At 72.1% G+C, this 57671-nt stretch carries 52 protein-coding genes (2 of these 52 cut by a window edge); 45 read left to right on the forward strand and 7 right to left on the reverse strand.

From position 1 onward, the window contains the following. From secD to HGA03_RS04110, 4 genes are all read left to right on the forward strand, one after another. A protein-coding gene (secD, locus tag HGA03_RS04095) for a protein translocase subunit SecD (RefSeq protein WP_168628974.1) crosses the window boundary here: on the forward strand, nucleotides 1-734 show its 3' end. It extends 1342 nt beyond the left edge of the window; only the last 734 of its 2076 coding nucleotides appear in the window; the start codon falls outside the window, past its left edge; it ends in the stop codon at nucleotides 732-734. After that, nucleotides 734-1825: a protein translocase subunit SecF gene (secF, locus tag HGA03_RS04100; RefSeq protein ID WP_168628975.1), complete on the forward strand. Its 1092-nt coding sequence runs from the start codon at nucleotides 734-736 to the stop codon at nucleotides 1823-1825. Before secD ends, secF begins: the two co-directional genes overlap by 1 nt. After that, nucleotides 1825-2370, forward strand: a complete 546-nt coding sequence (locus HGA03_RS04105; RefSeq protein ID WP_168628976.1) for an adenine phosphoribosyltransferase — start codon at nucleotides 1825-1827, stop codon at nucleotides 2368-2370. Before secF ends, HGA03_RS04105 begins: the two co-directional genes overlap by 1 nt. Before the next feature lie 74 nt (nucleotides 2371-2444). Next, nucleotides 2445-4763 (forward strand): RelA/SpoT family protein, encoded by a 2319-nt coding sequence (locus tag HGA03_RS04110; RefSeq protein WP_168628977.1) that lies wholly within the window; start codon nucleotides 2445-2447, stop codon nucleotides 4761-4763. 13 nt (nucleotides 4764-4776) lie between these two features. Here the strand turns inward: HGA03_RS04110 and HGA03_RS04115 are convergent, their stop codons facing one another. The 3 genes from HGA03_RS04115 to HGA03_RS04125 form a co-directional block, all read right to left on the reverse strand. Then, entirely contained in the window at nucleotides 4777-5355 is a 579-nt protein-coding gene (locus HGA03_RS04115; protein ID WP_168628978.1) for a hypothetical protein, read from the reverse strand. Nucleotides 5356-5489: 134 nt separating this feature from the next. Beyond that, nucleotides 5490-7382, reverse strand: a complete 1893-nt coding sequence (locus HGA03_RS04120; RefSeq protein ID WP_239073453.1) for a DUF349 domain-containing protein — start codon at nucleotides 7380-7382, stop codon at nucleotides 5490-5492. Next, on the reverse strand, nucleotides 7379-8164 hold the full coding sequence (locus tag HGA03_RS04125) for a peptidylprolyl isomerase (RefSeq protein WP_168628979.1): 786 nt from the start codon (nucleotides 8162-8164) through the stop codon (nucleotides 7379-7381). Before HGA03_RS04125 ends, HGA03_RS04120 begins: the two co-directional genes overlap by 4 nt. A 140-nt stretch (nucleotides 8165-8304) precedes the next feature. Between HGA03_RS04125 and HGA03_RS04130 the strand changes: the two genes are divergently transcribed. Beyond that, entirely contained in the window at nucleotides 8305-9000 is a 696-nt protein-coding gene (locus tag HGA03_RS04130) for an MBL fold metallo-hydrolase (RefSeq protein WP_168628980.1), read from the forward strand. A gap of 5 nt (nucleotides 9001-9005) precedes the next feature. Continuing rightward, nucleotides 9006-10364 (forward strand): histidine--tRNA ligase, encoded by a 1359-nt coding sequence (gene hisS / locus HGA03_RS04135; RefSeq protein WP_168628981.1) that lies wholly within the window; start codon nucleotides 9006-9008, stop codon nucleotides 10362-10364. Nucleotides 10365-10422: 58 nt separating this feature from the next. Here hisS and HGA03_RS04140 read toward each other — a convergent pair whose 3' ends face one another. Next, complete coding sequence (locus HGA03_RS04140; RefSeq protein WP_168628982.1) at nucleotides 10423-10935, reverse strand: TspO/MBR family protein; 513 nt, start codon at nucleotides 10933-10935, stop codon at nucleotides 10423-10425. Between the two features lie 135 nt (nucleotides 10936-11070). Here HGA03_RS04140 and HGA03_RS04145 point away from each other — a divergent pair, with 135 nt between their 5' ends. From HGA03_RS04145 to HGA03_RS04155, 3 genes are all read left to right on the forward strand, one after another. Continuing rightward, nucleotides 11071-12123 (forward strand): Rv2578c family radical SAM protein, encoded by a 1053-nt coding sequence (locus HGA03_RS04145; protein WP_168628983.1) that lies wholly within the window; start codon nucleotides 11071-11073, stop codon nucleotides 12121-12123. An 84-nt stretch (nucleotides 12124-12207) separates the two neighbouring features. Then, complete coding sequence (aspS, locus tag HGA03_RS04150) at nucleotides 12208-13998, forward strand: aspartate--tRNA ligase (RefSeq protein ID WP_168628984.1); 1791 nt, start codon at nucleotides 12208-12210, stop codon at nucleotides 13996-13998. Nucleotides 13999-14141: 143 nt separating this feature from the next. Further along, on the forward strand, nucleotides 14142-14786 hold the full coding sequence (locus HGA03_RS04155) for a GNAT family N-acetyltransferase (RefSeq protein WP_168628985.1): 645 nt from the start codon (nucleotides 14142-14144) through the stop codon (nucleotides 14784-14786). Nucleotides 14787-15055: 269 nt separating this feature from the next. Here HGA03_RS04155 and HGA03_RS04160 read toward each other — a convergent pair whose 3' ends face one another. Both HGA03_RS04160 and HGA03_RS04165 read right to left on the reverse strand, forming a co-directional pair. Continuing rightward, nucleotides 15056-16375 carry an nSTAND1 domain-containing NTPase gene (locus tag HGA03_RS04160; protein ID WP_168628986.1) on the reverse strand — a complete coding sequence of 440 codons (1320 nt, stop codon included), beginning with the start codon at nucleotides 16373-16375 and terminating at the stop codon, nucleotides 15056-15058. Nucleotides 16376-16498: 123 nt separating this feature from the next. Further along, entirely contained in the window at nucleotides 16499-18727 is a 2229-nt protein-coding gene (locus HGA03_RS04165; RefSeq protein ID WP_308439729.1) for an MMPL family transporter, read from the reverse strand. An 82-nt stretch (nucleotides 18728-18809) separates the two neighbouring features. Here HGA03_RS04165 and HGA03_RS04170 point away from each other — a divergent pair, with 82 nt between their 5' ends. The 28 genes from HGA03_RS04170 (at nucleotide 18810) to nusB (ending at nucleotide 47746) form a co-directional block, all read left to right on the forward strand. Further along, nucleotides 18810-20192 carry a replication-associated recombination protein A gene (locus HGA03_RS04170; protein ID WP_168628988.1) on the forward strand — a complete coding sequence of 461 codons (1383 nt, stop codon included), beginning with the start codon at nucleotides 18810-18812 and terminating at the stop codon, nucleotides 20190-20192. Beyond that, complete coding sequence (locus HGA03_RS04175) at nucleotides 20189-20989, forward strand: GNAT family N-acetyltransferase (protein WP_168628989.1); 801 nt, start codon at nucleotides 20189-20191, stop codon at nucleotides 20987-20989. The genes HGA03_RS04170 and HGA03_RS04175 overlap by 4 nt, the downstream gene beginning before the upstream one ends. Nucleotides 20990-21212: 223 nt before the next feature. Then, on the forward strand, nucleotides 21213-21839 hold the full coding sequence (gene rpsD / locus HGA03_RS04180) for a 30S ribosomal protein S4 (RefSeq protein WP_168628990.1): 627 nt from the start codon (nucleotides 21213-21215) through the stop codon (nucleotides 21837-21839). 115 nt (nucleotides 21840-21954) lie between these two features. Next, nucleotides 21955-22323, forward strand: coding sequence for a DUF948 domain-containing protein (locus HGA03_RS04185; RefSeq protein WP_168628991.1), 369 nt, complete (start codon nucleotides 21955-21957; stop codon nucleotides 22321-22323). Next, nucleotides 22320-22763 (forward strand): hypothetical protein, encoded by a 444-nt coding sequence (locus HGA03_RS04190; RefSeq protein ID WP_168628992.1) that lies wholly within the window; start codon nucleotides 22320-22322, stop codon nucleotides 22761-22763. Before HGA03_RS04185 ends, HGA03_RS04190 begins: the two co-directional genes overlap by 4 nt. A gap of 77 nt (nucleotides 22764-22840) precedes the next feature. Beyond that, nucleotides 22841-25531, forward strand: coding sequence for an alanine--tRNA ligase (gene alaS / locus HGA03_RS04195; RefSeq protein ID WP_168628993.1), 2691 nt, complete (start codon nucleotides 22841-22843; stop codon nucleotides 25529-25531). Between the two features lie 65 nt (nucleotides 25532-25596). Beyond that, complete coding sequence (gene ruvX / locus HGA03_RS04200; protein ID WP_425591862.1) at nucleotides 25597-26124, forward strand: Holliday junction resolvase RuvX; 528 nt, start codon at nucleotides 25597-25599, stop codon at nucleotides 26122-26124. Beyond that, nucleotides 26121-27287, forward strand: coding sequence for an endolytic transglycosylase MltG (mltG, locus tag HGA03_RS04205; protein ID WP_168628995.1), 1167 nt, complete (start codon nucleotides 26121-26123; stop codon nucleotides 27285-27287). The genes ruvX and mltG (HGA03_RS04205) overlap by 4 nt, the downstream gene beginning before the upstream one ends. Continuing rightward, a complete protein-coding gene (locus HGA03_RS04210) occupies nucleotides 27284-28126 on the forward strand; it encodes a shikimate dehydrogenase (protein ID WP_168628996.1) in 843 nt (280 codons plus the stop codon). Before mltG (HGA03_RS04205) ends, HGA03_RS04210 begins: the two co-directional genes overlap by 4 nt. A 16-nt stretch (nucleotides 28127-28142) precedes the next feature. Beyond that, nucleotides 28143-29303 (forward strand): endolytic transglycosylase MltG, encoded by a 1161-nt coding sequence (mltG, locus tag HGA03_RS04215; protein ID WP_239073452.1) that lies wholly within the window; start codon nucleotides 28143-28145, stop codon nucleotides 29301-29303. 100 nt (nucleotides 29304-29403) lie between these two features. Continuing rightward, nucleotides 29404-31077 (forward strand): GspE/PulE family protein, encoded by a 1674-nt coding sequence (locus tag HGA03_RS04220; protein ID WP_168628997.1) that lies wholly within the window; start codon nucleotides 29404-29406, stop codon nucleotides 31075-31077. Nucleotides 31078-31183: 106 nt separating this feature from the next. Continuing rightward, nucleotides 31184-32614, forward strand: coding sequence for a type IV pilus twitching motility protein PilT (locus HGA03_RS04225; RefSeq protein WP_239073451.1), 1431 nt, complete (start codon nucleotides 31184-31186; stop codon nucleotides 32612-32614). Beyond that, nucleotides 32614-33840, forward strand: coding sequence for a type II secretion system F family protein (locus tag HGA03_RS04230; protein WP_168628998.1), 1227 nt, complete (start codon nucleotides 32614-32616; stop codon nucleotides 33838-33840). Before HGA03_RS04225 ends, HGA03_RS04230 begins: the two co-directional genes overlap by 1 nt. 207 nt (nucleotides 33841-34047) lie before the next feature. Further along, a complete protein-coding gene (locus tag HGA03_RS04235) occupies nucleotides 34048-34485 on the forward strand; it encodes a type II secretion system protein (RefSeq protein WP_168628999.1) in 438 nt (145 codons plus the stop codon). A gap of 88 nt (nucleotides 34486-34573) precedes the next feature. Next, on the forward strand, nucleotides 34574-36421 hold the full coding sequence (locus HGA03_RS18405; RefSeq protein ID WP_203767085.1) for a type II secretion system protein: 1848 nt from the start codon (nucleotides 34574-34576) through the stop codon (nucleotides 36419-36421). Next, on the forward strand, nucleotides 36418-37170 hold the full coding sequence (locus HGA03_RS04245; RefSeq protein WP_239073450.1) for a type II secretion system protein: 753 nt from the start codon (nucleotides 36418-36420) through the stop codon (nucleotides 37168-37170). Before HGA03_RS18405 ends, HGA03_RS04245 begins: the two co-directional genes overlap by 4 nt. Continuing rightward, the gene (locus tag HGA03_RS04250) at nucleotides 37170-39080 is read left to right on the forward strand and encodes a hypothetical protein (protein ID WP_168629000.1); all 1911 of its coding nucleotides are present in this window, start codon (nucleotides 37170-37172) and stop codon (nucleotides 39078-39080) included. Before HGA03_RS04245 ends, HGA03_RS04250 begins: the two co-directional genes overlap by 1 nt. Beyond that, entirely contained in the window at nucleotides 39080-39865 is a 786-nt protein-coding gene (locus HGA03_RS04255) for a prepilin peptidase (protein WP_168629001.1), read from the forward strand. The genes HGA03_RS04250 and HGA03_RS04255 overlap by 1 nt, the downstream gene beginning before the upstream one ends. A gap of 88 nt (nucleotides 39866-39953) precedes the next feature. Continuing rightward, complete coding sequence (gene pilM / locus HGA03_RS04260) at nucleotides 39954-41024, forward strand: type IV pilus assembly protein PilM (protein ID WP_168629002.1); 1071 nt, start codon at nucleotides 39954-39956, stop codon at nucleotides 41022-41024. Continuing rightward, nucleotides 41021-41707 (forward strand): fimbrial assembly protein, encoded by a 687-nt coding sequence (locus HGA03_RS04265; RefSeq protein WP_168629003.1) that lies wholly within the window; start codon nucleotides 41021-41023, stop codon nucleotides 41705-41707. Before pilM ends, HGA03_RS04265 begins: the two co-directional genes overlap by 4 nt. Continuing rightward, entirely contained in the window at nucleotides 41704-42498 is a 795-nt protein-coding gene (locus HGA03_RS04270) for a type IV pilus inner membrane component PilO (RefSeq protein ID WP_168629004.1), read from the forward strand. The genes HGA03_RS04265 and HGA03_RS04270 overlap by 4 nt, the downstream gene beginning before the upstream one ends. Before the next feature lie 90 nt (nucleotides 42499-42588). Beyond that, complete coding sequence (gene aroC, locus HGA03_RS04275; protein WP_168629005.1) at nucleotides 42589-43776, forward strand: chorismate synthase; 1188 nt, start codon at nucleotides 42589-42591, stop codon at nucleotides 43774-43776. Then, on the forward strand, nucleotides 43773-44303 hold the full coding sequence (locus HGA03_RS04280) for a shikimate kinase (RefSeq protein ID WP_168629006.1): 531 nt from the start codon (nucleotides 43773-43775) through the stop codon (nucleotides 44301-44303). Before aroC ends, HGA03_RS04280 begins: the two co-directional genes overlap by 4 nt. Beyond that, nucleotides 44296-45423 carry a 3-dehydroquinate synthase gene (aroB, locus tag HGA03_RS04285; RefSeq protein WP_168629007.1) on the forward strand — a complete coding sequence of 376 codons (1128 nt, stop codon included), beginning with the start codon at nucleotides 44296-44298 and terminating at the stop codon, nucleotides 45421-45423. The genes HGA03_RS04280 and aroB overlap by 8 nt, the downstream gene beginning before the upstream one ends. 83 nt (nucleotides 45424-45506) lie before the next feature. After that, on the forward strand, nucleotides 45507-46187 hold the full coding sequence (locus tag HGA03_RS04290) for a hypothetical protein (protein ID WP_168629008.1): 681 nt from the start codon (nucleotides 45507-45509) through the stop codon (nucleotides 46185-46187). Continuing rightward, nucleotides 46184-46657: a hypothetical protein gene (locus HGA03_RS04295; protein WP_168629009.1), complete on the forward strand. Its 474-nt coding sequence runs from the start codon at nucleotides 46184-46186 to the stop codon at nucleotides 46655-46657. Before HGA03_RS04290 ends, HGA03_RS04295 begins: the two co-directional genes overlap by 4 nt. Before the next feature lie 107 nt (nucleotides 46658-46764). Beyond that, nucleotides 46765-47328 (forward strand): elongation factor P, encoded by a 564-nt coding sequence (efp, locus tag HGA03_RS04300; RefSeq protein ID WP_168629010.1) that lies wholly within the window; start codon nucleotides 46765-46767, stop codon nucleotides 47326-47328. 1 nt (nucleotide 47329) lies between these two features. Next, the gene (gene nusB, locus HGA03_RS04305; protein ID WP_168629011.1) at nucleotides 47330-47746 is read left to right on the forward strand and encodes a transcription antitermination factor NusB; all 417 of its coding nucleotides are present in this window, start codon (nucleotides 47330-47332) and stop codon (nucleotides 47744-47746) included. A gap of 117 nt (nucleotides 47747-47863) precedes the next feature. On the opposite strand, the gene HGA03_RS04310 is transcribed toward nusB, so the two are convergent. Further along, a complete protein-coding gene (locus HGA03_RS04310) occupies nucleotides 47864-48415 on the reverse strand; it encodes a hypothetical protein (RefSeq protein ID WP_168629012.1) in 552 nt (183 codons plus the stop codon). A gap of 183 nt (nucleotides 48416-48598) precedes the next feature. Here HGA03_RS04310 and pyrR point away from each other — a divergent pair, with 183 nt between their 5' ends. The 8 genes from pyrR to mihF all read left to right on the forward strand — a co-directional run. Then, nucleotides 48599-49177 (forward strand): bifunctional pyr operon transcriptional regulator/uracil phosphoribosyltransferase PyrR, encoded by a 579-nt coding sequence (gene pyrR / locus HGA03_RS04315; RefSeq protein ID WP_168629013.1) that lies wholly within the window; start codon nucleotides 48599-48601, stop codon nucleotides 49175-49177. Beyond that, nucleotides 49177-50205: an aspartate carbamoyltransferase catalytic subunit gene (locus HGA03_RS04320; protein WP_203767083.1), complete on the forward strand. Its 1029-nt coding sequence runs from the start codon at nucleotides 49177-49179 to the stop codon at nucleotides 50203-50205. Before pyrR ends, HGA03_RS04320 begins: the two co-directional genes overlap by 1 nt. After that, nucleotides 50202-51533 carry a dihydroorotase gene (locus HGA03_RS04325; RefSeq protein WP_168629014.1) on the forward strand — a complete coding sequence of 444 codons (1332 nt, stop codon included), beginning with the start codon at nucleotides 50202-50204 and terminating at the stop codon, nucleotides 51531-51533. Before HGA03_RS04320 ends, HGA03_RS04325 begins: the two co-directional genes overlap by 4 nt. Then, entirely contained in the window at nucleotides 51533-52039 is a 507-nt protein-coding gene (locus tag HGA03_RS04330) for a PH-like domain-containing protein (RefSeq protein WP_168629015.1), read from the forward strand. Before HGA03_RS04325 ends, HGA03_RS04330 begins: the two co-directional genes overlap by 1 nt. Next, the gene (gene carA, locus HGA03_RS04335) at nucleotides 52036-53202 is read left to right on the forward strand and encodes a glutamine-hydrolyzing carbamoyl-phosphate synthase small subunit (protein WP_168629016.1); all 1167 of its coding nucleotides are present in this window, start codon (nucleotides 52036-52038) and stop codon (nucleotides 53200-53202) included. The genes HGA03_RS04330 and carA overlap by 4 nt, the downstream gene beginning before the upstream one ends. Then, a complete protein-coding gene (gene carB, locus HGA03_RS04340) occupies nucleotides 53202-56510 on the forward strand; it encodes a carbamoyl-phosphate synthase large subunit (RefSeq protein ID WP_168629017.1) in 3309 nt (1102 codons plus the stop codon). The genes carA and carB overlap by 1 nt, the downstream gene beginning before the upstream one ends. Beyond that, the gene (gene pyrF / locus HGA03_RS04345) at nucleotides 56507-57367 is read left to right on the forward strand and encodes an orotidine-5'-phosphate decarboxylase (protein ID WP_275407567.1); all 861 of its coding nucleotides are present in this window, start codon (nucleotides 56507-56509) and stop codon (nucleotides 57365-57367) included. The genes carB and pyrF overlap by 4 nt, the downstream gene beginning before the upstream one ends. 285 nt (nucleotides 57368-57652) lie before the next feature. After that, nucleotides 57653-57671: the 5' portion of an integration host factor, actinobacterial type gene (gene mihF, locus HGA03_RS04350; RefSeq protein ID WP_168629018.1), read on the forward strand. It continues 293 nt past the right edge of the window; only the first 19 of its 312 coding nucleotides appear in the window; its start codon is at nucleotides 57653-57655; the stop codon falls past the right edge of the window.

A 57671-nucleotide genomic window follows, 5' to 3' on the forward strand; every position in this document is an offset into this window, starting at 1 on the left:
TCACCCTGCTGTCCTGGACCCAGGGGTACCGGCTCTCGCTGCCCGGTGTGGCCGGCCTGATCGTCGCGATCGGTATCACGGCGGACTCGTTCATCGTGTACTTCGAACGCATCCGGGACGAACTGCGTGAGGGCCGCACCCTGGTCGCCGCCGTCGACCGCGGCTGGGAGCGGGCACGCCGCACCATCCTGGCCTCCGACGCGGTGAACTTCCTGGCCGCGATCGTGCTGTACTTCCTGGCCGTCGGCTCGGTGCGCGGGTTCGCGTTCACCCTGGGCCTGACCACGCTGATCGACCTGCTGATCGTGTTCCTGTTCACCCACCCGGTGATGCTGATGATCGCCAAGACCAAGTTCTTCGGCAGTGGTCACCCGCTGTCCGGCCTGGATCCGCGCCGGTTGGGCGCCCCCACCGGAACCCGGTACGTCGGCCGCGGGCGGGTGGCCACCGGCCGCCGCGCCGAGCCCGCCGACGCCGGGCTGTCCAGCGAGAACCCGCTGGTCGCCACCACCGTGGCCGGCGGCACCATCGCCGAGCGCCGCGCCGCGGCCAAGGCGGCCGCCGCGGGGACCACCGGCGCCGAGTCGATCGGCGCCGAGTCCACCGGCGCAGGCTCCACCGGCGCCGGGTCCATGGGCGCCGACGACACCGGTCCCGGCAGTCCCGGGACCGCACCGGACGATCCGGCGCAGGACGGCAGCACCCCGGCCGAGCGCACCGAGGGGAACGACTGATGGCTGTGAACTTCGCCCAGTGGGGCAATGACCTCTACACCGGCCGCCGGTCGTACAACATCGTCGGCCGCCGCCGGCTGTGGTTCCTGATCGGCGGGATCCTGGTGGTCCTGTCGGCGATCCTGCTGATCAAGCCGGGTCTGCAGCCGGGCATCGAGTTCCGCGGTGGCTCCGAGTTCACCGTCTCCAACGTGAGCTCCACCGACCAGCAGCCGGCGATCGATGCGGTCGCGCAGGTGGCCCCGGACGAGGTCCCGCGGGTGACCACCGTCGGGTCCTCCGGCATCCGGGTCCAGACCGCCGAGCTCACCAACGACCAGGTGGAGCAGGTCCGGGTCGCACTGGAGGAGGCCTACGGCGTCACCGACGACGACGTCGCCTCGTCCTACATCGGCCCGACCTGGGGCGCCGACGTGTCCAAGAAGGCCGGCACCTCGCTGGTGGTCTTCCTGGTGCTGCTCGCCGTGGTGATGACCGTGTACTTCCGCAACTGGCGGATGGCGGCGGCGGCGATCATCGCGCTGTTCCACGACATCGCGGTCACCGTGGGCGTCTACGCCGCGGTCGGCTGGGAGGTCACCCCGGCGACCGTGATCGGCTTCCTGACCATCCTGGGCTACTCGGTCTACGACACCGTCGTGGTCTTCGACAAGGTCCGGGAGAACACGGTCGGGGTGACCGAGCAGGGCAAGGCCACCTACGAGGAACGCGCGAACCTGGCGGTCAACCAGACCCTGGTCCGGTCGATCAACACCTCCGTGGTCGCCCTGCTGCCGGTGGCGGCGATCCTGTTCATCGGTGCCTTCGTGCTGGGCGCCGGGACGCTGCGTGACATCGCGCTCGCCCTGTTCATCGGCATGTTCGTCGGCGCGTTCTCCTCGGTCTTCCTGGCCACCCCGCTGGAGGTCGCGTTCCGGCTGCGGGAGAAGCCGATCCGGGAGCACACCGCCAAGGTGCTCGCCGCCCGGTCGGCCGCCGTGGTCGAGGCAGGCGACGACACCGCCACCGCCGACTCGCTCCGGATGACCGGCCAGATCCGTCCGGGGTCCCACCAGGGCACCTCCGCCCAGCCGCGCCGGAAGGGCCGCTGATGACCACCTCGCACCAGGACGAACAACTCGCCGAACGGATCTCCCAGCTGGTCCGGGACGTGCCGGACTACCCGAATGCCGGCGTGATCTTCAAGGACATCACGCCGCTGCTCGCGGATGCCGACACCTTCGCCGCCACGGTCAAGGCGATGGCGCACGCGATCCCGGGCCCGATCGACCTGGTCGCCGGGATGGAGGCGCGTGGCTTCATCGTCGCCGCCCCGGTCGCCCAGGAGCTCGGCGCCGGCTTCGTGCCGATCCGCAAGGCCGGCAAGCTGCCCGGCCCGGTCGCCCGGCGGGAGTACGAGCTGGAGTACGGCACCGCCGCGGTGGAGGTGCACCCCTTCACCGTCCGGCCCGGATCCAGGGTCCTGGTGGTGGACGACGTGCTCGCTACCGGTGGCACCGCGCTGGCGACCATCGAGCTGCTGGAGGAATGCGGCGCCGAGGTCGTGGGGTTGAGCTTCTTGATGGAGCTGACGTTCCTGCCCGGGCGTGAGCGCCTGGCGGGGCATCCGCTCAGTGCGCTGCTGAGTGTGGACTGAGCTGGTCGTAGAATCGTCCGATCGTCCGTCCGGGACGGTGGTGACCGGCCTGGGGCCGAGGGGAGGTGGGTGTCATGGCGGATTCCGTGCGCACGCCTGACGCCCGCGAGACCCCCGCGGTCACCGGTGCCACCGCCCGGGTGCGCCAGCGCCTCGCCCGGTTCGGGCAGGGCCGGGTGCCCGGTCAGACCGCGGCGATCGAGCCGCTGTTGCAGGCGGTGCGGACCAACCACCCCCGGGCCGATCTCGGTCTGATCGAGCGCGCCTACATCACGGCGGAGAAGGCCCACCGCGGGCAGCTGCGCAAGAGCGGTGACCCGTACATCACCCACCCGGTGGCAGTGGCCACGATCCTGGCCGAGCTCGGGATGACCCCGCCGACCCTGGCGGCCGCGCTGCTGCACGACACGGTCGAGGACACCGACTACTCGCTGGATCAGCTGCGCACCGAGTACGGCCCCGAGATCGCCATGCTGGTGGACGGCGTGACCAAGCTGGACAAGGTCACCTACGGCGACGCGGCGCAGGCCGAGACCGTGCGCAAGATGGTCATCGCGATGTCCCGGGACATCCGGGTGCTGGTGATCAAGCTCGCCGACCGGCTGCACAACGCCCGTACCTGGAAGTTCGTCCCGCAGCACAAGGCCGAGGGCAAGGCCCGCGAGACCCTGGAGATCTACGCCCCGCTGGCGCACCGGCTGGGCATGAACACGATTAAGTGGGAGCTGGAGGACCTGTCCTTCGCCACGCTCTACCCGAAGGTGTACGAGGAGATCGTGCACCTGGTGGCCGAGCGCGCCCCGGCCCGCGAGGAGTACCTGGCCACCGTCCGCGAGCAGGTCGGCGGCGACCTGCGCTCGGCGAAGATCAAGGCCACGGTCACCGGCCGGCCGAAGCACTACTACTCGATCTACCAGAAGATGATCGTCCGCGGTCGCGACTTCGCGGACATCTACGACCTGGTGGGCGTGCGGGTCCTGGTGGACACCGTGCGGGACTGCTACGCGGCGCTCGGCACGCTGCACGCGCGATGGAACCCGGTCCCCGGCCGGTTCAAGGACTACATCGCGATGCCGAAGTTCAACCTGTACCAGTCGCTGCACACCACCGTGATCGGCCCCGGCGGCAAGCCGGTGGAGATCCAGATCCGTACCCACGACATGCACCGTCGTGCCGAGTACGGCGTGGCGGCGCACTGGAAGTACAAGGAGAACGCCAAGAACCAGGGCGGCGGCGACGAGCCGGACGGCGCCGACATGACCTGGCTGCGGCAGCTGGTGGACTGGCAGAAGGAGACCGCGGACCCCTCGGAGTTCCTGGACTCGCTGCGGTTCGAGATCGCCGACGGCGAGGTGTACGTCTTCACGCCCAAGGGTGACGTGATGGCGCTGCCTGCCGGTGCGACCCCGGTGGACTTCGCGTACTCGGTGCACACCGAGGTCGGGCACCGGACCATGGGCGCCCGGGTCAACGGCCGACTGGTCCCGCTGGACACCAAGCTGGAGAACGGCGACGTCGTCGAGGTCTTCACCTCCAAGTCGGAGACCGCCGGACCGTCCCGCGACTGGCTCGGCTTCGTCACCAGCCCGCGTGCCCGGAACAAGATCCGGCAGTGGTTCACCAAGGAGCGCCGCGAAGAGGCGATCGAGCACGGCAAGGACTCGATCGCGAAGGCGATGCGCAAGCAGAACCTGCCGATCCAGCGGTTGCTGTCGCACGAGGCCCTGGTCGGCCTGGCGAACGAGATGCGCTACGCGGACGTGTCCGCGCTGTACGCGGCGGTCGGCGAGGGCCAGGTGTCCGCTGCCTCCGTGGTGCAGAAGCTGGTGCAGGCGATGGGCGGCGAGCCCGGCACCGAGGAGGACATCGCCGAGACCGCGCGCCCGGGCCAGACCGCCCGGCGGGTGCGCACCGGCGACCCGGGTGTCGTGGTCAAGGGCGTCGACGACATCTGGGTGAAGCTCGCCAAGTGCTGCACCCCGGTGCCCGGCGACGACATCGTCGGCTTCATCACCCGCGGTGACGGGGTCAGCGTGCACCGGTCGGACTGCATCAACGTCGGCCAGTTGCGCCAGCAGCCCGAGCGCATGGTGGACGTCGAGTGGAGCCAGGGCACCGGTGGGCTGTTCCTGGTCCAGATCCAGGTCGAGGCGCTGGACCGGTCCCGGCTGCTGTCGGACATCACCCGGGTGCTCTCGGACAGTCACGTCAACATCCTCTCCGCGTCGGTGTCGACCTCCCGGGACCGGGTGGCGATGTCGCGCTTCGTCTTCGAGATGGCCGAGCCCTCGCACCTGGCCTCGGTGCTGGCCGCGGTCCGCAAGGTCGAGGGCGTCTTCGACGTGTACCGGATCACCGGCGCGAAGGCGGATCACCAGCCCGTCGGCGGCTGATCCGGCGTCCGGGTCAGCCGAGCCGGCGCAGGGCCTCGCGCAGGGTCCGGTCGCCCCGGACCACCCCGCGCTGACGTCCGAGCCCCGCCACCCGGTTGAGGGCCGCCTGCAGGTCGACTCCCTGGCCGGCCAGCCGCAGGAGCCGGGGGAGTGCCGCCACCGGCTCGGTGAAGCAGGCCAGGTCCACCGCAGTGCGCAGCGGGGTGGTGACCGGCACGCCGGCGATCTCGGTCCGGTCCCGCGCGGGCAGGACGTTCTGGTGCAGGATCCGGCCGGGCAGGTTCCGTGGCCGGTGCGCCCCCGGTGGTGAGATCAGGGCGAGCGCGGTCGGCCCGGCATCGCCGACGTGGATCCAGTACGCGGTGGCGCCGCCGAGCAGCCAGCCGCGGGGGAGCAGCCCGTGCAGGGCGGCGGCCCGGTGTGCCGGGGTGGGGCGGCGGCGCACCGGCATCGCCACCCCGGGGGCGACGACCCGCAGCGCACCCTCGTGGACGAGGATCTGCCAGGCGATCGGGTCGAGGTCGGTGGGCCGGAACAGGCCGTCATCGCGGGCGGCGGGCCTCAGGGGCGGGGGCATCGTGGTCACTGACATGGCTCCACCCTGCGCCGGTCGGCGGGCGGTGCCCAGCCCCTCGGACGGATCTGGGGACAACCTGCGGTCCAGTGCCGGCTGTGGACAGACGAAGGGCCCGGAACGTCGCCGTTCCGGGCCCTTCGGTGGCGGAATCAGCCGCGCGACTCGTTCGCGGCCCGCTGCACCTGCTCCAGCCACGAGCGCCGGGCGTCCAGGGCGGCCTGCGCCTCCTTGATCTTGCGCTCGTTGCCGGCGGCCTTGGCGGCGGACAGGTCGTCCTCGAGCTGGGCGATCGCCTGCTCCAGCTGCGCGGCCGCCCCCTCGGCGCGGGCCCGGGTCTCCGGGTTGGTGCGCCGCCACTCGGTCTGCTCGGCGTCGCGGATCTTGCTCTCCACGGCGCGCAGGCGACCCTCGACCCGCTGGATGTCGGCCCGCGGCACCTTGCCCGCCGCCTCCCACCGATCCTGGATCGAGCGGATCTTCTGCTTGGCGGCGGACAGCCCGGCGGACACGTCGATCGCCTCGGCCTCGACGAGCAGGGCCTCCTTGACCTCCAGGTTCGCCCGGTACTCCTCGTCGATCGCGGCGTTCAGGGCGTCCCGGGCCTGGAAGAAGGCATCCTGGGCGGCACGGAACCGGGCCCACAGCGCGTCGTCGTCCTGGCGGGACGCCCGGCCGGCGGCCTTCCAGCGCGTCATCAGGTCGCGGAACTTCCCGGCGGTCGGACCCCAGTCGGTGCTGCCGGACAGCGCCTCGGCCTCCTGGACCAGCTGTTCCTTGGCCGTCTTCGCCGAGGCGTTGCGGGTCTCCAGCTCGGCGAAGTAGTGCCGCCGCTCACGGTCGAAGGTGGTCCGGGCGTGGCTGAACCGCTTCCACAGCGCTTCCTCGGTCGGGCGGTCGATGCGCGGGCCGGAGCGCTGCGCGTCCTTCCACTCGTCCAGCAGGGCGCGGAGCTGCTCGCCGGCGGGACGCCACTGCATCCGTGCCGGGTCGGTGGCGGCGATCTTCTCCGCCTTCTCCACGATGGAAGTGCGGGCCTCGATCGCGACCTGCTTGGCGGCGGCACGCTCGGCCTCCACCTGGGCGCGCCGCTCGGCGGCCACGCCGCGCAGCGCATCCAGCCGGTCGCGCAGACCCGCCAGGTCGCCCACCGCGGCGGGCTCGCTCAGCTCCTCGGTCAGCCGGGTCAGGGTCTGGTCGATCTCCTTGACCGCCAGATCGGTCGCCTGCAGCCGGGCCTCGAAGACCGCGACCTTCGCCTGCAGGTCCAGGAACCGGCGGACGTACAGGCTCAGGGCCTCCTCCGCCGTGGCACCGGGGAACTGGCCGACCGGGCGCTCGCCCGCGGACTCGCGCACGTAGACCGTGCCCTCGTCGTCGACCCGGCCGAACTCGGCCGCGGCCTTCGCCTCCGCCGAGTCGTCCGGGGCGGGGGTCGGGGCCACCGGGGTGGTGGGTGCCGCGGCCGGGCCACCCGAGCGGGGCGCACCCGGGCGGGGACGCAGGGCGCTGGGCTTGGGGGCACGCGGCCGGGGGGTGGTGGCCGGGGTCGGCGCCGGGGCGGGGGCAGCGGCGGGCTGAGCGGCCTCGTCCATCGCGGGAGCGCTGTCGCTGTCGGCCGCGGACGCGTCCCCAGCGTCGGTCGCCGTGGCTTCCGCCTCCGCGACCCCACCCTCCGCGGCGTCCACCGTGGTCGCGTCCGTGGCGTCCGCGGCGTCCACGGCCTCGGCAGCAGAACCGTCGGTCGCGGCGTCACCGGCGGACGCCTCGGCGGCGGCGTCCTCCGCGGCGGCGGTCGAGTCGCCGGTGGCGTCAGCCACGCTCTCGGCGGCAGGAGTCAGGTCCTCGGCCTCGGCGGTCGGCTCTGCAGCCGTCTCCTCGGTCGCAACGCCTTCTGCGGCGACCTCGTCAGCAGCAGCCTCGCCGGCGACCTCCCCGGGCGCAGCGGCCCCGGTGTTCGTCGTCTGCTCGGCCGCGCCCTCGGTGTCGGTGGGCGGGGTGGTGGCGTTCTCGGTGCCGGGCTGGTCGGCGGGGGTCTCGGTCACTGGGTCTCCACTCCCTCGATGGTGACGCGGTTCGCGGGCTGGCCGTCGGTGGCCCCGTCCGCGACACCCGCGTCAGCGATGGCCTGGATCACGTCGAGTCCCGATGTGACCTGGCCGAACACGGTGTACCCGCCGCCGTCTGTCGGCAGCTCGGTGTCTTCGTACACGATGAAGAACTGCGACCCCTGGCTGTCCTCCTCCGAGGACCGGGCCATCGCGATGGTGCCCGCGGGGTAGATGCCGTCGGCCGGGGCGTTCTCCACCGGGCCGAAGGTGTAGCCGGGGCCGCCGGTGCCGGTGGCGGTCGGGTCGCCGCACTGCAGCACGAACAGGCCGTCGGTGGTGAGCCGGTGGCAGTCGGTGCCGTCGAAGTAGCCCTCCTGCGCCAGGGTCACGAAGTTCGCGACCGCCTGGGGGGCGGCCTGGCCGTCCAACTCGATGCCGACCTCGCCGGTGTTGAGCGCGATGGTGCCGGTCCAGGTGCGGTCCTCGGCGACGGCGGGGTCGGGGACCTCGCCGCCGTTGCCGGTGCGGGCCTCGCCGCCGATGGTCTCGGCGGAGCTGGTCGGGCTGGGGGTGTCGGTGGCGTTCGCGGTGGCGCCGGAGTCGTCGCGGCCGAGCAGGACGACGGTGGTCACGCCGATGCCGAGCACCAGGACGGCGGCGACGACCCCGGCGATGACCCGCTGCCGGCGGCGCTGTGCCCGCTTGGCCGCCTGGCGCTGCTGCCACTTCTCGTACCGGCGGCGTTCGTACTCGCGCTCGCGCTTGCTGGACGGCACGGACACTCCCTGGGCTCGACGCTCGCGCGCGGGCAGTCCCGCGCCAGCGGACAGTCTAGGCGGGCGCGTGCCCAAGACCGGCACTCCGCGGCTGGTCGGGGCGTCTGCCGGTGGTGGTCGCGGGCCGATACCGTGGGCAGATGCGCATCCTCACGCTCACCGCGCCGGTGTTCGGTGCCTGCTGCTACCTGATCGTGGCCGACGACGGCGACACCGTGGTGGTGGACGCCGGGGGCGGGGTGGCACCGTCGGTGGCCCGGGTGGTCGAGGAGGACCGGCTGCGGATCACCGGGGTGCTGGCGACCCACGGGCACGCCGACCACGTCTGGGACGCCGGCCGGGTCGCCAATGCCGCGGGGGTGCCGCTGACGGTGCACGCCCGGGACGCCTATCGGCTGGACGACCCCTTGGAGTCACTGGGTGGCGTGCGGTCCGGGGTGCATGCCGCACTGGAGTCGATGGGCATGTCGGCCACCTGGCGGCCGCCGGCGGGACGGGAGCTGATCGGCGCCGGGGAGGACGGCGAGCGCACCGCGGACGCCGAGCTGGTGTTCGGCTCGGTCCGGCTGGTCGCCCGGCACGCGCCCGGGCACACCGAGGGGTCCACGCTGTACCTGGTGGGCGAGGACGCGGTGTGCACCGGCGACGTGCTGTTCCGCGGCACGATCGGGCGCACCGACCTGCCCGGTGGTGACACCGCGGTGATGGGACGCACGCTGCGCGAGGTGGTGGCCCGGCTGCCGCGGGACGCCGCCGTACTGCCCGGACACGGCCCGTCCGGGACGGTGTCCGAGGAGCTGGCGACCAATCCGTTCCTGGCCGACCTGGCAGGATGACCCGCATGGCACGCCCCACCCCCCTGTCCGGTTTCCCCGAGTGGCTCCCCGACGGCCGGATCGTCGAACAGCATGTCCTGGACACCCTGCGCCGCACCTTTGAGCTGCACGGCTTCGCCGGGATCGAGACCCGGGCCGTCGAGCCGCTGGACCAGTTGCTGCGCAAGGGGGAGACCTCCAAGGAGGTCTACGTGCTGCGCCGGTTGCAGGAGGAGGGCGAGGACGGCGGCAAGGACTCCCGGCTCGGGCTGCACTTCGACCTGACGGTGCCCTTCGCCCGGTACGTGCTGGAGAACGCCGGCCACCTGGCGTTCCCGTTCCAGCGCTACCAGATCCAGAAGGTGTGGCGCGGTGAGCGTCCCCAGGACGGCCGGTTCCGCGAGTTCGTGCAGGCGGACATCGATGTGGTCGGCGCCGGTGACCTGCCGTACCACTACGAGGTCGACCTGCCGCTGGTGATGGCCGAGGCACTGGGTGCGCTGCGCGGGATCGGGGTGCCGGAGGTCCGGATCCTGGTGAACAACCGCCGGGTGGCCGAGGGCTTCTACCGCGGGATCGGGCTGGACGACGTCGAGGCGGTGCTGCGCAGCATCGACAAGCTGGACAAGATCGGCCCGGAGAAGGTCGCCGCGCTGCTGGTCGCCGAGGCCGGTGCCACCGAGACCCAGGCCCGGGCCTGCCTCGACCTGGCGGCGATCTCCGGCTCGGACGCCACGGTGATCGACCGGGTGCGGGCGCTGGCGGCGAGCCACGGCGTCGACTCGGAGCTGATGGAGCAGGGCCTGTCCGAGCTGGGGCAACTGATCGAGGCGGCCGCGGTCCGGGCGCCGGGTGTCGTGGTCGCCGACCTCAAGATCGCCCGCGGGCTGGACTACTACACCGGGTCGGTCTACGAGACGGTGCTGGTCGGTCACGAGCAGCTGGGGTCGATCTGCTCCGGCGGCCGCTACGACACGCTGGCCTCCGACGGGGCGAACACCTACCCGGGCGTCGGGCTGTCCATCGGCGTCTCCCGGCTGGTGTCCCGGCTGATCTCCGCCGGGCTGGTCACCGCGACCCGGTCGGTGCCCGCGGCGGTGCTGGTCGCGGTGGCGAACGAGGACACCCGGCCGGCCTCCGACGCGGTGGCCACGGCGCTGCGCTCCCGGGGCATCCCGGTGGAGGTGGCGCCGACGGCGGCCAAGTTCGGCAAGCAGATCAAGCACGCCGACCGGCGCGGGATCCCGTTCGTCTGGTTCCCCGGTGCGGACGGGCCGGACCAGGTCAAGGACATCCGCTCCGGCGAGCAGGTCGACGCGGACGCCGCGACCTGGGCCCCGTCGGACGAGGACCGCTGGCCCCGGGTGGTGCCGGCGGCCGGTTGAGGCACGCAGCACGAAGGCCGGTCCCCGTCGTGGGGGACCGGCCTTCGTGCGTCCCGGCTCAGTTCAGGGCGGCGACCGCCGCGTTCAGCGTGGTGGCGTACAGCGCCCAGGCCAGGTACGGCCCGAGCAGCCACGCCGCCCGCGGGTGCACCCGGTGGAAGGCGACGATCGTGGCGACCAGGGCGACCTCCAGCAGCAGGATGATCACCAGCCCCGGGCCCAGCAGCTCCGCACCGAAGAACACCGGCGTCCACGCGGCGTTGAGCGCGAGCTGCACGCCGTAGAGCACCAGCGGCAACCGCGCAGCCCGGCCCGGCACGTCCCGCCACACCCACCAGGCGGCGACGGCCATCAGCACGTAGAGCACCGTCCACACCGGGGCGAACACCCAGTTCGGCGGGATCCAGTCCGGCTTCGCGGCGTCGGCGTACCAGCCGTGCACCCCCGAGGTCGAGGCGATCGACCCACCCCCGGCGACCAGCGCGTTGATCACCAGCAGCAGCACCAGCACCGGCCAGGTGCGGCGGCGGGTCTCGGAGACGGGGCGGTCGGCGGTGGCGGCGGTGGTCATACCCCACCGTCCGCCGGGCCCGGCCCGCCGGCAACCGGAGCCGGATGAGTGCGGAGAAGCTGTCGCCCGAACCGCCCAGAACGTCGCACCTTGTCCGCATTCGTCGCACGATCGAACATGTGTTCGAATGGGCGCATGCGATGGGACGGGCAGAAGGTGGCGGCGGAGCAGACGCTCCCCGGGCTGGCGATGGCCGGCCACCAGCGGTCGGTGCGCACGCCGGAGTTCGCCGGGGTGACCTTCCACGAGGTGCACGCCAAATCGGCGCTGAACAAGGTGCACGACACCAGCGACGTGCCGTTCCGGTGGACGGTCAACCCGATGCGCGGCTGCCTGCACGCCTGCACGTACTGCTTCGCCCGGCCCACCCACGAGTACCTCGGCCTGGACGCCGGCACCGACTTCGAGACCCAGATCGTGGTCAAGACCAACATCGTCGAGGTCCTCACCGCGGAGCTGCGCCGCCGGTCCTGGACGCACGAGCTGGTCGCCCTCGGCACCAACACGGACCCGTACCAGCGGGCCGAGGGCCGGTACGCGCTGATGCCCGGGATCATCCGCGCGCTCGGCGAGTCCGGCACGCCGCTGTCGGTGCTGACCAAGGGCACCCTGCTGCGCCGCGACCTGCCGCTGCTGGCCGAGGTCGGGTCGCAGGTGCCGGTCTCCCTGGCGGTGTCGCTGGCGATCGGGGACGAGGAGCTCCAGCAGGCGATGGAACCGGGTACCCCGACCCCGCGCGCCCGGCTGGGCCTGATCCGGGCCGCCCGGGAGGCCGGGCTGGAGTGCGGGGTGCTGGTCGCCCCGATCATGCCGTGGCTGACCGACGGCACCGCACACCTGGACGAGCTGTTCCGGGCGCTCGCCGACGCCGGGGCGAGCTGGGTCACCACCATCCCGCTGCACCTGCGCGGCCCGGTGCACCCGATGATGATGCGCTGGCTCGCGGAACACCGGCCGGCCCTGGTGGCCAAGTACCGGCGGCTGTACGGGACCGGCGCCTACGTCCCGGCGGAGTACCGGCGCTGGCTGAGCGACCGGGTGCGACCGCTGCGCGCCCGGCACGGGCTCGGTCGGCCGCCGGAGGGGGAGACCACCTTCGGGCGGTGGCGGCGCGGGGCGCTCGCGGTGCCCGAGGCCGTCCAGCCGGCCCCGGCGCAGACGGGGGTGCAGCAGCCCGCACTGTTCTGACCGGCCTGCCGATCGGCTCGGCGGCGATAGACTCGCGCGGGTCGCCGTCATGGCGGCTCCGACCCCACCCCGAGAGGACTACCCGTGCTGCGCACCCACACCGCCGGCTCGCTGCGGGCCGAGCACATCGGCTCCACCGTCACCCTGACCGGGTGGGTGGATCGTCGCCGGGATCACGGTGGGGTGGCGTTCGTCGATCTGCGGGACGCCTCGGGCATCGCCCAGGTCGTGATCCGGGACGAGGCGGTGGCGCACGGGCTGCGCGCGGAGTACGTGCTGCAGGTGACCGGCGAGGTCGGCCGCCGCCCGGAGGGCAACGAGAACACCTCGCTGGCCACCGGTGAGGTCGAGGTCGTCGCCACCGACGTGGTGGTGCTGAACGAGGCCGCGCCGCTGCCGTTCCAGGTGTCCACCGCCCTGGACGAGCCGGTCGGCGAGGAGGCGCGGCTGCGCTACCGGTACCTCGACCTGCGGCGGCCCGCCCCCGCGCACGCGATCCGGCTGCGGGCGAAGGCCAACCAGGCCGCCCGCACGGTGCTGGATGCCGAGGAGTTCGTCGAGGTCGAGACCCCGACCCTGACCCGGTCCACCCCGGAGGGCGCCCGCGACTTCGTGGTGCCGGCCCGCCTGGCGCCGGGCAGCTGGTACGCGCTGCCGCAGTCGCCGCAGCTGTTCAAGCAGCTGCTGATGGTCGGTGGCCTGGAGCGGTACTACCAGCTGGCCCGCTGCTACCGCGACGAGGACTTCCGCGCCGACCGGCAGCCGGAGTTCACCCAGCTCGACGTGGAGATGAGCTTCGTCGACCAGGAGGACGTGATCGCCCTCGGCGAGAAGATCCTGGTCGCGCTCTGGGACCTGATCGACTACCGGATCCCGACCCCGATCGCCCGGATGACCTACGCGGACGCGATGCGGCTGTACGGCACCGACAAGCCCGACCTGCGGTTCGGCCTGGAGCTGGTCGAGCTGACCGAGTTCTTCTCCGACACCCCGTTCCGGGTGTTCCAGGCGCCGTACGTCGGCGCGGTGGTGCAGCCCGGCGGCGCGGCGACTCCCCGTCGTGGCTTCGATGCCTGGCAGGAGTGGGCCAAGCAGCGTGGCGCCAAGGGCCTGGCCTACGTCACGGTCGGCGAGGACGGCACCCTCGGTGGGCCGGTGGCCAAGAACATCTCCGAGGCCGAGCGCGAGGGCCTGGTCGCCGCGGTCGGCGCCCAGCCCGGTGACGCGGTGTTCTTCGCCGCCGGGAAGGCCACCGAGGCGCGGGCACTGCTCGGTGCCGCCCGGCTGGAGATCGGCAAGCGCGGCGGCCTGATCGACGAGGACGCCTGGTCCTTCGTCTGGGTGGTCGACGCGCCGCTGTTCAAGCCGACCGGCGAGGACGACGACGTGGCGGTCGGCGAGGGTGCCTGGACCGCCGTGCACCACGCCTTCACCAGCCCGACGCCGGAGTGGATCGACCGCTTCGAGGAGGACCCCGGCCACGCGCTGGCCTATGCCTACGACATCGTGTGCAACGGCAACGAGATCGGCGGCGGCTCGATCCGTATCCACCGCCGCGACGTGCAGGAGCGCGTGTTCCAGGTGATGGGGATCGGCGAGCAGGAGGCAAACGAGAAGTTCGGCTGGCTGCTGGACGCCTTCCAGTTCGGCGCCCCGCCGCACGGCGGCATCGCCTTCGGCTGGGACCGGATCGTCGCGCTGCTGACCCACTCCGAGTCGATCCGCGACGTGATCGCGTTCCCGAAGTCGGGCGGCGGTTACGACCCGCTGACCGGCGCCCCGGCCCCGATCACCGCGCAGCAGCGCAAGGAGGCCGGCGTGGACGCCAAGCCCAAGGCGGAGCAGCCCGCGGCGGACGCCGCGGACCAGCACTGACCGCGGAGCTGCCGGGGGCGGGCCGTCATGGCTCGCTCCCGGCGCCCTGCGCGGCGGATGAGCTGCTGCTGGACGAGCGTCGGCGCTGGTCGCTGGTCGACTGGTCCGGCGACGACCGGGCGCTGTGTGCCGTTTTCGACCCGGTGGACCCTGCCGCGGGAGGGCGACTGCTGTTCGCGGTGGGCCGGGCCGAACCGGTGGCCGCGATGGTCGCCGCGACCGTGCCCGGCCCGCACCGTCCGTGGCGCACCGCCTGGATCGCCACGGACGCGCTCCCGGCGGTCCGGGACGTGCTGGCCGATGCCGGGCTGACCCCGAACCGCACCGGCTGGGAATGGATGGTCATCCGGGACCGTCCCACGCCGGTCGCCGATCAGGCCCGGCTGCGTCCGCTGACCCCGGCCGATCGCCCGGCCGCCGCCGCCTGCCTGGCGGTCGCCAACCCGACCACCGAGGCGACGCCGGTGGCGACCGGTGAGCGCTGGTGGGGGATCGACGGCCCGGACGGCTCGCTGCTCGGCGTGATCGGTGCCGAACCGCGGTCGGGTGCGCTCGGCGGGTCCGGGTCGTGGCACCTGCACGGGCTCGGCGTCCGGCCGGGCACCCGGGGCCAGGGACTCGGTGGCGCGCTGACCGCGGGGGCGACCCGGCAGCTGCTGGCCGCCGGTGCCGACTGGGTCTCGCTTGGCATGTGGGACGACAACGACGGGGCGCGCCGGATCTACCACCGGCTGGGCTTCCGGACCGTGCACCGGCTGACCACCCTGCACCGGCGCTGGCGACAATGACCGGTGTGGGGAGAAGCCAGCAAAACCCGAAGCTGTCCAGGGTGCGTGTCGGGATGTACGTGGATCGAGTGGTGCTCTGGGCGGTCACTATCGGTGCGGCGCCGAGCTTGTGCGCTGGTGGCTCAGCCAGAACAACCCATCGTCTCCCCGGGTCCGATCCAACTGCTTAGCCCCAATCCCACTGGTCGCGCCGGACGAGTGGCCGAGTGCGCCCGAATCCACCGAACTCGCGCCCCCTCGGTCTGCGAAGGTGCGACGTCAATCGTGGCCTACGGCTTCACCCACTCGGACCAGGCCGCCCGCACCCGTGAGTCGACGTCCCGATAGATCGACGGACGGAATCGCACGTAGGCCTTAAACATCTCGTTTCTAAATCGGACCAGACCGCGCTTCTGAAACGCAGGCGCGAACAATATGGATCCATACTCTGGCGCGCATAGATGCCCACGATATGTAGAGCCGCCACCGACGCCGAGTTGGCTGCTCAAGAATCGGTATATCTCCCCGGTGGGGATATCCACGTCGCCCCACTGAGCAAACGCGCGCAACGTCATCTCTCTGTTCATCGAGTCTCGAACCGCGGCTTGGTACATGTCTGCGAACTGCTGGGCGAACTGGTTGTTCACAATTGAAGCTATTGCCTGACTAACTCCTTGTCGGCCAACGACGCTCTGACCCTTCGCCTCCGCGTCAACAAGGGCTTGCTGGCCAAGGACGTGCACGAACCAGGGGAATCCGGCGGCGACCTTGGACAGTGCAATAGTGGCATTAGTAGAGAAAGACATCGCAACGCCGTTGAATCCCAGATACTCTTCAGCTTTCGTCACGATTTGCCCCAGATCTGCCTGGGTCATCAGCGGAATTCGCACGGCGTTGAGTCGTCGCTCGAGCGATTGGTGGTCAGCCAGAAGCTCGGAGATGTTGCTTGCGATCCCTACAAGAAGAAACTTCAGTCGCTCACTGGACGCTGCTTTCAAGAAACTGGCCAATCCGGCCGTGTTCTCGATTCGATCGAGCTCGTCTATGATGAAGAGTACGGGTTGACCATAAGTCGCCGTCAGCAGGTCGCACAGCTGAATAAGCTTCTCTTCCCCATTTAGATCTTGGTATGAGAGCCTCTGGCTTTCGGTCTGGTATGTCTTTGTGCTTTCGAATTCGAAGATCTTCAGCGCTAGCTTCTTGCGGCTCTTGCGGTCAACGAGCTGCGTCGCGCGAGAGTTACCGTCGATCGGGGCGGTTTCCACGCTTTCTGCGGCATTTACCATTAGCTGAAGCAAATCCATGAACGTCTTGGTCGAACCTGTGCATGTCACGTAGAATGTGATGAACTGGCGCTCGTCGGGCAACGCCAGCCGCGTCGCATTCAGGTGGTCCAGTAGGCCGACGTCGCCCAAGGCGATCCGTCGAATCTGAAGTGCTAGGCTCGACTTTCCGAGCCCTCGGTCGCCGAAGATGAGCGGGACGGAACCATTGGCGTTCAGTGAGTCGGCGAGCTGGCGCACCTCTTTCGACCGCCCTGCAAATCTCTCTGGGTCGTCAAGCTCAGTTGCAGGCTGAAAGGCGTTGAGCAGTACCGAGCGCTCGATCAATTCTGGGCTCCTAGTTCACTCGTGAACCTCAAGCCTAGCGGATAAGCGTCGGTGCAAGGGCAGATTGCTGCTCCCATTCAGTGAGCCCAAGCGTTCCCGGCTCCAGTGTCGGCTAGATGGAGCTCAGTGCGTGATCGCGATCCGCTGGTAGATCCGGCGCAGCGGGGCCGGCGCCCACCAGTTCCACTCGCGCAGCACGGTCATGGTCGCCGGGACCAGGAGCAGCCGGACCAGGGTGGCGTCGATCAGCACCGCGATGGCCAGCGAGAAGCCGACCTCCTTGATCACCAGCAGCTCCCCGGCGACGAACCCGGCGAACACCGCCACGATGATCGCGGCGGCACTGGTGATCACCCGGCCGGAGCGTTGCAGCCCGCGCCGGACCGCCTCGTCGTTGGGCACGCCCTGGTCGTGCAGCTCCTTGATCCGGGACAGCAGGAAGACCTCGTAGTCCATCGCCAGGCCGAAGGCGAAGGCGATCACCAGGGCCAGCACATAGGTCTCGATCCCACCGGTGGACTCGAAGCCGAGCAGTCCGGACAGGTGCCCGTCCTGGAACACCCAGACCAGCACGCCCAGGGACGCGCACAGCGAGATGGCGTTGGTGAGCAGCGCCTTGATCGGCACCAGCAGCGAGCCGGTCATCAGGAACAGCAGGATCAGCGTGGCCAGCGCGACGATGCCGAGGGCCAGTGGCGCCCGTTCGGCCAGTGCGTCGACGAAGTCCATCTGGTTGGCCGCCTGCCCGCCGACGTAGACGTCCAGGTCCAGGTCGCGGATCTCGCGCACCACGTCCTGGGTGGCGGCGCTGCCGGGGTCGTCGTCCTCGGGGTGCACACCGATCAGCACCGCGTGCCCGACCGTGACCGGGTCGTCCACCGACGCGACGCCGGGCAGCTCCGCGAGGGTGGCGGCGGTGCCGGCGGCCTGGTCGACGCTGGACTCGGTGACCACCTGCACCGACGGGCTGGCCGAGTCCGGGTACTCGGTGGACAGGATCCGGACGTACTCGCGCTGCGGGCTGCTCAGCGGCAGCAGCTGGGTGGTGGAGTTGCGCAGCTCGACGTGCAGCAGCGGGGAGGCCAGCACCAGCAGCACGGCCAGCGACCCGCCCATCACCCACCAGGGGTGCCGCTGCACCCGGGCGGTCAGCCGGGAGAACGCGCCCTCGTCGCGCTGCACGTCGGCGGTCCGGGCCATGATCCCGCGCAGCACGGGCACCCGGGCGAGCAGGCCGGGCCGGGCCAGGCGGCGACCGGTCAGGGCGAGCAGCGCCGGCACCAGGGTCAGCGCGGTGCTCACGGCGAACACGATCACGGCGACCGCCCCGGCGCCGAACGCCCGCAGGATGTCCTGCCGGAACACCAGCAGCCCGGCGATCGACACCGCGACGGTGAGGGCGGAGAACGTGACGGTGCGGCCGGCGGTGGCGATGGTGCGGACCAGGGCGGTGGTGACCGCGCCGTCCCCGCGCCGGCGCCGGTTGCTGGCGCCCTGGTCGTCGCCGAGCGCGGCGGTCAGCTCCTCGCGGAACCGGGAGACGATCAGCAGGCCGTAGTCGATGGACAGGCCGAGGCCGAGCACGGTGACCACGTTCACCACCGACGACTCCATGTCGGTGATCAGGTACGACAGCCCCCACAGCGCGCCCAGCCCACCGGCGATCGAGGCGATCGCCCCGGCCAGCGGCATGGCGGCGGCCAGGAACCCGCCGAAGACCAGCACCATGATCAGCAGCGCCACCGGCAGGGCGATCGCCTCGCCGGTGGTGAGGTCCTGGCGTACCTGGTCGGTGATCGCGGAGACGATCAGGCTGCTGCCGCCGACGATCCCGGTCGCGTCCGGGGCCGCCTCCCGCAGCGCGGCGGGCACCTCGGCCAGCGCGTCGGCCACCCGGTCCAGGGCGCGGTCGCGGGCGTCCTCGGACAGGTCGGGGTCGAGTTCGACCACCATCAGGAAGCCGTCGCCGGACCGGGCGAGCAGGGGAGCGGCGGCCGGGTTGTCCACGCCCTGCGGCAGCAGGTACGGGTCGATCACGGTCTCGACCCCGTCGATCGCCACCACCCGGTTCCGGGCCGGTTCCAGCGCCTCGGCCAGACCGTCGGCGGCGGGATCGACGTCGGTGACCACCAGGGAGAGCGAGGCGCCGGTGTCGTCGGAGCGCATCAGTTCGGCGGCGCGGGCACTGTCCGAGCCCGGGACCACCGGCTCGCCGGTGCTCAGCCGGTCGAACAGGTTCTGGCCGCCCGCCCCGGTGAGCGCGAGCAGGCCGCAGGCGACGGTGATCGCCAGCCAGACGACCACGGTGAGGCGGGGGTGGCGGGCGACCGCCCGGCCGAGACTCTCGAACACGCAGGTCAGCATCTCAGGCCGGGGCGGGCGCGGGCGAGTCCGGCAGGTCATGGGTGTGGGCGCGGCTGCGTAGGCTGGCGGTATGGACCTGTTCGACGCGCTGGGCTCGACCGCGCAGGGCACCCCGGCGCCGTCGCCCGGGGCGCCGCTGGCCGTGCGGATGCGGCCCGCGAACCTGTCCGAGGTGGCCGGCCAGGAGCATCTGCTGGAGCCGGGTTCGCCGCTGCGCCGCCTGGTCGAGCCCGCCGACGGTACCCAGCGCCGCGCGGCCCCGTCCTCGGTGGTGCTGTGGGGGCCGCCGGGCACCGGCAAGACCACGCTGGCCTACCTGGTGGCGGCCACCTCCGGGCGCCGGTTCGTGGAGCTCTCCGCGGTCACCGCCGGGGTCAAGGACGTGCGGCAGGTGGTCGAGGACGCCCGGCGGCGGCTGGCCGGCGACGGCTCGGAGACCGTGCTGTTCATCGACGAGGTGCACCGCTTCACCAAGGCCCAGCAGGACGCCCTGCTGCCCAGCGTGGAGAACCGCTGGGTCACCCTGGTCGCCGCCACCACCGAGAACCCGAGCTTCTCGGTGAACTCCCCGCTGCTGTCCCGGTCGCTGCTGCTGACCCTGCGCCCGCTGACCACCGAGGACGTGCGCGGCCTGGTGCACCGTGCGGTGACCGACGAGCGCGGCCTGGGCGGGGCGGTCGAACTGACCGACGAGGCCGAGGACCACCTGCTCCGGCTGGCCGGCGGTGACGCCCGCAAGGCGCTGACCATCCTGGAGGCCGCCGCCGGGGCCGCGCTGGAGGAGCCGGACGCCCCGTCGCCCGCGCCGGTGGACCTGGCCACCATGGAGCGGGCGATCGACGTGGCGGCGGTGCGCTACGACCGGGACGGCGACCAGCACTACGACGTGATCAGCGCGTTCATCAAGTCGATCCGTGGCTCGGACGTGGACGCGGCACTGCACTACCTGGCCCGGATGATCGCCGCGGGGGAGGACCCGCGGTTCATCTCCCGCCGGATCATGATCTCCGCCGCCGAGGACGTCGGGATGGCCGACCCCTCCGCGTTGCAGACCGCGGTGGCCGCCGCCCAGGCGGTGCAGCTGATCGGCATGCCCGAGGCCCAGATCATCCTGGCCGAGGCGGTGGTGCACCTGGCGACCGCGCCGAAGTCCAACCGGGCCTACGCCGGGATCAACGCGGCGCTGGCCGACGTGCGGGCCGGACGGATCGGCACCGTGCCGCTGCACCTGCGTGACGCGCACTACCCCGGCGCCAAGCCGCTCGGTCACGGCCAGGGCTACCAGTACCCGCACGACGACCCGATCGGGATCAGCCCGCAGCACTACCTGCCGGAGGACCTGGCCGGCACCCGGTACTACCAGCCCACCGACCGGGGCTTCGAGCGGCAGGTCACCGAGCGGCTGGGCCGGATCCGCTCGGTGCTCGACCAGGCGCCGCGGGAGGACCGATGACCGCCGATCCCCGCACCGCCGCCCGGGACGAGCTGGACCGGACCGCGACCAACACCGGCTTCGCCCAGGCCGTGCTGGCCGGCACCGCCCCCGGCGAGCTCTGGTGGGACCGGGACGAGGAGCCGCGCGCCTTCCACGTCGTGCACCCGTGCGGCATGTCGCTGCTGTGGGGCCCGGCGGTCGCCGACGCGCTGGACGCCGTGACCGCGCACCTGCTCGGCGCCGACCGCCCGCAGTGGTTGCAGATCGACCCGCGCTGGCACCACCTGGACTGGGACGCCGCGCTCGGGGTGGTGGTGCCCGCCGAGGGCGACCCGGACCCGCTCCCGGCCGCGGTGAGCCGGCACACCCGGATCAACTTCAGCTACCGGCCCGGCGGCGACCGCGTAGAGCGGACCGTGCCCGCGGGCTGGCAGCTGCGACCCGCCGCGGCCGGTGACTACGGGCTGGCCGGCACGGTGGTGCCCGCGGAGTACTGGCCGGACGCCGCGTCCTTCCTGGCGCACGGCGGCGGCATGGTCGCCGAGCGGGACGGGGAGGCCGGGGCGATGGCCTTCGCCGCGTTCTGCTGGGACGACCAGGTCGAGATCGGCATCGAGACCGTGCCCCGGTTCCGTCGGCTCGGGCTGGCGCGGGCCGCCGCGGGCGCGCTGATCGACGTGCTGGTGGCCGGCGGGCTGCGCCCGGTGTGGTCCTGCCGCGGCGCCAACACCGGCTCGCAGCGGTTGGCCGGATCGCTCGGGTTCACCGCGCCGGTCGGCACGCCGTACCTGCACCTGCCCGGGCGGCTCGCCTGACCGCAGCCGGCCCGGCGGCCCTGACGGCGCCGGGGCAGGCCGGCCCTGCCGATGCGGTAGTCTGGTGCAGTTGTCCGGAACCGGACAGCCACCTGGGGCCCTAGCCCGCGCCCGGAGCACGTGCAGCGCACGTCGCCCGGATCGCACCGTGGTCGGCCCCACGCCCCGCCGGATTCCCGGACCGGGGTGTGACGTGAACAGCAGACGACAGGAAGACCTCTTCATGAGCAACGTGACGCGCTCGCGCCGCCAGGTGCGCCTTTCCCGCGCCCTGGGCCTGGCCCTCACCCCGAAGGCCGTCAAGCACTTCGAGAAGCGCCCCTACCCGCCCGGCGAGCACGGCCGCGCCCGTCGCCGGACCGAGTCCGACTACGCCGTCCGTCTGCGGGAGAAGCAGCGTCTGCGCGCCCAGTACGCGCTGCGCGAGAAGCAGATGGTCCGCGCCTACGAGGCCGCCCGCAAGGCCCCGGGCCTGACCGGTGAGGCCCTGGTCGAGGACCTGGAGACCCGTCTGGACGCCCTGGTGCTCCGGGCTGGCTTCGCCCGCACCATCCTGCAGGCCCGCCAGGTCGTGACCCACCGTCACGTGCTGGTCGACGGCAAGATCGTGGACCGCCCGTCCTTCCGCGTGAAGGAGGGCCAGACCCTGCAGATCAAGCCGAAGAGCCAGACCACCGTGCCGTTCCAGGTGGCCGCCGCCGGTGCCCACCGCGACGTGCTGCCGGCCGTCCCGGGCTACCTGGACGTCCAGCTGGAGAAGCTGTCCGCGCAGCTGACCCGCCGCCCGAAGCGTGCCGAGGTCCCCGTGACCTGCGACGTGCAGCTGGTCGTCGAGTACTACGCTCGCTGATCCCTCCTGTACGGCGCCCCGGCACGACCGTTCGCGGATCGTGTCGGGGCGTTGTCATGTCCACCCCGGGTAGGGTGCACGGGACGCACGCTCGGACGAGAGAAAAGGGTCGTCGATGCTGGGAGACATCGCGGGGTTGATCGCCGCCATCGCCTTCGTGCTGCTGGTCGGGGCGCTGGCGCTGCCGCTGGTCAAGCTCGGCCGGGTGCTGGACGAGACGCGCACCTCGGTCCGGGAGCTGACCGAGCACACCGTGCCGATCCTGGACGAGGCGGCCACCACGGTGAGCAGCGCGAACACCCAGCTGGAGCGGGTCGACACCGTCACCACCGCCGCCGCGAGCGTGTCGCAGAACGTCTCGGCGCTCAGCTCGCTGTTCTCGGCCACGGTCGGCGGCCCGATGATCAAGGTCGCCGCGTTCTCCTACGGGGTCCGCTCGGCGCTGTCCGGGCTGGCCGGTCGCGGGAAGAAGAGCGGTCGATGAGGCGTCTGGTCTGGATCGGGGTCGGCGCCGTCGCGGCGGTCGCCGTGGCCCACCGGCTCGGGCTGATCGAGGTGCCCGGCACGACCCGCCGCCCCGACCCGGTGGTCGCCGCGGCCCGGGGCCTGTTCGCCGCCGGCCGCACCGCCGGGGGAGTCGGGCAGGCGCTGCGCCAGGCGCGCACCGACTTCCGCACCGGGATGGCCGAGCGTGAGGCCGAACTGCGCGACGGACTGCTGGGCGAGGCGGACATCGACGCGATCAAGGCCGAGCGTGCCGCCCGGACCCAGTCGGCCCGCCCGGACGGGGTCACCCCGCCGGCCTGGCACACCGACCCGGAGGCCCGCCGTGAGGCCCGTGCCGCCCGCGCCCGCCGTGGCTGGGAGGACGCGCCGACCGAGGACCCCGAGGACGACGGCGACCTGCCGTACTCCTTCTTCTGATCCCTCCCCAGCGCCGGGTGGAACAATCTCCCCGGCCGTGATGCTGAACAGGCATCCCCTCACACCTGAAGGACATCATGCGTACCGCCGAGATCCGCCAGCGTTGGCTCGACTTCTTCGAGAGCAAGGGCCATACGGTCGTGCCCTCGGCCCCGCTGATCTCGCCCGACCCGTCCACGCTGTTCGTGATCGCGGGCATGGTGCCGTTCATCCCGTACATGCTGGGTGAGCAGACCGCGCCGTGGCCCCGGGCGACCTCGGTGCAGAAGTGCGTGCGCACCCTCGACATCGAGGAGGTCGGCAAGACCACCCGGCACGGCACGTTCTTCCAGATGAACGGCAACTTCTCCTTCGGCGACTATTTCAAGGCCGAGGCGATCGAGTTCGCCTGGGAGCTGGTCACCGGGTCGCAGGCGGACGGCAATTACGGCTTCGACCCGGACAAGGTCTGGGTCACCGTCTACCAGGACGACGACGAGGCGGCCGCGCTCTGGCGCAGGATCGCCGGCCTGCCGGACGAGCGGATCCAGCGCCGCGGCATGCGGGACAACTTCTGGTCCACCGGTGCCCGTGGCCCGGCCGGCCCGTGCTCGGAGATCTACATCGACCGCGGCCCGGAGTACGGCGCCGAGGGCGGACCGGTCGTGGACGAGGACCGGTACCTGGAGATCTGGAACCTGGTCTTCATGCAGTACGAGCGGGCCGACGGCGGGACCAAGGACAACTTCCCGCTGCTGGGCGAACTCAAGCAGAAGAACATCGACACCGGGATGGGCCTGGAGCGGGTCGCCTACCTGATGCAGGGTGTCGACAACCTGTACGAGATCGACCAGGTCTACCCGGTGATCGGCGCGGCCCAGGAGGTCTCCGGCCGCCGCTACGGCGCGAACCACGAGGACGACGTGCGGATGCGCGTGGTCGCCGACCACGTGCGGTCCGGGCTGATGCTGATGGGCGACGGGGTCACGCCGTCCAACGAGGGCCGCGGCTACGTGCTGCGCCGGCTGCTGCGCCGCTCGGTGCGCGCCATGCGGCTGCTCGGCGTGGAGGAGGCGACCCTGCCGACCCTGCTGCCGACCAGCAAGGACGCGATGAAGGACGCCTACCCGGAGCTGGAGACCGACTTCGACCGGATCAGCCGGATCGCCTACGCGGAGGAGGAGTCCTTCCTGCGCACCCTGGCGTCGGGCACCACGATCCTGGACCTGGCGGTCACCGAGGCCAAGTCGGCGCCGGGCGTCCCCACCCCGGTGCTGTCCGGTGACAAGGCGTTCCAGCTGCACGACACCTACGGCTTCCCGATCGACCTGACCCTGGAGATGGCGGCCGAGCAGGGCGTGACGGTCGACGAGACCGCCTTCCGCGCCCTGATGCAGGCGCAGCGGGAGCGGGCCCGGGCCGATGCGCTGGCCAAGCGCTCCGGGCGGGCGGACATCTCCGCCTACCAGGACCTGCACGCCACCCTGGCCGGATCCGGTGCCAAGCCGGTCGAGTTCGTCGGCTACACCCAGGCCCAGTCCCGGGCCCGGGTGGTCGGTCTGCTGGTCGACGGGCAGCCCGCGCCGGCGGCCACCGCCCCGGCCGAGGTCGAGGTCGTGCTGGACACCACCCCGTTCTACGCGGAGATGGGTGGCCAGCTCGCCGACCAGGGCACGATCGTGCTGGACGGTGGCGCCACGATCGAGGTGGACGACGTGCAGGCGCCGATCAAGGGCCTGCCGGTGCACCGGGGCCGCCTGATCGACGGCACCGTCACCCTGGACGAGCCCGGTGTGGCCACCATCGACACCACCCGCCGGCTGGCGATCAGCCGCGCGCACACCGCGACGCACCTGGTGCACAAGGCGGTCCGGGAGTCCCTCGGTGACACCGCGACCCAGGCCGGGTCGGAGAACGCGCCGAGCCGGGTGCGCTTCGACTTCCGTTCCGGCCAGGCGGTGCCCGCCGGGGTACTGGGCGAGATCGAGGCCCGGGTGAACAGCCGGCTGCAGGAGGACCTGGAGGTCACCGACCAGGTGATGCCGATCGCCGAGGCCCGGGCGCTGGGCGCGATGGCCCTGTTCGGGGAGAAGTACGGCGACCAGGTCCGCGTGGTGTCCATCGGCGGCGACTGGTCCCGCGAGCTGTGCGGTGGCACCCACGTGCGCCGCTCCGGCGAGCTGGGCCTGGTCACGCTGCTCGGCGAGTCGTCGATCGGCTCCGGCGTGCGCCGGGTGGACGCGCTGGTCGGGGACGGGGCCTACGGGTTCCACGCCACCGAGCACGCGCTGGTCGGCCAGCTCTCCGGCCTGCTCGGCGCCCGCCCGGACGAGCTGCACGACCGGGTGTCCTCGCTGATGACCCGGCTGAAGGAGACCGAGAAGCAGCTCGCCCAGGTCCGGGCCGCCCAGGTGCTCGCCGCGGCGGGTCAGCTGGCCGCCGGCGCCGCCGAGGTGAACGGCGTCCGGGTGGTCACCCACGACGCCGGTGAGGTCGGCGCGGACGATCTGCGCACCCTGGTGCTGGACGTCCGGGCCCGGCTGGGCGAGTCCGCGCCGTCGGTGGTCGCCGCCGGTGGGGTCGCCAAGGGCCGGCCGGTCGTGGTGATCGCCACCAACGCTGCCGCCCGCGAGCGGGGCATCCGGGCCGGTGCGCTGGTCAAGACCGCCACCGGCGTGCTCGGCGGCGGGGGCGGCGGCAAGGACGACCTGGCGCAGGGCGGTGGTCAGGACGCGGGCAAGCTGCCCGAAGCCCTGGCCGGCGTGCGCGACGCCATTGGTGCGGCCTGACCGTGTCACCGTCTGACGAAGCCGGCACCCCGGGCGACCAGATCGTCCGGGGTGCCAGGCTCGCCGTGGACGTCGGTGCGGTCCGGGTCGGACTGGCCACCTCGGACCCGGACGGGCTGATCGCCACGCCGGTGGCGACCCTGGCGCGGGACACCCGGACCACCGATCAGATCCCCACCGATCTCTCACAGATCGCCGCTGAGGTGCGCGAACGCAACGCCGCGATCGTCTACGTCGGCCTGCCACGTCATCTTTCCGGCGCGGAGGGCTCGGCATCCGAGGCTGCACGCGCGTACGCTGGTGCGCTGGCGCAGGCCATTGCACCGGTGCCGGTGCGCATGGTCGATGAGCGGATGAGCACGGTGACCGCCCATCAGGCGCTGCATGCGTCCGGCCGGGCCGGGCGCCGCCATCGCTCCGTGGTCGATCAGGCCGCGGCGGTGGTGATCCTGCAGGCCGCGCTGGACGGTGAGCGGGCACGGGGCCGCCGACCGGGTGAACCGGTGGTGGTGGACGTGTCGGCGACCGGCCAGGGCGAGGGGACCAGCCAGGATGCCGCACCAGCTGGACCGACCGAAGGGACCACCGAGTGAGCGACCTGTTCTTCGATGCTCCACACCAGGAGGAGCACGACGAGGTCATGCCCGCGCCCAGTCGCCGCAGCAGGCGGGACGACCGGGCCGCGCAGACCAAGCGGCGCAAGCACCGCCGGCGCCGCACCGTCGTGGTGCTGGTGCTGCTCGCCGCGCTGCTCGGCGGCACCGGCTTCGTGGTCTGGAGCGTGTTCGGCGACCTGTTCACCGGCAGTGGTGACGAGGCGACCGTCAGCGACTACCCGGGCCCCGGCTCGGGCGAGGCCCAGGTGACGGTGGCCGCCGGCGACTCCGGCCAGGCGATCGGCACCAAGCTGGTCGACCTCGGCGTGGTGGCCACGGTCAAGGCCTTCACCGACGCCTACAGCGCCAACGCGCAGGCGACGTCGATCCAGCCCGGCACCTACGCCCTGCGGCAGCAGATGAAGGCCGCCGATGCGGTGAACGCCCTGCTGGACCAGGCGAACCGGGTCTCCTCCCGGGTGACCATCCCCGAGGGCTACACCGCCGAGCAGATCTACGACCGGATCTACGAGATCACCACCATCCCGGTCGAGGACCTGGAGGCCGCCGCGCAGGACCCGTCCGCGCTGGGCGTCCCGGTGGCGGTCGAGAACATCGAGGGCTGGCTGTACCCGGCGACCTACGAGTTCGAGCCCGGCTCGTCCGCGACCCAGGTGCTCAGCGCGATGGTGGCCAAGACCGTGGACGAGCTGACCACCGCGGGTGTCGCGCCGGACCAGATGGAGACCGTGCTGATCAAGGCCTCGATCGTCGAGCGCGAGGGCAAGCTGGACGAGGACCGGCCGAAGATTGCCCGCGCGATCGAGAACCGGCTCGCCGACGAGATGCTGTTGCAGATCGACGCCGTGGTGGCCTACGGCCTGGGCATCTCCGGCAGCGAGCTGACCACCGCCGACACCAGCGGGGCCCAGCCGCCGTACAACCCGTACAACACCTACAAGGTCCCGGGCCTGCCGCCGACCCCGATCGCCTCGCCCGGGGCGGCCTCGGTGGACGCGGTGCTGCACCCGGCCGAGGGCACCTGGAAGTTCTGGGTCACGGTGAACCTGGACACCGGCGAGACCAAGTTCGCCACCACCTACGACGAGCACCAGGAGTACGTGGACGAGTTGCGCGCCTGGCAGGCCGCGAACCAGTGACCGCTCCGCGCCGCGCCGCGGTGCTGGGGCACCCGATCGGACACTCGCTGTCGCCGCGTCTGCACCGTGCCGCCTACGCCGCCCTCGGGCTGGCCGACTGGCAGTACCAGGCCTACGACGTGACCGAGGAGCAGCTGGCGGCGTTCGTCGCCGGGCTGGACGAGTCCTGGGCGGGTCTGAGCGTGACCATGCCGCTGAAGCAGGCGGTGATGGCGCTGATGGACCACGTCGAGCCGCTGGCCTCGGTGGTCGGCGCGGTGAACACCGTGATCGTCCAGGGCGGCGGCCGGCGCCCGACCCTGGTCGGGGCGAACACCGACGTGCACGGCATCGTGGCGGCACTGCGCGAGGGCGGTGCCGCCGGGGGATCGGCCGGCGCCGCGGTGCTGGGTGCGGGGGCGACCGCGTCCTCCGCGCTGGCCGCGCTGGCCGAGCTCGGCTGCACCGCCCCGCGGGTGTACGTCCGGGCATTGGGCCGCACCGGTCCGCTGGCCCGCGCCGCCCACCGAATGGGCATCGAGCCGGTGTTCCGTCCGATGGCCGAGGCGCTGGACGGTCTGCTGTCCAGCGATCTGGTGGTGTCCACCCTGCCGCCGGGGGTCGCCGACCCGCTGGCCGCGGACCTGGCCGGCCGCAGCGTCACCGGGGTGCTGCTCGACGTCGCCTACGACCCACGTCGTACCCGTCTGGGCGACGCCTGGGTAGGGTCCGGGGGCATTACGGTGGACGGCGAACGCATGCTGCTGCACCAGGCGGTGGAGCAGGTGCGGTTGATGACCGGACGGCCTGCACCCCTGACGGCGATGGACGCCGCGCTGGGCCAGGCGCTGGGCGGCTGACGAAGGAGCGACCGGCGTGAGCGACCTGTTCCTCGACCCCCCTGCCCGGGACGAGGACGCGCCGCCACCGGCGACCAGCCGGCGCGCCCGCCGGGACGACCGTGAGGCCCGAGCCCGCCGTCGTCGCGACCGCCGCCGCCGCGCCACCACCGTGCTCGCCCTGGTCGCGCTGTTGCTCGGCGGGGTCGGCTTCGTGCTGTGGAGCGTGTTCGGCGACCTGTTCACCGGCGGGGACGATGCGGCGGCGACCGTCTCGGACTACCCGGGGCCGGGCTCCGGGCAGATCCAGGTCACCGTGGCCGCCGGGGACACCGGGCAGGTGATCGGCCAGACCCTGGTGGAGGCCGGGGTGGTGGCGACCGTCGACGCGTTCGCCGCCGCCTACGACGCGAACCCGCAGGCGACGTCGATCCAGCCCGGCACCTACGCCCTGCGGCAGCGGATGCGGGCCGTCGACGCGGTCGACGCCCTGCTCGACCAGGAGAACCGGGTATCGGTCCGGGTGACGATCCCGGAGGGCTGGACCGCCGCCCAGGTCTACGACAAGGTCTACGAGGTCACGACCATTCCGGTGGACGAGCTCGCCGCGGCCGCCCAGGACCCGGCCGCCCTCGGCGTCCCGGTCGAGGCCGGCAGCATCGAGGGCTGGCTGGCCCCCGCCACCTACGAGGTCGACCCCGGCGCCACCGCCGCCGAGGTGCTCGGCCGGATGGTCGCCCGCACCGTGCAGGACCTGACCGCCCGCGGGGTCGCGCCGGAGCAGATGCAGCGGGTGCTCACCGTCGCCTCCGTCGTCGAGCGCGAGGCCAAGCGGGACGAGGACCGGCCGAAGATCGCCCGCGCAATCGAGAACCGGCTGGCCGACGGGATGCCGTTGCAGGTGGACGCCACCGTGCTCTACGGCATCGGGGTCACCGGCCGCGGCCCCACCGGCGACGAGCTCGCCGACGCCGGCAACGCCTACAACACCTACGAGCACACCGGCCTGCCGCCGACCCCGATCGGCGGACCGGGCGCCGCCTCGCTGGATGCCGCACTCGCCCCGGCCGAGGGCGACTGGCTCTACTGGGTGACGGTGAACTTCGACACCGGCGAGACCCGGTTCGCGGCCACCTACCCCGACCACCTGGAGAACAAGGCCGTGATGGAGGAGTGGCTGGCCGCGAACGGCTACTGACCTCGGGTGAGGCTTCCCGCCGAGGGCTCATCCACCCCGCCCTTCGTGCCGATGGGTGTTCCGGGACGGGTGTGCAGCCCGCCCGGGAGGGAACGGTCGGTTGAAGCAGCTCGGCGAGATCCTGCTGGACGAGGGACTGGTCAGCGAGGCGCAGCTCATGGCGGCGCTGGACGAGCAGATGGCCCGCGGGCAGTCGCTCGGGCGCACGCTGGTCGAGATCGGCATCCTCACCGAGGGGCAGCTGGTCGCCGCGCTGGCGCGCCAGGTCGGGATGGCCTTCGTCGACCTGGACGAGTACCCGGTGGACCGCAGCGCGGTCACCATGGTCCCCGCGGCACTGTGCCGGCGGTACACGGTGCTGCCGGTTGGCTTCCAGGACGGGGCGCTGGTGCTGGCCACCGCCGACCCCGGCAACGTGGTCGCCGTCGACGACGTGCGCACCGTCTCCGGGATGAGCGTCCTGCCGGTGGTCGCCACCTTCGAGAACGTCACCCGGGCGATCGACCGGTACTGCCGCGCCGACGGGGAGATGGAGGACCTGTCCAGCGCCTTCGAGGAGGAGCAGGCCCCCACCGAGACCGACCTGTCCCGGATCGGCGACGTGGTCGAGGACGACGCCCCGATCGTCCGGTACGTCAACCTGCTGGTCACCCAGGCGATCTCCGACCGGGCCTCCGACATCCACATCGAGCCCACCGAGCACGACCTGCGGGTCCGCTACCGGATCGACGGCGTGCTGCACGAGATGCAGCGCTCGCCCAAGCAGATCCAGGGCGGCGTGATCTCCCGGGTCAAGATCATGTCCGACATCGACATCGCCGAGCGGCGCAAGCCCCAGGACGGCCGGATGTCCGTCACCCACAGCGGCCGCAAGATCGACCTCCGCGTCGCGACCCTGCCGACGGTGTGGGGCGAGAAGATCGTGATGCGGATCCTGGACAACTCCACCGCCTCCCTCGACCTGCGGGACCTGGCGTTCCTGGACCACAACTTCGAGGTCTACCAGGAGGCGTACACCAAGCCCTACGGGATGATCCTGGTCACCGGGCCGACCGGTTCCGGCAAGTCCACGACGCTGTACGCCACCCTGAACGCGGTCTCCCGGCCGGAGATCAACGTGATCACGGTCGAGGACCCGGTGGAGTACCGGCTGCCCGGGATCAACCAGGTCCAGGTGAACCCCAAGGCGGGCCTGACCTTCGCCGGCGCGCTGCGGTCCATCCTGCGCTCGGACCCCGACGTCGTACTGCTCGGTGAGATCCGGGACCACGAGACCGCGCAGATCGCGATCGAGGCCGCGCTCACCGGTCACCTGGTGCTGTCCACCCTGCACACCAACGACGCGCCGTCGGCGGTCACCCGGCTGACCGAGATGGGGATCGAGCCGTTCCTGGTGGGGTCGGCGCTGGACGCGATCGTGGCGCAGCGGCTGGCGCGGCGGTTGTGCGACAAGTGCTGCGAGCCGTACCTGCCCACCGAGGACGAACTGCTCGCCGCCCGGTTCCCGTGGATGCCGGGGGAGGAACGTCCCGAGCTGTTCCGCCCGGTCGGCTGTGTCGCGTGCTCGCGGACCGGCTACCGCGGCCGGGTCGCCCTGCACGAGGTGATGAGGGTGACCGAGGAGATCGAGCGGCTGGCGGTGGGCCGTGCGTCGGCGGCGGAGATCGGGGCGACCGCGCGGCAGCAGGGGATGATCACGCTCCGCGACGACGGCTGGCAGAAGGTGGTGCTGGGCCGTACCTCGGTGGAGGAGATCCTCCGGGTGGTGGCGTGAGCGCGGCCGATCGCTTCAGGGTCGGCCCGATGCGGCCGATGACACAACGTGTGGCCGCGGGCGCGGCCGGGGCGCCCGGATGCGCGGGCGCCGGAAAGGTGGAGTCGTGAGCGAGCACTATCCCGGTCCGGGGCCGTCCAGGACGCCGGAGGACCGGCAGACCGCGGACACCCGGATGATCCCGCCGGTGGCGCCCGACGCGGCGCTGCCGCCGACCCGGGCATCGCTGCGGCAGGCCGGCGCGCCGGCACCGGTCGACCGGCTGCCCGCCGCCGGATCGCCGACCCAGGTGCTGCCGCCCCAGCCGCCCGCGCACCCGGCCGCGCAGTCGGGGATGCCGGTCGCGGGCCAGGGCCAGCCCCCGCTGCGGCCCACGCCGCCCTCCGGTACCGGCCGGGCATCCCTCGGCCCGACCCGCCAGGACGGCGACGTCGATCTGGACCAGGCGCTGCTGCAGATGGTCGAGGTCGGCGCCTCCGACCTGCACCTGACCACCGGGGCGCCCCCGATGGTCCGGGTGTCCGGCACCCTGGCGCCGCTGGCGGGCTTCGAGGTGCTGACCGGCGATGCCCTGCGCCGGTCGCTGTTCGCGGTGCTCACCCAGAAGCAGCGCGAGCAGTTCGAGGCCGAGCTGGAACTGGACTTCGCCTACGCCGTGCGCGGGCGGGCCCGGTTCCGGGTCAACCTCTACCAGCAGCGGGAGTCCGTCGGCGCGGCGTTCCGTGTGATCCCGTACGAGATCAAGCCGCTGGAGGAACTGGGTGTCCCGCCGGTGGTCGGGTCGTTCGCGGGGCTGCCGCGCGGCCTGGTGCTGGTGACCGGGCCGACCGGTTCCGGCAAGTCGACCACGCTGGCTTCGATCATCGACCTCGCGAACCGCACCCGGGCCGACCACATCATGACGGTCGAGGACCCGATCGAGTTCCTGCACCGGCACAAGAAGTCGATCGTCAACCAGCGCGAGGTCGGGGCGGACACCCACTCGTTCGCCAACGCGCTCAAGCACGTGCTGCGCCAGGACCCGGACATCATCCTGGTCGGCGAGATGCGTGACCTGGAGACGATCTCGGTGGCGCTGACCGCGGCCGAGACCGGTCACCTGGTGTTCGCCACCCTGCACACGCAGGACGCCGGGCAGACCATCGACCGCATCGTCGACGTGTTCCCGGCCTACCAGCAGGACCAGGTGCGGACCCAGCTCGCCTCGGCGCTGCAGGGTGTGGTCTGCCAGACCCTCTGCAAGCGCAGCTACGGCGCGGGCCGGGTGGTCGCCACCGAGGTCATGGTCGCCACCCCGGCGATCCGGAACCTGATCCGGGAGGGCAAGACCCACCAGATCTACTCGGCGATGCAGGCCGGCGCCGACCAGGGGATGCACACGCTCGACCAGCACCTGGCCGAGCTGGTCCGCACCCACAAGATCACCTACGAGGTCGGCCTGGAGAAGTGCCACAACTCGGAGGACTTCAACCGCCTCACCGGTCGGAGCACCTCGATCAACCAGGGCGCGGCCACGATGGCCGGACAGGGGCTGTGATGTCGGCGGAGATGCGCACCTTCGAGTACCAGGCCCGCGACCAGGCGGGCAAGCTGGTCAAGGGCCGGATCGAGGCCGCCCACCAGGGTGCCGTCGCGGGGCGGCTGCGCACCATGGGCATCGCCCCGCTGGAGATCAACGAGGTCTCCACCACCGGCCTGAACCGCGAGATCAAGCTCGGGTTCGGCTCCGGGGTGAAGACCAAGGACCTGGCTGTGATGGCCCGGCAGCTCGCCACGATGGTGTCGGCCGGCCTGAGCCTGCTGCGGGCGCTGTCGATCCTCACCGACCAGACCGACAACAAGGTGCTGGCCAAGACGCTGGGCCAGGTGCGGGCCGGCGTCGAGACCGGGCAGTCGCTGTCCGCCGCGATGGAGAAGCACCCGACGATCTTCCCGCCGCTGATGCTGAACATGATCCGGGCCGGTGAGGTCGGCGGCTTCCTGGAGGAGGTGCTGATCTCGATCGCGAACAACTTCGAGGCCGAGGTCAAGCTCCGCGGCAAGATCAAGTCCGCGATGACCTACCCGGTGGTGGTCTTCGTGATCGCCATCCTCGCGGTGGTCGGCATGCTGATGTTCATCGTGCCGGTGTTCGCGAACATGTTCACCGAGATGGGCGCCGAGCTGCCGCTGCCGACGCAGATCCTGGTGGTCGGCTCGAACATCATGAAGTGGGCGGCGCTGCCGCTGCTGGTCGTGGTGATCGCCGCCGGGCTGTGGTGGGGAAAGCACAAGAACGACCTGGCCGTCCGGGAGCGGCTCGACCCGCTGAAGCTGCGGGTCCCGGTGTTCGGATCGCTGTTCAAGAAGGTCGCCATTGCCCGGTTCAGCCGGAACTTCGGCACCATGGTGCGGGCCGGTGTGCCGCTGCTCCAGGCATTGGACATCGTGGGGGAGACGGCCGGAAATGTGGCCATCACACACGCTGTCAAGGATGTGCGCGACTCGGTGCGATCGGGTATGTCACTGTCGGCGCCGCTGGCGCAGCACAGCGTGTTCCCGTCCATGGTCGTGCAGATGATGGCGGTCGGTGAGGACACCGGTGCGCTGGACACCATGCTCGACAAGATCGCCGACTTCTACGACGAGGAGGTCGAGGCGACGACCGAGCAGCTGACCAGCCTGATCGAGCCGATCATGATCGTCACGATCGGCGGGATCATCGGCGCCATGATCGTCGCCCTGTACATGCCGATCTTCGACATCTACAACCAGATCTCCTGAGCCTCGCCGTCCCACGGACGCTCCACCCATTCGGGTGGAGCGTCCGTTTTGTCGTAGTGCAGTCGGGTGAATCCTGCGCCCCGGCTCAGGGTCCGAGCGTTCCGTGCCGATGAGCCAGATGCAGTTTCCCTGCCGCGCCTCGGCTCGGCATTCCGAAAATGACGCTGACCGCTTGTGCAATCGCACATGGCAATGAAGGAGCCCGACGTGCTCGCTCGCATTCGCAAGTCCATGGACGAGAAGGACCAGGGCTTCACCCTGGTCGAGCTCCTCGTCGTGATGATCATCATCGGGATCCTGGCCGCCGTGGCCATCCCGGTGTTCCTGAACCAGCGTGAGAAGGCGCGCGACACCTCGACCAAGGCCGACGTGTCGACCGCGGGCAAGGAGATCGCGACCTACTTCGTGGACGGGACCGGCGAGATCACCGCATCCCAGGCCGCCGAGAGTGCGGACGTCGTCCTCAAGGAGGCCGGCGCCGCCGACTCGGTCGCCGACATCAAGGTCTCCACCGGCACGAAGTTCGTCAAGCTGACCGACGGGGACGACTCCGAGGCGTGGTGCATCGAGTTCACCAACGACTCCGGGGACAAGAAGACCTTCAGCTACTCCGCCGACGAGGGGCTGCAGGCCAAGGCTTGCTGATCGAGCACTGAACCTGACACGGGGCGGAGGGCAGACGCCCCCCGCCCCGTGTCGTGCGCTTCCCGCCCGCCCTGCCCGAAGGAGCCCCGTGGTCCGCATCGTCCGTCGCCGTGTCACCGGTGACCAGGGCGCCACCCTGCTGGAGGTGGTGATCGCCTGCGTGCTGCTCGGGATCATGGCGGCCGCGGTGATGACCATCGTGCTGCAGTCCCAGCGGGCCGGGCTGGACAACCGGAACCGGGTGGCGGCGGCGAACCTGGCGGCGCGGGAGATCGACATCGTGCGGGAGGAGTTCGGGCGCTCGGACTCGGCCCCGGTGACGATCGCGAACGCCGGCACCCAGGTCAATGCCCGGCCGCTGACCGACGGCACCGCGGGGCAGCCGCTGGTGGTGGACGGGACGTCCTTCACCGTGACCACCGCCGTGCAGTGGAACATCACCGGTAGTGGCCAGTCGGCCTGCGACGGCGGCTCGATCGTGGACTATCCGACCCTCGGCGTCACCGTGACGGTGACCTGGTCGAACATGGGCTCGACCCGGCCGGTGGTGAACTCCACCCAGCTCGCCCCGCCCAAGGGGACGGGCGTGCCGACCACCGACTCCTTCGTGGCGGTCAAGGTGACCGACCAGACCGGCGCCGCGAATGTCGGCCGCGGCGTGAAGGTCACCGGCAATGGCACCACCCGCTCCGGCACCACCGACGCCGACGGCTGCGCCGTGATCCAGGTCAGCCCCAACGCGACGGCGGGGACCGCGTACACCGCCCAGGTCACGGACACCGACTACGTCGACATCTCCGGCACGGCCACCCCGAGCAAGGCCGTGGGCACCGTGAAGCAGGGCCAGCTGAACAACAACGTGATCTTCCAGGTCGCCAAGGCCGGGACGGTGAACCTGCACCTGGTGGACGAGTCGGGTAACCCGCTTCCGGCGGGCGGCGCCCAGCTGACCCTGGTCGCGAGCGAGTCCTCGGGCACCACCGGCTCCCGCACCGTGCCCGCGCAGGGTCCGATCACGCCGGTCGAGGGGCTCTGGCCGACCACCTACGGCGCCTATGTCGGCACGAGCGCACCGGCAGCCGGCTATCCGACCGGCACCCTGACGGCCGGCGGCACCCTGGACCTGTACGTGACCCTCACCCCCGCCCGGGTCTCGTTCACCAACCTGCCCGCGGGGACGACGGCGCTGTTCGCCGGGCCCACCGGCACCACCAGTTGCACCGCGTCCGGTGTGCAGCAGATCGACCCGAACGGGGCGTCGCTGCTGCCGGGCGAGTGGGACTTCTTCGTCACCGGCACCACCTTCGATTGCTCGCCCGGCCCCGCCTCCCTGACGCTGGTGTCCGGCGAGAACGGACAACGGTCCTGGGGGACGACGACGCTGCGGGTGAACGGCGCGCCATCGGGGGTGCTCTGGGCGCTGAACCGGAGCAAGATCACCGGTTCGGTGACCACCTGCCCGGGACCGGGCTACGAGGCCGTGACGGTGAACGTCGATGCCGCGCGGAGCGGCCCGCTCGCCCTGCCCGCCGGTGACTGGTTCGTCTATGTCACCACCGGCCAGCCCGGCAGCGGCTGCGTCGGGGTGCCGTCCGGCCAGTACTCCACGGTGATCGACTACGACACCGACACCGTGCTGACCTGGGTGGTCAAGCCGGCCTCCGTCACGGTGGACAAGGTGACGAACTCCAACCAGACCCAGGTCTGGGCCACCACGGCGCCGTTGAACGCCTCGTGCACCAACACACCGTCCGGCACCCAGCTCACCCGCAGCGGGACCAAGGCCACCGGCACGCTGGACGGCGGGACCTGGTACATCTACCAGCGCAACACCAACAGCCGGACCTGCACCCTCGGCGGCACGATCGTCGTGGGTGGCCAGACCTCGTACACCCTGACCTTCAACTCGACCAGCCCGGGCACGGTGGGACCGTGAGCGCCGCGCTGCGCCGGCTGCGGTCCGAGGATCGCGGCACCTCGCTGACCGAGATGCTGATCGTGATGCTGATCCTCGGCATCGTGATCGCCGCGGCGGCCTCGTTGTCGATCATGCTCACCCGGGCGAACGGCCAGAACGTCGCCCGCCAGGACCAGATCGATGCCGCCCGGGTCGCGGTGGAACGGATGAGCAAGACCACCCGCACCGCGGTCAAGCCCAGTCAGCTGATCACCAGTTGCAACGCGACCTGCGACCAGGTCGAGGCGTTCATGCAGGGTGGCGACCTGTCGATGAAGTTCTACGGCAACCTGGACAACGCCAAGAACGCGGTCGGCCCGAGCCAGATCACCTACACGATCGCGTCCAGTGGGGCCAAGGCGGGCGTGCTGGTCGAGAAGGTGCAGATCCCGGACTCGCCCAACCCGACCTCCAACGGTTACCAGTACTGCAACGCCGAGGCCACCGGCGCCTCGGCGGAGTGCAAGTCCAGGCTGCGCACGCGGGACGTGGTCTCCGGCGTCCAGACCTCCTCGGCGGTGTTCACCTTCTACGGACCCGGTGGCACCCGGCTGAACCCGGGTGCCGGCGGCGTCCTCAGCGCGGCGGACCTGAACAAGGTGCTCTCGGTGGAGATCACCCTGACCGTGCAGTCCGACAGCCCCACCCGGCCCGACCCGACCACCTACATCCAGCGGATCACCCTGCCGAACGCGCAGGCGGTCATCCCGCAGGGAGAGGACGACTGATGGCGACCCGACGCACGCTGCCCCGGTGGATCGGCCGGGGAGTGCTCCGCCGCATCCGCGGGGCGGACCGTCCGGACGACCGGGGTGCGGCCATCGTGATCGTGGTCGGGTCGATGATGATCCTGACCATGCTCGCCCTGACCGGCCTGGCGTACTCGATCAGCAGCACCCGGTTCTCCCGGTACTCGCAGGACTATGCGGCGGCGATGGCAGCGGCCCAGTCCGGCGTGGACGACTTCATCAGCCGGCTGGACCGGGACCCGTCGTACGGCATGACGGTCGACTGCGACAACGAGGCGTGGCGCGGTCCGGTCACCGCCACCAACACCTGCGGGTGGGCCGAGGGCACGGCGGCCGGGTGGTTGCCGGTGCAGCCCGGGGCGGACGTCGACGAGGAGGCGGCCTTCCACTACTCGGTGGACGCCAGCCGCAAGGTCACCCAGGGCAGCGTGCTGCTCACGGTCACCGGCCGGATGAACGGCGTCTACCGGACGATCGAGACCACAGTCGGAATGGGCGGATCCACCGACTACGTCTACTACACCGATTTCGAGTCGGCGGACCCGTCGAACACCCAGGCGTACAGCCCGGACGGCGCGACCAAGGCGGCCTGTGGATCGGGCGGCTACTCGAATGCCAAGTACTGGTACAACGGGCGGTCATCGGCCAGCTGCAAGGAGATCACGTTCATCGCCGACGACTACCTGGACGGCGCGGTGTTCAGCAACGACGCGGTGCTGAGCAGCGGGGCCACCTTCGCCAAGGGCTTCGAGACCGCGCTGCCCTCCTGCGCCAACGCCGGCAGCAGCACGAACTCCTGGAACCAGAACTGCCTGCGATCGGGCAGCACGGCGAACTTCAACGGCACCAAGCCGGTGTACGCGCAGCCGAAGTACCTGGTGGACAACTCCGCCGCCTTCGCCACCAACCCCGGCTGCCACTACTTCGGTGCGACCCGGGTGATCTTCAACTCCAACGGCACGATGACGGTCTGGAACAAGAAGTCGGTCAACGGCCTGCAGGCCCCGGTGTCGATCGCCCCGGAGGACGGCACCGCGCCGAACTGCGGCACGCTCGACGCCCTCGACTCCACCGCCGGCGCCACCCTCCCTGTGCCGACCGAGATGGTGATCTACGCCGCGAACTCCGGCACGGCCAACCGCCAGTGCTACGCCGGGGAGATCGGTGGCCCGGACGCGAACCGCCGCCTGCCGCTGGGCAGCTACGCCGCGGAGCACTCGGTGGATCCGAGCGTGGCAGGCATCTCGTACACCTTCGACACCAACATGACCGAGCCGGGCAAGTTCTGCGGGCAGGGCAACCTCTACGCCGAGGGCGTCCTCGACGGCCGGTTGACGATCTCCGCCCAGCAGTCCGTGATCGTGACCGGTGACCTGATCCTGGCCGGCGGGCAGAGCGGCGACGACCTGCTGGGCCTGGTGGCGACCAACTCGGTCGAGATCTTCCATCCCCGGGTCGCCACGGTCACCTCCGAGCGCTACTGCACGGGCACGGACCGGCGCGGGAACTGCACCGGGTACGCCGTCCGCTGGCGATCCCCCACCGGGGAGTCCGATGTCACCGGGTGGCCCTACCGCTACACCACGACCCCGGCGAAGGGCGTGATGATCACCGGGTCGATCCAGACCTTGCAGCACTCGTTCCTGGTGCAGAAGTACGACAAGGGCGCCAACGCCGGCACGTTGCAGGTCTACGGGTCGATCGCCCAGCGGTGGCGCGGGATCGTCGGACAGGGCTCCGGCGGTTCGATGACCGGCTACGCCAAGCTCTACCAGTACGACTCCCGGCTGCAGTACACCCGCCCGCCCTACTTCCCGACCTGGGCCAACTCCGAGTGGTCGCTGCGCTACTCGGGTGAGATCGACACCCCGAAGGGCGTGCGCGACTGATGGTCGCCGGCATCGTCCTGACCGGGCTGCTCGGTCTCCTGGTCGGGTCCTTCCTCAACGTCGTGATCTGGCGGGTGCCGCGGGGCGAGTCCGTCGTGTCCCCGCCCTCCGCCTGCCCGCGCTGTGGACACCGGATCCGGCCCCGGGACAACGTGCCGGTGCTGGGCTGGCTGCTGCTGCGCGGCCGGTGCCGGGACTGCGCCGAGCCGATCCCCGTGCGGTACCCGCTGGTGGAGGCGGGCACCGGTGTGCTGTTCGCCCTGGCCTGCGGGTGGACCGTGGCCCGGGGGACCCCGTGGCTGCTGCCCGCCGCGCTCTACCTGGCCGCCATCGGCGTGGCGCTGACGCTGATCGACCTGGACACCAGGCGGCTGCCGGACGCGATCGTGCTGCCGTCCTACCCCGTGCTGCTGGCGCTGCTGGCCGTGGCCTCCTGGGGCGGTGACGACTGGGGCGCCCTGCTGCGGGCGGTCCTGGCCGGGGCCGCACTGGCGGTCTTCTACTTCCTGGTGCTGCTGGTCTACCCGGCGGGTATGGGGCTGGGCGACGTGAAGCTCGCCGGGGTGCTGGGGATGGCGCTGGGCTGGATCGGCTGGGGTGCGTTGCTGATCGGCTGGTTCGCGACCTTCCTGCTGGGTGGGCTGTTCGCGCTGGCACTGGTGGTGCTCGGTCGCGCGGGCCGGCGCACCGCCATCCCCTTCGGTCCTTGGATGCTCGGCGGCGCCGCGATCGGGATGGTCGCCGGGCCGGCGGTCTGGGAGCAGTACCTCGGGGTCTTCGGCTGAGCGGGCCGGCCCTCAAGTTCCGACGGCGAACGCCGATGAGACGACAAGCGTGACCGACGGTCACGCTCCGTGAGAAGGAGGCCACCTGGTGGCGAAGACCCGAGTGATCGGACTCGACATCGGCACCACCGCGGTGCGCGCGGCCGAGGTCGAGTTCGACGGCGGCCCCGGTGCCGCGCGGCGCGGTGCCCCCGGCCGGGTGGTCCGTGCCGGGACCATGCCCCTGCCCTGGGGAGCGGTGCACGACGGGGAGGTGGCCGAACCGGCCACGGTCTCCTCCGCGATCAAGCGGTTGTGGAGCGATCGGAAGTTCGGCTCCAAGGAGGTGGTGGTTGGGGTCGGGAACCAGCGCGTGATGGTGCGCGAGTTCGACATGCCCCAGATGCCCCCGGCCCAGCTGCGCGCCGCGTTGCCGTTCCAGGTCGAGGGTCTGTTGCCCGTCGCCGCCGGTGACGCCCTGCTGGACTTCCATCCGGTGAGCACGTCGGTCGGGGCCGAGGGGCCCATGGTGCACGGCCTGCTGGTCGCGGCCACCGCCGAGACCGTCCTGGCGAACACCCGCGCGGTCGAGCTGGCCGGGCTCCGGCCGGTGATGGTCGACCTGAACGCCTTCGCCGTGGCGCGGCTGCAGGCCCGGTCCGGCTTCGGCTCCGGGGTGCGGGCCTTCGTCGACATCGGCGCCCGGGTGACCAACGTGTCGATCGTGGTCGACGGCATGCCGAGGTTCGTCCGGATCCTGCCCGCGGGTGGCCATGACGTGACCGAGGCGCTGACCGGCGCGCTGGACGTGCCGGCGGCCGAGGCCGAGGTGATCAAGCGCCGGGTGGGGGTCGGCCTCGCGAGCGCGCCCGAGGACCTCACCGCGAAGCAGATCATCGCCGAGGTCGTCACCGGCATGGTCGACTCGATCCGCAACACGCTCGTGTACTACGCGAGCAGCAACCCCGGAGGCGGTGTGGAACAGATCGTGCTGTCCGGAGGCGGGTCGTTCCTGCCCGGGCTGGGCCAGTACCTGGCCTCGGCCACGCGGGTCGCCGTCGCGGTCGGTGAGCCGCTGCAGACCTTCCCGCTGGCGAAGAACCTCAACCCGCAGTCGCTCGGCGGCGAGCCGTCGACCTACGCGGTGCCGCTCGGCCTGGCGATGGGGGTGGCCGCATGACCGCCAACCTGACGTCCGCCCAGGGTCGTCCCGGCAAGCTGACCACCGCGGTGGTGACCTATCCGCAGGTCAACCTGCTGCCGCCCGAGGTCGCGAAGACCCGCCGGCAGAAGAGCACCAAGCGGCTCCTGCTGCTGTCGCTGCTGCTGGTGATCCTGGTGGCGGTGCTCGGCTACGGCGGCGCGCTGTACTCCGCGAACGAGGCCGCCGACGACCTGGCCGATGCGCAGTCCGAGACCACCCGGTTGCAGAACCAGAAGGCCGAGTACGCCGAGGTGCCCCAGGTGCTGAACCAGATCGAGCTGGTGCAGAACGCGCGGATCGCCGGTACCGCGACCGAGGTGAACTGGGCGCAGTACATCGAGGCATTGCGCGCGGTCACCCCGGCCGGGGTGTCCTACGAGTCGATCACGGTCAGCAGCGTCGAGAACGGCGCGTCGATGAACCCCTTCGTCACCGACTCGATCGGCACGATCAGCTTCACCACCCGGTCGCTGGTGCTGCCGGACACCGCCGCCTGGGTGGACGCCGTCGAGCCACTGCCGGGTCTGTCCGACCCCTGGTTCACCTCCGCCACCCGCACCGATGAGGACGGGTCCCTCTACTACCTGGTGCAGGGGACCGTGAACGTCGAGACCAGCGCGCTCGCCGGGCGCTTCAGCGAGCAGGAGGAGGGCCAGTGAGACGTTCCACGACCACGTTCTGGGCGTTGGGGACCGCCGTTCTCGCGGTGCTCGTCGCCGCGGGAGCCTGGTTCCTGGCCATCGACCCGGTGCTGGCCCAGGCCTCCGAGGACCGCACCGCCACCGAGGACGCGCTGGCCCGCAACGACCTGCTGGAACTGGAGATCACCAAGCTCCAGGAGCAGGCCACCCACCTGGACGAGTACAAGGCCCAGCTCGCCGAACTGCGCCAGGAGATCCCGGCCACCGGTGACGTGAGCGGTCTGACCACGTACCTGCAGTCGCTGGCCGACGCCGCCGGGGTCACGGTCACCGTCCTGGAGCCGGGCGTCCCGCAGGAGCTGGCCGTCGCCGCCGGTGTGACCACCGACTCGGGCACCGCCACCGAGGACGGCAGCTCCGACGACGCCGCCGACGACACGACCGCCGACGACACGGGGACCACCGACACCGCGGACTCTGACGAAGGTTCGGCCAAGGGGATGTACCTGATCGGCGTGAACATCACCACGGTCGGCACCTACGACGCGACCAGGACGTTCCTCACGTCCCTGCAGACCGGGAACGGGCGGCTGTTCCTGGTGTACGGGCTGGACGCCCAGACCCAGGACGACGAGGGTGCCTCCGGTGGCCGGCCGGCCACCGCCCGCGGTGACGTGGAGCTGGCCATCAACGGCTACGCCTACCTGCTGCCGGAGAGCGGCACGCCGGCCGTGGACGACTCCGCGGTGGACGAGGGCGAGCTGCCGGTCCCCACCGACCAGCCGAACCCGTTCCTGCCGGTGGGCTGACCCCTCACCACCCCGCCCGCGCCCCGCGCCCCGGTCCACCCACTGGGCCGGGGCGCGGCGTCGTTCCCCGGCCGTGAAAGGATCGCCCCCATGCTGCGTTGGTTGACATCCGGTGAGTCGCACGGCCCCGCGCTGGTGGGGGTGTTGGAGGGTCTTCCGGCCGGGGTGCAGGTCACCACCGCCGACGTCCAGGCCGCGCTGGCCCGTCGCCGGCTGGGCTACGGCCGCGGCGCGCGGATGTCCTTCGAGCAGGACGAGGTGCGGATCCTGGCGGGGCTGCGGCACGGCGTGAGCCAGGGCGGCCCGATGGCGATCGAGATCGGCAACACCGAGTGGCCGAAGTGGGTCGACGTGATGGCCGCGGACCCGGTGGCCGACCCGGAGCTGCTGAACCGGGCCCGCAACGCGCCGTTGACCCGGCCGCGACCGGGGCACGCGGACCTGGTGGGGATGCGCAAGTACGGCTTCGACGACGCGCGGCCGGTGCTGGAGCGGGCGTCGGCGCGGGAGACCGCGACCCGGGTGGCGCTCGGGCTGGTCGCGGCGAGGCTGCTGGAGCAGGCCGCCGGGGTGCGGCTGGTCTCGCACGTGGTCGGGATCGGGCCGGTGGCGGTGCCGGAGGGTGCCGCGCTGCCGGCCCCGGACGACGTGGCGGCGCTGGACGCCGATCCGGTGCGCTGCTTCGACCCGGCGTCGAGCGCGGCGATGGTCGCGGAGATCGACGACTGCCACAAGGCGGGGGACACCCTGGGCGGCGTGGTCGAGGTGCTGGCCTACGGGCTGCCGAGCGGGCTGGGCTCCTACGTGCACGCCGACCGGCGGCTGGACTCGCGGCTGGCCGGGGCGCTGATGGGCATCCAGGCGATCAAGGGCGTCGAGGTCGGCGACGGCTTCCGCACGGCCACCCGCCGCGGCTCGCAGGCCCATGACGAGATGGAGCGGGACGCCGACGGCGTGATCCGGCGGCGCTCGAACCGGGCCGGTGGGCTCGAGGGCGGGATGACCAACGGGGAGATCCTCAAGGTCCGGGCGGCGATGAAGCCGATCTCCACCGTGCCGCGGGCGCTGGACACGGTGGACACCACCGGCGGTCCGGCCAAGGCACAGCACCAGCGCTCCGACGTGTGCGCGGTGCCGCCGGCGGCGGTGGTGGCCGAGGCGATGGTGGCGCTGGTGCTGGCCGACGCGCTGCTGGAGAAGACCGGCGGCGACTCGGTGCCGGAGGTGCGCCGCAACCTGGAGGCCTACCTGGCGTCCATCCCCGAGCTGCTGCGATGACCGCGCCCCGGGTGGTGCTGATCGGCGCGCCGGGGGCGGGCAAGAGCACGGTCGGCGCTCTGCTGGCCGGCCGGCTGGGCCTGGGGTTCCGGGACACCGACGCGGATGTGGCGGCGGCGGCCGGCAAGCCGGTGGCGGAGGTCTTCGTCGAGGACGGCGAGCCGCGGTTCCGGGAGCTGGAACGCGCGGCGGTGCTGGCGGCGCTGGACGGGCACGACGGGGTGCTCGCCCTGGGCGGCGGTGCGGTGCTGGAACCCGGGGTCCGGCAGGCGCTGGCCCGCTACGGTGAGCAGGGCGGCACGGTGGTCTTCCTGGAGGTCACGCTGGCGTCGGCCGCGGGCCGGGTGGGCTTCAATCAGCCGCGCCCGGTGCTGCTGGGCAATCCGCGGGCACAGTGGCAGGCGTTGCTGGAGCAGCGCCGCCCGGTGTACGAGGAGCTGGCCACGCACACCGTGCCGACCGACCGGGTGCCGCCGGAGGAGGTCGTCGAGCGCGTGATCGCACTGTGGGAGGGAACGGATGACTGAGGACCTGCGCCGGGTCGAGGTGGCGGGGGAGCAGCCGTACCCGGTCCTGATCGGGCGGCACCTGCTCGGTGAGCTGCCCGGCCTGTTGCGGCCCGGGGTGCGCAAGGTGCTGATCGTGCACCCGGCGGCGCTGGCGACCACGGCCGAGGCGGTCCGGGACGACCTGGCCGCCCAGGGGCTGGAGGCGCTGCTCGCCGAGGTGCCGGATGCCGAGCCGCAGAAGTCCGCCCAGGTGGCGGCGTTCTGCTGGCAGGTGCTCGGCCAGGCCGACTTCACCCGCTCGGATGCCATCGTCGGTCTGGGCGGAGGTGCGACCACCGACCTGGCGGGCTTCGTCGCGTCGACCTGGCTGCGCGGGGTGCAGGTGGTGCAGGTGCCGACCACGCTGCTGGCGATGGTGGATGCCGCGGTGGGCGGCAAGACCGGGATCAACACGGTCGAGGGCAAGAACCTGGTGGGCACCTTCCACCCGCCGGTCGGGGTCCTCTGCGACCTGGCCGCGCTGGAGAGCATGCCGGCGCACGACCACGTCGCCGGGCTCGGTGAGGTGGTCAAGTGCGGGTTCATCGCCGACCCCCGGATCCTGGAGCTGGTCGAGCAGCACGGGCCGGAGATCACCGACCCGGTGCGGGCCGCGCACTCGCCGGTGCTGGCCGAGCTGGTCGAGCGGTCGGTGGCGGTCAAGGCCCGGGTCGTGGGCGAGGACCTGCGGGAGGCCGGGCTGCGGGAGATCCTCAACTACGGGCACACCTTCGGCCACGCGATCGAGCACGTGGAGCGGTACTCCTGGCGACACGGTGCAGCGGTGTCGGTGGGGATGGTCTTCGTCGCCGAGCTGGCGCGGCTGGCCGGGCGGCTGGACGAGTCGGTGGTGGCCCGGCACCGGTCGATCCTGTCCGGCCTGGGCCTGCCGATCAGCTACCGCGGCGACCGCTGGGACCAGCTGTACGCGGCGATGCGCCGGGACAAGAAGACCCGGGGCGATCTGCTGCGGTTCGTGGTGCTGGAGGACGTGGCGCGACCCACCCGGCTGGAGGGTCCCGACCCGACGCTGCTGCTGGCCGCGTACGCGGAGGTCTCCGAGGGTGCGACCACGCCCCGGAGCCTGTCGCTGGGCTGAGGCCGAACAAGCCCGGAGCTTTGTAAGAACAGCTACAAGCTTGCTCCATTGTAAGAGCGGTTACCACGCGCTACCCTGGCGTCATGTGGACCCTGACGGTGGACCAGGTGGGCAGCCGGCGGGTCGGCGACCGGGTCGACGCGCTGCTGGCCGGCCTGGCTGCGGACTCGCCGCTGGTGACCGCCGCCCCCGGCGCGGTGCTGCTGCCGTTCGAGCGCACGGTCGGTGACGAGGTCCAGGCCGTGATCGCCGATGCCGGGCTGGTGGTCGACCTGGCGCTGCACCTGGTCCGGATCGGTGGCTGGAGCATCGGGATCGGCGCGGGCCGGGTCGACACACCGCTGCCGCCGTCCTCCCGCGCCGGCTCCGGGACCGCGTTCATCCACGCCCGTGCGGCGGTCGAGGCGGCGAAGTCCCGGCTGCGCAGTGTCCCGCTCGCCGTCCGCGGGCCCCGGGCCGATCTGGCGGCGGAGGCCGAGGGCGTCCTGGTGCTGCTCGGCTCGGTGATCGACCGGCGGACCGAGGCGGGCTGGGCGGTGATCGACCGGATGTCCGCCGCGACGGGGGAGCCCGGCACCCGCCAGCAGGACATCGCCGCCGCGCTCGGCATCAGCCAGCAGGCGGTCAGCGCCCGGCTGCGCGCGGCGCTCTGGGCGGAGGAGGTCGCCGCCCGGCCCGCAGCGGCGCGCCTGCTCCGGCTGGCCGCGGGCGACCGACACGATGGGCCCCGGGACGACGAGGGCGACGAGGGGGAGGCCGGATGAGCCCGGTGTGGGCAGTGGTCGTGGTGGTGCTGGCGCTGGCGGTCAGCGGCGGGCTCGGCTGGTTCGTCGCCGCCGGGGTGCTGCGCCTGGCCGACCGCGCGCCCCGCACCGTCGCCCCGCCCGCCGGACCGAAAGCCGCACCGGAGGTCGACCCGGGGGCCGATCCGGAGGCCGGACCGGGCGCTGGACCGGCGACCCGCGGCGGCCCGGACGGTGCGGCGGCGCGCGCCCGGCTGCGCGGCGGCACCTGGATCGGTGTGCTGGAACGACTGGCCGTCACCGGCACCCTGCTGGCCGGCGAACCGGGCGGCGTCGCGGTGGTGGTGGCGATCAAGGGCCTGGGACGCTACCCCGAACTGCGCAGCGGATCGGACCCCGGCGTCTCCGAGCGCTTCGTGATCGGCACCCTGGCCTCGCTGGTCTGGGCCGGGGCGCTCGGCGTGCTCGGTCGCTGGCTGCTCACCCGGTAGGCGCTAGGATGGTCGGCGGCCCAGCCCCGGCCGCGCGTGGCACCTGCACGGATGTGCGGCCGCGCGCATGGTGGGGCGACCGGAAACCCTGACAGGAAGCGACGAACGTGGCGACGACGAACGACCTCAAGAACGGCACCGTGCTGAAGATTGACGGCCAGCTCTGGACGGTCATCGAGTTCCAGCACGTCAAGCCGGGCAAGGGCGGCGCCTTCGTCCGCACCAAGCTGAAGAACGTCCTCTCCGGCAAGGTCGTGGACCGCACCTTCAACGCCGGCCTGAAGGTCGAGACCGCCAATGTCGACAAGCGCGACATGCAGTACCTGTACCAGGACGGCGACGACTTCGTCTTCATGGACACCGACACCTACGACCAGATCACCATCGCCGCCGCCACCGTCGGCGATGCCTCGAACTTCATGCTCGAGGGCCAGATGGCCGTGGTCGCCACCAACGAGGGAGTCCCGCTCTACGTCGAGCTGCCCGCCTCCGTCGTGCTCACCATCACCTACACCGAGCCCGGCCTGCAGGGCGACCGCTCCACCGGTGGCACCAAGCCCGCCACCCTGGAGACCGGCTACCAGATCCAGGTCCCGCTGTTCCTGGAGGCCGACACCAAGGTCAAGGTCGACACCCGCGACGGCTCCTACCTGGGCCGCGTGAACGACTGACGTGGGAGCTCGCACCAAGGCCCGCAAGCGTGCGCTCGACGTCCTCTTCGAGGCAGAGCAGCGCCGGGTCGACCCGATGACCCTGCTCGCCGAGCGGATCGTCGAACCCGGCACCGAGGCGGCCCTGCCGCAGTACGCGGTCGAGCTGGTCGAGGGGGTCTGCGCCCGCCGCGACCGGATCGACGAGGTGCTCGCCACCCACTCGCACGGCTGGACGCTGGACCGGATGCCCGCCGTCGACCGGGTGCTGCTGCGCCTGGGCACCTGGGAGATCCTGTTCAACGACGACGTCCCGGACGCGGTCGCCGTCGACGAGGCGGTCGAGCTGGCCCGGAACCTGTCCACCGACGAGAGCCCGTCCTTCGTCAACGGCCTGCTCGGCCGGGTGGTGGACCTGAAGCCGACGCTGCTGGGCTGAGGCCTGACCCGCTGGGCCGGACGGTGATAATCTGAGCGCATCTGCCGGCCCCGCTGGGGTGCAGGAAGTGAACCCCGGGATGTCCCGCCACGAGGTGGGGCCCGGGGTTCGCGCATGTCAGGGCTCACCCACGCGCAGCACGCTGATCGACGCGGGCGCCCGTGTGCCCGCGCGCCACGCACTGGTGGTGATCCCACAGGCGATGTCCGCCAGCCAGAGCCGCGGTTCCTCCGCCCCGCGCCGGTGATCCACCCAGAGCTGGTCGATCACCCGGCGGGTGCGCAGTGCGGCCACCAGCTCCCGGTCCCGCCGATCGGCCCGTTCGCCGCGTGACTCCATCACCACCCGAGCGCAGCCGAGCTGCTCCAGCGCGGGCCCGAACGTCTCGAAGCACTTCCGGCGGCGGCGTTCGTCCGGCTCATCCGGTGGACAGCTCCGGACGACCACCAGTCCGGTGAGCGGCAGCGACCCGAAGGCGGCGGTCAAGTGGGACCGGCTGCGACCGCCGGCGTCGTACCAGTGCGCCTTCAGCCGGCCAGGTGGGCGCAGGTGGCGGGCGCGTCCGCGCGTGTGCTCGACCTCGCCGGGTGCCACCAGCACGGCGCCGAGCACGTAGAGCAGCCTGCCGTCGATCTGCACACTCGACTCGTCCCCCCACGCCACTCCCATGCTCACCCCCCGGGGCAACCGACGGTAGCCGGGCGCCCGCCCCCGGCGGCCGTTGTCCACAGGCCGACCCGTGGCCCATCTCACCCCCGCGCAGCGCGGCGCACCCGCCCGCCCGGGGTAAGGTCGTCGGCGTAAGGCAGTTCCTTTAACACCGTCCAGTGAGGCGGGGAAGGAGTGGCCCGGATGAGCTCCGGCACGAGTGTGCCCGGCGGCGGTGGTGGATCCACCGTCGTGCTGGGCGAGCAGGATGTGGCGCGCGCACTGACGCGCATCGCGCACGAGATCCTGGAACGCAACAAGGGTGGCGCCGACGTCGTCGTGCTCGGCATCCCGACCCGGGGTGTTCCCCTGGCGAACCGGCTGGCCGAGCGGCTGGCGGCGGTGGAGCCCGGCGTGGAGGCGGATCGGATCGTCGGCGCGCTGGACGTGACGATGTACCGGGACGACCTGGCGCAGCACCCCACCCGCGCGATCGGGCAGACCGTCGAGCCCGCGGCGGGGGTGGACGGCAAGGTCGTGGTGCTGGTGGACGACGTGCTGTTCTCCGGCCGGACGATCCGGGCGGCGCTGGACGCGATCAACGACCTGGGGCGGCCGCGGGCGGTGCAGCTGGCGGTGCTGGTGGACCGCGGGCACCGGGAGCTGCCGATCCGCGCGGACTACGTGGGCAAGAACCTGCCGACCTCGACCTCCGAGCGGGTGCGGGTGCGGGTGGCCGAGACCGACGGGTCGGACGCCGTGGTGATCGAGGGGGGCCACTGATGCGGCACCTGCTGAGCACCGCGGACCTGGACACCGCGGCCGCGATCAGGGTCCTGGACACCGCGAGCCAGATGGCCGCGACCCAGGGCCGGCAGATCAAGAAGTTGCCGACGCTGCGCGGGCGGACGGTGGTGAACCTGTTCTTCGAGGACAGCACCCGGACCCGGATCTCGTTCGAGACCGCGGCGAAGCGGCTGAGCGCGGACGTGATCAACTTCGCGGCCAAGGGGTCGAGCGTGTCCAAGGGCGAGTCGCTGAAGGACACCGCGCTGACCCTGGAGGCGATGGGGGCGGACGCGATCGTGATCCGGCACCAGGCCTCCGGCGCCCCGCACACCCTGGCGCACGCCGGCTGGACGAACGCCGCGGTGCTGAACGCCGGTGACGGCACCCACCAGCACCCGACCCAGGCGCTGCTGGACTCGTTCACGATCCGGCGGCACCTGCGCGGCACCGCGGACAACCCGGACGGCGTGGGTGCGGACCTGTCCGGCCTGCACGTCGCGGTGGTCGGGGATGTGCTGCACTCCCGGGTCGCGCGGTCGAATGTCGACCTGCTGCACACCCTGGGCGCCCGGGTGACGCTGGTCGCGCCGCCCACCCTGCTGCCGGTCGGGATCGAGCCCTGGCCGTGCGCGGTGTCCTACCACCTGGACGAGGTGCTGGCCGAGGAGCCGGATGCGGTGATGATGCTCCGGGTGCAGCGCGAGCGGATGTCGACGGCGGGTGGCGGGTTCTTCCCGGGGCCGCTGGAGTACACCCGGTTGTACGGGCTGGACGCGCGCCGGCTGGCGATGCTGCCGGAGCACGCGATCGTGATGCACCCCGGCCCGATGAACCGCGGGCTGGAGATCAGCGCCGACGCGGCGGACTCGCCGCGGTCGGTGATCGTGGAGCAGGTGGCGAACGGGGTGGCGGTACGGATGGCGGCGCTGTATCTGCTGCTCGCGGGGGATGGCGACCTGCCCGGCACCACACCCACCACCGGCGCGATCCCCGCCCTGACCAGCCCGGAGGCCACCCGATGACGACCTACCTGCTCACCGATGCCGCGCCGCTGGGCGAGGGCCGCACCGACCTGCTGCTGGCCGACGGCGTGATCGCCGCGATGGGCGCCGACGCGCGCGCCCGGGCCGGCCAGGACGCGGTGACCATCGACGCGACCGGCCTGGTGCTGCTGCCCGGCCTGGTCGACCTGCACACCCATCTGCGCGAGCCGGGCCGGGAGGACGCCGAGACGATCGCCTCCGGCACCCGGGCGGCGGCGCTGGGCGGGTTCACCGCGGTGCACGCGATGGCGAACACCACCCCGGTGCAGGACACCGCGGGCGTGGTGGAACAGGTCTGGCGGCTGGGGCGCGAGGCGGGCTGGGTGGATGTGCACCCGGTCGGCGCGGTCAGTGTCGGGCTGGCAGGGGAGCAGCTGGCCGAGCTGGGCGCGATGGCGGATTCCGCCGCGACCGTCCGGGTGTTCTCCGACGATGGCAAATGCGTGCACGACCCGGTGCTGATGCGCCGGGCGCTGGAGTACGTGAAGGCCTTCGACGGGGTGATCGCCCAGCACGCGCAGGAACCGCGGCTGACCGAGGGCGCCCAGATGCACGAGGGCGTGGTCTCCGCGGAGATCGGCCTGCGCGGCTGGCCGGCGGTCGCCGAGGAGGCGATCATCGCCCGCGACGTGCTGCTGGCCGAGCACGTCGGTTCCCGGCTGCACGTGTGCCACCTGTCCACCGCCGGGTCGGTGGAGATCGTGCGCTGGGCGAAGTCCCGGGGGATCGACGTCACCGCCGAGGCCACCCCGCACCACCTGCTGCTGACCGACGAGCTGGCCCGCGGCTACGACCCGGTGTTCAAGGTCAACCCCCCGCTGCGCACCGAGGCGGATGTCGAGGCGGTGCGGGCCGGCCTGGCCGACGGCACGATCGACATCGTCGGCACCGACCACGCCCCGCACACCCGCGAGGACAAGGACTGCGAGTGGGCGGCCGCCGCGTTCGGCATGACCGGTCTGGAGACCGCGCTGTCGGTGGTGCAGCTGACCATGGTGGACACCGGCCGGATGACCTGGGCGGATGTTGCCCGGGTGCTGTCGCGCACGCCGTCGAGGATCGGCCGGGTGCCGGACCAGGGCCGGCCGATCGCGGTCGGTGAGCCGGCCAACCTGGTGCTGGTCGACCCGGCCGCGGTGCGGACCGTGGTGCCGGAGCAGCAGGCCACCGCCTCGGCGAACTCGCCGCTGCGGGGCCGGGAGCTGCCGGGCCGGGTGGTCGCCACCTTCCTGCGCGGCCGGGCCACCGTGCTGGACGGCACGCCCCAGGACGATCCGCGGGCGCCGCGCTACGCGGTGGGCCGCTGATGCCGCCCGCCCTGTCGGTGACCCTGCTGTGCCTGCTGGGCGCCGCGCTGCTGGTGCTGATGGTGGTCGGCTGGCGCCGCCGGGTGCGGTCCACCGCGGACGTGCCCGCCCCGGCGCCGGCTCCGGCCGATCCGGGCGAGCCGCGCACCGAAGAGCTGGCCGGCATCTACGTGTCCACCACCCGGTCCGGCGACTGGCTGGACCGGATCGCCGCCCACGGCCTGGGGGTGCGGTCGGTGGTGACCGTGCGGGTCTGGGACGCGGGCGTGGAGCTGCGACGACGAGGGGCGCCGGATGTGTTCCTGCCCCGGGCGGACCTGCTCGGCAGCGGCACCTCCGGCGGGATGGCCGGGAAGGTGGTGGGCGGTGACGGGCTCACCATCCTGACCTGGCGGAACGGGGCGCACCGGCTGGACACCGGCCTGCGACTGCGCCACCCGGCTGACGCGCTGACCCTGCGCGAGGCCGTGACGAGCTTGATCGAGCACACCGAGGAGACACGATGACGGACGCACTGCTGGTCCTGGAGGACGGGCGGACGTTCGCCGGGGAGGCCTACGGGGCCACCGGCGAGACGCTGGGCGAGATCGTCTTCAACACCGGGATGACCGGGTACCAGGAGACGCTCACCGACCCCAGTTACCACAAGCAGATCGTGGTGATGACGGCCCCGCACATCGGGAACACCGGCGTCAACGACGAGGACCCCGAGTCCGGCCGGATCTGGGTGGCGGGCTATGTGGTCCGCGACCCCGCCCGCCGGGCGTCGAACTGGCGCTCGGAGCGGTCGCTGGACGAGGAGCTGGCCGCCCAGGGCGTGGTCGGGATCAGCGGGATCGACACCCGCGCCCTGACCCGGCACCTGCGCGAGCGCGGCGTGATGCGGGCGGCGATCGTCTCCGGCGACGCGCTGCTGGACGGCTCCGGCCGCCCGCACACCACCGAGGACCTGGTGGCCCGGGTGCAGTCCTCCCCGCAGATGTCCGGCGCGGACCTGGCGGCCGAGGTCTCCACCGATGTGCCGTACGTCGTGCCGCCGGTGGGCGAGCGGGTCGCCCGGGTGGCCGCCGTGGACCTCGGCATCAAGTCGATGACCCCGGCGCGGATGGCCGAGCGCGGGATCGAGGTGCACGTGCTGCCCGCGACGTCGACCATCGACGACGTGCTGGCGGTCGCCCCGGATGGGGTGTTCTTCTCCAACGGCCCCGGCGACCCGGGCGCCGCCACCCACGAGATCGAGCTGCTGCGCGAGGTGCTGGACCGGCGGCTGCCGTTCTTCGGCATCTGCTACGGCAACCAGCTGCTCGGCCGGGCGCTGGGCTACGGCACCTACAAGCTCGGCTACGGCCACCGCGGGGTGAACCAGCCGGTGCTGGACCGCCGCACCGGCAAGGTGGAGATCACCGCGCACAATCACGGCTTCGCGGTGGACGCCCCGACCGACGGCCCCTCGCTCGCCCCGCACGACGGTGGGCGCTACGGCCGGGTCGAGGTCTCGCACATCGACCTGAACGACGACGTGGTGGAGGGGCTCAACGCGCTCGATCTGCCCGCGTTCAGCGTGCAGTACCACCCGGAGGCCGCGGCCGGCCCGCACGACGCCGGTTACCTGTTCGACCGGTTCCTCGACCTGATCCACGCCTCGCAGAACGAAGGGACGGACGCCTGATGCCGCGCCGCACCGACATCCAGTCCGTCCTGGTCATCGGCTCCGGCCCGATCGTGATCGGCCAGGCCTGCGAGTTCGACTACTCCGGCACCCAGGCCTGCCGGGTGCTGAAGGAGGAGGGCCTGCGGGTCGTCCTGGTGAACTCGAACCCGGCGACGATCATGACCGACCCGGAGTTCGCCGACGCGACCTATGTCGAGCCGATCACCACCGAGGTGCTGACCACGATCATTGCCAAGGAGCGGCCGGACGCGATCCTGCCCACCCTGGGCGGGCAGACCGCGCTGAACGCGGCGATCGCGCTGGACGAGGCCGGGGTGCTGGCCGAGTACGGCGTCGAGCTGATCGGCGCGAACATCCCGGCGATCCAGAAGGGCGAGGACCGCGAGCAGTTCAAGCAGGTGGTCGAGGTCTGCGGCGGCGAGTCCGCCCGCTCGGCGATCGTGCACACCATCGACGACGCCCTGGCCGCGGTGCAGGACCTGGGCTACCCGGTGGTCGTCCGGCCGTCCTTCACCATGGGCGGCCTGGGCTCCGGCATCGCCTACGACGAGGCCGACCTGCGCCGGATCGTGGGCCAGGGCCTGCACTACTCGCCGACCACCGAGGTGCTCTTGGAGGAGTCGATCCTCGGCTGGAAGGAGTACGAGCTCGAGCTGATGCGGGACAAGCACGACAACGTCGTGGTGGTCTGCTCGATCGAGAACGTCGACCCGGTCGGCGTGCACACCGGCGACAGCGTCACCGTCGCCCCGGCCCTGACCCTGACCGACCGCGAGTACCAGAAGCTGCGCGACATCGGCATCGCGGTGATCCGCGAGGTCGGCGTGGACACCGGCGGCTGCAACATCCAGTTCGCGGTGGACCCGCGCACCGGCCGGATCATCGTGATCGAGATGAACCCCCGGGTGTCCCGCTCCTCGGCGCTGGCGTCCAAGGCCACCGGCTTCCCGATCGCCAAGATCGCCGCCCGGCTGGCGGTCGGCTACACCCTGGACGAGATCCCGAACGACATCACCGGCTCCACCCCGGCGTCCTTCGAGCCGACCCTGGACTACGTGGTGGTCAAGGTGCCGCGGTTCGCCTTCGAGAAGTTCCCGGCCGCCGACCCGACGCTGACCACCACCATGAAGTCGGTGGGCGAGGCGATGGCGCTGGGCCGCAACTTCACCGAGGCGCTGGGCAAGGCACTGCGCTCGATCGACAAGAAGGGCACCACCTTCCACTGGGACGGGCAGCCGCTCGCCGGTGCGGAGCTGGACGCGCTGAAGGCCACCATCGGGCACCCGACCGAGCACCGGCTGGTCGACGTGCAGCAGGTGCTGCGCGCCGGGGTTGGCGTGGACGAGGTCTACGACCTGACCGGCATCGACCCGTGGTTCCTGGACCAGATCCAGCTGATGAACGAGGTCGCCGCCGCCACCGCCACGGCGAGCGAGCTCAACCGCTCGGTGCTGGCCCGGGCCAAGCGGCACGGACTGTCGGACGTCCAGATCGCCGCCCTGCGCGGGATCAGCGAGGACGTGGTGCGCGAGGTGCGGCACGCGCTGGGCCTGCGGCCGGTGTTCAAGACCGTCGACACCTGTGCCGCCGAGTTCGCCGCCCGGACGCCGTACCACTACTCCTCCTACGACGAGGAGACCGAGGTCGCCCCGCGCGAGCGCCCGGCGGTGCTGATCCTGGGCTCCGGCCCGAACCGGATCGGGCAGGGGATCGAGTTCGACTACTCCTGCGTGCACGCCACCCTGGCGCTCAAGGGCGAGTTCGAGACCGTGATGGTCAACTGCAACCCGGAGACGGTGTCCACCGACTACGACACCGCCGACCGGCTGTACTTCGAGCCGCTGACCTTCGAGGACGTGCTGGAGGTCTACGAGGCCGAGCTCGCCGCGGGCCCGGTGGCCGGCATCATCGTCCAGCTCGGCGGCCAGACCCCGCTGTCCCTGGCGCAGCGGCTGGCCGACGCCGGGCTGCCGATCCTGGGCACCAGCCCGGAGGCGATCGACGCCGCCGAGGACCGCGGGGTGTTCGGCGGGGTGCTGGCCGAGGCCGGACTGCCCGCCCCGGCCTACGGCACCGCGACCAGCCTGGCCGCCGCCAAGGCCACCGCCGAGCGGATCGGCTACCCGGTGCTGGTGCGCCCGTCCTACGTCCTGGGCGGCCGCGGGATGGAGATCGTCTACTCCGCCGACCAGCTGACCGAGTACGTCGAGCGGGCGCTGGCCGACGCCAGCCAGTCCGGCCGGGCGCACCTGCCGCCGCTGCTGATCGACCGGTTCCTGGACGATGCAATCGAGATCGACGTGGACGCGCTGTACGACGGAACCGAGCTGTTCCTCGGCGGCGTGATGGAGCACATCGAGGAGGCCGGGATCCACTCCGGCGACTCGGCCTGCGTGCTGCCGCCGATCACGCTGTCCGCCGCCGAGCTGGAGCGGATCCGGGTGTCCACCGAGGCGATCGCACAGGGCGTGGGGGTGCGCGGGCTGATCAACATCCAGTTCGCGCTGGCCTCGGACGTGCTCTACGTGCTGGAGGCGAACCCGCGGGCCTCGCGCACCGTGCCCTTCGTGTCCAAGGCGACCGGCGTGCCGCTGGCCAAGGCCGCTGCGTTGGTGATGACCGGCTCCTCGATCGCCGACCTGCGGGCCTCCGGCGTGCTGCCGGCCACCGACGCCCGGGTGATCGACCTGGACGCGCCGATCGCGGTGAAGGAGGCCGTGCTGCCGTTCAAGCGGTTCCGCACCGCCGACGGCACCGCGGTGGACACGGTGCTCGGCCCGGAGATGCGCTCCACTGGTGAGGTGATGGGCTTCGACTCCGACTTCCCGACCGCCTTCGCCAAGTCGCAGGCGGCGTCCTTCGGCGGGCTGCCGGAGTCCGGCACGGTGTTCATCTCGGTCGCGGACCGGGACAAGCGCTCGATCGTGTTCCCGGTGAAGCGGCTGTCCGAGCTGGGCTTCCGGATCCTGGCGACCGAGGGGACCGCGGCGGTGCTCAAGCGCAGCGGCATCCGCTCGACCGTGGTGCGCAAGCACTCGGCCGGCCGTGGACCGGCGGGGGAGCCGACCATCGTGGACCTGATCGCCGCGGGCGACGTCGACATGGTGGTGAACACCCCCTCCGGCCAGGGCGCCCGCGCCGACGGCTATGAGATCCGCGCCGCCACCACCGCCGCCGACAAGGCGATCGTCACCACCGTGCAGCAGCTGTCGGCCGCGGTGCAGGCGATCGAGGCCGCCCGGTCCGGGCCGTTTGCGGTCGCCTCGCTGCAGGAGCACGACGCCGCCCGGCTGGCCGCCCGGTGACCGCCTTCGGTGCCCGGCTGGCCGGGGCGATGGACGCGCACGGCCCGCTGTGCGTGGGCATCGACCCGCACGCCGCGCTGCTGGCGGACTGGGGGCTGACCGATGACGCGCAGGGGCTGCGCCGGTTCGCGCTGACCGTGATGGAGGCGGTGGCGGGCCGGGTTGCCGCGGTGAAGCCGCAGAGCGCGTTCTTCGAGCGCCACGGGTCGGCCGGGCTGGCGGTGTTGGAGGAGGTGGTCGCCGCCGGCCGGGAGACCGGCACCCTGGTGATCGTCGACGCCAAGCGCGGGGACATCGGATCGACGATGGGCGCGTACGCGGACGCCTTCCTGCGGGACGGGTCGCCGCTGGCCGGGGACGCGCTGACCGTGTCGCCCTTCCTCGGCTTCGGCTCGCTCACTCCCGCGGTGCGGGCGGCCGCCGCGAGTGGGCGGGGCCTGTTCGTGCTGGCGCTGACCTCGAACCCGGAGGGTGCGGCGGTCCAGCATGCCCGGGACGCCGGGGGAGTCGCGGTGGCCGACCGGATCGCCCGGGAGGCGGCGGCGCTGAACGGCGAGGAGATCGCCGGCTCCGGTGCCCGGTTGGGCTCGGTGGGCCTGGTGGTCGGGGCGACCACCGGCGATGCGGCCGCACGGCTCGGGGTCGACCTGGCCGCGGTGCGTGGGCCGCTGCTGGCCCCGGGGGTCGGCGCGCAGGGCGCCGGGCCGGCGGAGCTCGCGGCGGTCTTCGGGCCGGCACGGGCGTCGGTGCTGGCCTCGTCCTCGCGCGGGGTGCTGAAGGCCGGACCCGCCGTCGCCGACCTGCGCCGGGCGGCCGAGCTGGCCGCCGCCGAGGCGTCCCGGGCACTGCGGGACTGAGGACCCGGTGGTGCGGGGGCGGTCCGGACGGGCCGCCCCCGCACCATTCCGGTGCCGTCGCGGGGGCCGTCCGGAGCCGTTCGCGCCCCGCAGCCGTGTCGTCCCGACGGTGGCGCACCGGCCTCACCTGCGCAGGCGCGCCGGAATCGCCGGAGCGCCGTGACGTGCCACACCGCGATTTGCGTGCCACTATCGACCGATGAGGCCGTCCGGCGCCGCCCGGTCGGGGGTGAACGACCGGTCTCATGCGTTGTCCCGCAGACCAGCGATGAGAAGGTGACTGACGTGGCACTTCCGACTCTCA

Origin of the sequence: Cellulomonas denverensis (assembly GCF_012396125.1) — a bacterium.
Lineage (GTDB): Bacteria > Actinomycetota > Actinomycetes > Actinomycetales > Cellulomonadaceae > Cellulomonas > Cellulomonas denverensis.

Coding starts and splice junctions, on each gene's coding strand:
- rpsD (WP_168628990.1), top strand. CDS start 21,213: ATGAGCAACGTGACGCGCTCGCGCCGCCAGGTGCGCCTTTCCCGCGCC.
- HGA03_RS04105 (WP_168628976.1), top strand. CDS start 1,825: ATGACCACCTCGCACCAGGACGAACAACTCGCCGAACGGATCTCCCAG.
- HGA03_RS04175 (WP_168628989.1), top strand. CDS start 20,189: ATGACCGCCGATCCCCGCACCGCCGCCCGGGACGAGCTGGACCGGACC.
- HGA03_RS04280 (WP_168629006.1), top strand. CDS start 43,773: ATGACCGCGCCCCGGGTGGTGCTGATCGGCGCGCCGGGGGCGGGCAAG.
- HGA03_RS04230 (WP_168628998.1), top strand. CDS start 32,614: ATGTCGGCGGAGATGCGCACCTTCGAGTACCAGGCCCGCGACCAGGCG.
- HGA03_RS04185 (WP_168628991.1), top strand. CDS start 21,955: ATGCTGGGAGACATCGCGGGGTTGATCGCCGCCATCGCCTTCGTGCTG.
- hisS (WP_168628981.1), top strand. CDS start 9,006: ATGGCACGCCCCACCCCCCTGTCCGGTTTCCCCGAGTGGCTCCCCGAC.
- carA (WP_168629016.1), top strand. CDS start 52,036: ATGACGGACGCACTGCTGGTCCTGGAGGACGGGCGGACGTTCGCCGGG.
- HGA03_RS04250 (WP_168629000.1), top strand. CDS start 37,170: ATGGCGACCCGACGCACGCTGCCCCGGTGGATCGGCCGGGGAGTGCTC.
- HGA03_RS04290 (WP_168629008.1), top strand. CDS start 45,507: ATGTGGACCCTGACGGTGGACCAGGTGGGCAGCCGGCGGGTCGGCGAC.
- HGA03_RS04110 (WP_168628977.1), top strand. CDS start 2,445: ATGGCGGATTCCGTGCGCACGCCTGACGCCCGCGAGACCCCCGCGGTC.
- HGA03_RS04265 (WP_168629003.1), top strand. CDS start 41,021: ATGACCGCCAACCTGACGTCCGCCCAGGGTCGTCCCGGCAAGCTGACC.
- HGA03_RS04325 (WP_168629014.1), top strand. CDS start 50,202: ATGACGACCTACCTGCTCACCGATGCCGCGCCGCTGGGCGAGGGCCGC.
- HGA03_RS04255 (WP_168629001.1), top strand. CDS start 39,080: ATGGTCGCCGGCATCGTCCTGACCGGGCTGCTCGGTCTCCTGGTCGGG.
- alaS (WP_168628993.1), top strand. CDS start 22,841: ATGCGTACCGCCGAGATCCGCCAGCGTTGGCTCGACTTCTTCGAGAGC.
- secF (WP_168628975.1), top strand. CDS start 734: ATGGCTGTGAACTTCGCCCAGTGGGGCAATGACCTCTACACCGGCCGC.
- aroC (WP_168629005.1), top strand. CDS start 42,589: ATGCTGCGTTGGTTGACATCCGGTGAGTCGCACGGCCCCGCGCTGGTG.
- HGA03_RS04115 (WP_168628978.1), bottom strand. CDS start 5,355: ATGTCAGTGACCACGATGCCCCCGCCCCTGAGGCCCGCCGCCCGCGAT.
- HGA03_RS04310 (WP_168629012.1), bottom strand. CDS start 48,415: ATGGGAGTGGCGTGGGGGGACGAGTCGAGTGTGCAGATCGACGGCAGG.
- HGA03_RS04190 (WP_168628992.1), top strand. CDS start 22,320: ATGAGGCGTCTGGTCTGGATCGGGGTCGGCGCCGTCGCGGCGGTCGCC.
- pyrR (WP_168629013.1), top strand. CDS start 48,599: ATGAGCTCCGGCACGAGTGTGCCCGGCGGCGGTGGTGGATCCACCGTC.
- HGA03_RS04170 (WP_168628988.1), top strand. CDS start 18,810: ATGGACCTGTTCGACGCGCTGGGCTCGACCGCGCAGGGCACCCCGGCG.
- HGA03_RS04130 (WP_168628980.1), top strand. CDS start 8,305: ATGCGCATCCTCACGCTCACCGCGCCGGTGTTCGGTGCCTGCTGCTAC.
- HGA03_RS04330 (WP_168629015.1), top strand. CDS start 51,533: ATGCCGCCCGCCCTGTCGGTGACCCTGCTGTGCCTGCTGGGCGCCGCG.
- HGA03_RS04320 (WP_203767083.1), top strand. CDS start 49,177: ATGCGGCACCTGCTGAGCACCGCGGACCTGGACACCGCGGCCGCGATC.
- aroB (WP_168629007.1), top strand. CDS start 44,296: ATGACTGAGGACCTGCGCCGGGTCGAGGTGGCGGGGGAGCAGCCGTAC.
- HGA03_RS04295 (WP_168629009.1), top strand. CDS start 46,184: ATGAGCCCGGTGTGGGCAGTGGTCGTGGTGGTGCTGGCGCTGGCGGTC.
- HGA03_RS04145 (WP_168628983.1), top strand. CDS start 11,071: ATGCGATGGGACGGGCAGAAGGTGGCGGCGGAGCAGACGCTCCCCGGG.
- carB (WP_168629017.1), top strand. CDS start 53,202: ATGCCGCGCCGCACCGACATCCAGTCCGTCCTGGTCATCGGCTCCGGC.
- HGA03_RS04140 (WP_168628982.1), bottom strand. CDS start 10,935: ATGACCACCGCCGCCACCGCCGACCGCCCCGTCTCCGAGACCCGCCGC.